Source organism: Streptomyces sp. NPDC001157 (assembly GCF_053598255.1).
The window spans coordinates 1-56186 of sequence record NZ_JBSFJW010000040.1 but is presented as its reverse complement, the minus strand read 5'-3'; the positions used below and the strand labels follow the sequence as shown (position 1 = coordinate 56186).

The following is a 56186-nucleotide window of genomic DNA, read 5'->3' as shown; positions in this document are numbered from 1 at the left end:
GGGACCGGTGGTACGCAGACCGGTGGCGTGGGTCGTGGCGGTCGTGCTCTTCGCGGAGGCGTTCGGCGTCGCGGCGCTGAACTGGTTCCTGGGGATCGTCGTCGACCGGCAGGACATGTCGCTGGCCGGTCTCGACCCCGACATGATGTCGCTGTCCTCGAAGATCGGCGGCATCGTCTTCGGCCTCTACTTCGCCCTGTGCGGCCTGGTCGCGCTCCTCGTGGCGGTCCGCAACCGCCCGCCGGCCGGCTTCGGGCGCATCCTGCTGATCAGCGCCGCGGTCGTGCACGGGCTGCTGGGGGCGTTCGTGTGGGGGCTGGTGGGCTGGACCGCGTTCCTGTTCATGGTGGTCGTGCTCGCCCTCATCGTGCTGCTCCTGATGACGTACGACAGCCCGGCCGAACCCACCGACCAAGGGGGCAAGGACGGGGGAGACTCCCCCGTCACCGCTCCGCCGGCGCCCACAACTCCGTGATGCCGACGCCCAGCTGGGCGAGGAGTCGGCGGACGAGGGGCAGGCTGATGCCGATCACATTGCCGTGGTCGCCGTCGATGCCCTCGATGAACGGCGCGCTGCGGCCGTCGAGCGTGAACGCACCCGCGACGTGGAGGGGTTCACCGGAGGCCACGTAGGCGGCGACCTCCTCGTCGGAGGGGTCGCCGAAGCGGACGACGGTGGAGGCGGTGCCGGACGCGTACCGCTTGTTCGCCGTGTCCCAGACGCAGTGCCCCGTCTGCAGGACGCCCGCCCGGCCACGCATCGACTTCCAGCGAGCCGTCGCCTCCTCGGCGTCCGCGGGCTTGCCCAGGGCCTCGCCGTCCAGCTCCAGCACGGAGTCACAGCCGATCACCAGAGCGCCGTGCACCTCCGGCCTGGCGGCGACCACGGAAGCCTTGGCCTCTGCCAGGGCGAGGGCGAGTTCGGCCGGGGTGGGGGCGGTCACGGCGTCCTCGTCCACGCCGCTGACGATCACCTCCGGTGTGAGGCCTGCCTGGCGCAGGAGGTTCAGCCGGGCGGGGGACTGGGAGGCGAGGATGAGGCGGCGGCGGGGCGCGTCTGTCATGCGGTCAGCGTAGCCGCGTGGCCCACGCGGCGGAGCCGCACATCGATGCGGTGACGGGGGTTACCTCAGGCCGATCACGATCATCGCGAGGATCATGGCCAACGCCATGAGGAGGCCGAGCCGCCGCAACATCTCCTGCATGTCGCGGAGTTCTTTGGGCGGCTCGTTCTCAGGGTCGGACCACAGCATGCCACTAGCGTGGGGCTGGGGCGGGGGTGGGCGCCTGAGTACGCGTACTCAAGTTGGGGGCCCGCAGCGGTTTGTTGTTGGCTGCGGGCCCGGTGGGGGCTTGTCGCGCAGTTCCCCGCGCCCCTAAAAGATTGCGCAGTTCCCCGCGCCCCTGAAAGATGCCCAGTTCCCCGCGCCCCTGAGAGACTGCGCGGGCCCCCGCGGTCCCAGGAGATGCGCGGGTCCCCGCGGTCCTAAAAGCAAAAAGCCGTTACCCCGGCCAGTAGGTGCGGGTCCACGCCGATGGGCCCGGCTTCGGCAGGCGGTGGGAGGCGATCCTTGCCGGGTCCGACCAGGAGTCCCTGTCTCGGGTTGCGCCGGGCGGGACGGAGGCCTCCGCCGCGGCGCGGGCGCGGACCACCGCCAGGGCGGCGGCCAGCTCCTCCGGGGTCGGGTTGCCCCGTACGACCTTGATCGTCATGGCGGCTCCTAGAGGGGGATGTTGCCGTGCTTCTTCGGAGGCAGGGATTCCCGCTTGGTGCGCAGCTGACGCAGGCCGCGTACGACGTGCCGACGGGTCTCGGACGGCATGATCACCGAGTCGATGTAGCCGCGCTCGGCCGCGATGTAGGGGTTGAGGAGGGCGTCCTCGTACTCCTGGATCAGTCGGGCGCGGGTCGCCTCCACGTCTCCGGCGGCCTCCGCCTCCGCGATGGTGCGGCGGTGCAGGATGTTGACCGCGCCCTGGGCGCCCATGACGGCGATCTGGGCGGTCGGCCAGGCGAGGTTGATGTCCGCGCCGAGGTGCTTGGAGCCCATGACGTCGTAGGCGCCGCCGAAGGCCTTGCGGGTGATGACCGTGATCAGCGGGACGGTCGCCTCGGCGTAGGCGTAGATCAGCTTGGCGCCGCGGCGGATGATGCCGGTGTGCTCCTGGTCGACGCCGGGGAGGAAGCCCGGCACGTCGACGAAGGTGATGACGGGGATGTTGAAGGCGTCGCAGGTGCGCACGAAGCGCGCGGCCTTCTCGCTCGCGTCGATGTCGAGGCAGCCCGCGAACTGCATCGGCTGGTTGGCGACGATGCCGACCGGGTGGCCCTCCACCCGTCCGAACCCGGTGAGGATGTTCGGCGCGAACAGCGGCTGCGTCTCGAAGAACTCGGCGTCGTCCAGGACGTGTTCGATCACCGTGTGCATGTCGTACGGCTGGTTCGCGCTGTCCGGGACGATCGTGTCCAGCTCGAGGTCCTCGGCGGTGGTCGCCAGGTCCGCCTCCTCGGGGAAGACGGGGGCCTCGGAGAGGTTGTTGGAGGGGAGGTAGGACAGGAGCTGCTTGACGTACTCGATCGCGTCCTTCTCGTCACCCGCCATGTGGTGGGCCACGCCGGAGGTGGAGTTGTGGGTGCGGGCGCCGCCCAGCTCCTCGAAGCCGACGTCCTCGCCGGTGACGGTCTTGATGACGTCCGGGCCGGTGATGAACATGTGCGAGGTCTGGTCGACCATCACCGTGAAGTCGGTGATCGCGGGGGAGTAGACCGCGCCGCCCGCGCAGGGGCCGACGACCAGGCTGATCTGCGGGATGACACCGCTGGCGTGGGTGTTGCGGCGGAAGATCTCGCCGTACGCGCCGAGGGAGGCCACCCCCTCCTGGATGCGGGCGCCGCCGGAGTCGTTGATGCCGATGACCGGACAGCCGGTCTTCAGCGCGAAGTCCATCACCTTGACGATCTTCTGGCCGTAGACCTCGCCCAGCGCGCCGCCGAAGACGGTGAAGTCCTGGGAGAAGACCGCGACGGGGCGGCCGTCGACGGTGCCGTAACCGGTCACCACGCCGTCCCCGTACGGGCGGTTGTTCTCCAGACCGAAGTTCGTCGAGCGGTGCCGGGCGAACTCGTCCAGCTCGACGAAGGAGCCCTCGTCGAGGAGGAGCTCGATCCGCTCACGGGCCGTCAACTTGCCCTTGGCGTGCTGTTTTTCGACGGCGCGTGCGGAGCCGGCGTGCGTCGCTTCCTCGATACGACGCTGGAGATCCGCGAGCTTGCCCGCGGTGGTGTGGATATCGATCTCTTCCGGCTCGGACATCGGGATCGCGGCTCCCTGCCTGCTCAAAAGGGGGGACGGTTACTCATCCGTAGAGTAGTGGTGGCGCTACGAATCAGCAGTGCGGCGTTTCACACACCTAGGGTGGCTTGCATGACGCCGCGAGATGCTTCAGACGACGACAGCCGCTGGTCCGATCTGGACCGGCCTCCGCTCAATGCCGCCGCGCTGCGGCGCGGGCTCGTGCAGGAGGGCGGGCTGTGGCGCGAGGTGGAGGTGGTGCGCAGCACCGGCTCCACCAACTCCGACCTGGTCGCCCTGGCGGGCGCGGGCAAGGCGGGCGAGGGGTACGTCCTGGTCGCCGAGGAGCAGACCTCCGGGCGGGGGCGCCTGGACCGCCAGTGGACGGCACCGGCCCGCTCCGGCCTCTTCTTCTCCGTGCTGCTCAGCCCGAGCGAGGTGCCGGTCGCCCGCTGGGGCTGGCTGCCGCTGCTCACCGGGGTCGCCGTGGCGACCGGGCTGTCCCGCTCCGCGGGCGTCGACACGGCACTCAAGTGGCCCAACGACCTGCTGGTTTCCATCGGTGGCGAGGAACGCAAGGCCGGCGGCATCCTCGCCGAGCGGGCGGGGGACGACGGCGTCGTCATCGGGGTCGGCATCAACGTCACCCTGCGGGAGGGCGAGCTGCCGGTGCCGACGGCCGGTTCGCTTGCGCTGGCAGGCGCGGTGAGCACCGACCGGGATCCGCTGCTCAGGGCGATCCTGCGGTCCCTGGAGGAGTGGTACGGGCGTTGGCGCGACGCGGGCGGCGATCCGTCGGAGAGCGGTCTGCAGGAGACGTACGCGGCGGGCTGCGCGACGCTGGGCAGGACGGTGCGGGCCGAGCTGCCGGGCGACCGGTCGATCACCGGGGAGGCGGTGGCGGTGGACGGGGACGGAAGGCTGGTGATCGCAACTGAGGAGGGAGTACAGGAACCGGTCGGGGCCGGTGACATCGTGCACCTGAGGCCTGCCTGACGGAGGGCGGATGCACGGCTGCCTGCAGCTGTGCACGACTCCCGGGAGTGAGCTAGGGCACACCTGCCGTACAGTTGAGGCCGGTCGATACCTGACCGTGGCAGATCGGAAGGGCAGCAGGCGTGACCGTCGACGACACGGGCTCCGGCACGGGCGCGGACGGCCGGGTGGACCCCCATGCCGCCGAGCCCGGCGAGGACCCGCTCGCCCTGCGTCTGGAACACCTGATCCTCGGCGCGGAGCGACGCTACACCCCCTTTCAGGCGGCCCGCAGTGCCGGCGTCTCCGTGGAGCTGGCCACCCGCTTCTGGCGGGCCATGGGCTTCGCCGACATCGGACAGGCCAAGGCGCTCACCGAGGCCGACGTACTGGCGCTGCGCCGCCTGTCCGGCCTCGTCGAGGCCGGGCTGCTGAGCGAGGCCATGGCCGTGCAGGTGGCCCGCTCCACCGGGCAGACCACCGCCCGGCTCGCCGAGTGGCAGATCGACTCGTTCCTGGAGGGCCTGACCGAGCCCCCGGAACCCGGGATGACGCGCACCGAGGTGACGTACCCGATCGTCGAACTGCTCCTGCCCGAGCTGGAGGAGTTCCTCGTCTACGTCTGGCGGCGTCAGCTCGCCGCCTCGGCCGGACGGGTCGTGCAGGCCGCCGACGACGAGGAGATGGTCGACCGGCGACTGGCCGTCGGCTTCGCGGACCTGGTCGGCTTCACCCGTCTGACCCGCCGTATGGAGGAGGAGGAACTCGGCGAACTCGTCGAGGCCTTCGAGACCACCGCCGCCGACCTGGTCGCCGCGCACGGCGGCCGGCTGGTGAAGACGCTGGGCGACGAGGTGCTCTACGCGGCCGACGACGCCGGGATCGCCGCCGAGATCGCGCTGCGTCTCATAGAGACCATGGCGAACGACGAGACGATGCCCGAACTGCGCGTCGGCATCGCCTTCGGCACGGTGACCACTCGTATGGGCGATGTCTTCGGTACGACGGTGAACCTCGCCTCCCGGCTGACGTCCATAGCCCCGCGTGACGCCGTCCTGGTCGACGCCGACTTCGCCCAGGAGCTCATCCGCACCGGGGAGGCACCGGCCTCCGAGGCCGAGGCGGCGGAAGCCGCTGCCGCGGCGGAGAAGGAGGGGGAGGAGCCCCCGGTGTACCGGTTTGCGCTGCAGCCGATGTGGCAGCGGCCGGTGCGGGGGCTTGGTGTGGTCGAGCCCTGGCTGCTCACCCGGCGGGGCTAGGCCTCTCGCCGGGGCATGCCGATTTACGACTTCGCCGCAGGGCGGTGGGCTGTCTTCCGGCTGCGGCTTGGTTGTGGCTGATCGCGCCCACGCGGCGGAGCCGCATATTGATACAGCCCCGCGCCCCCATGGGGCGCGGTCCTCAGCCGTCGGCCGACGACTCCACGCACAGGCCGATGACCGGTACGCACAGGCCCGGCTCGTCCGTCTCGCCCGGCTGTGGGGCGGGCGGGGGTGTGGTCCGGTCGGGAGTCGGGCGTGGGGCGGGAGCCTGTGTCGCAGGCGGATGCTGAGTCGTCGTGGGCGCCGGGGTGCCCGGTGTGACCGGGATGGTTGTGGTTCCCGGAGCGGGCGCCACACTCGGTGACGGGGGTGCCGTTTGCAGGGGTACGAGGCTTGAGGGCGCCGTCGGTGTCGTGCTCGCGTTGCCCATTGCGTAGGTCGCCGACGGGCTCACCCGGGGTGCGGTCTCTGCGGCGGCGACGGTGGTGCTCGACTGGTCGGTGTCGGTGGCCGGGTCCTGCCGGGGGTCCGCCTCCGTGGTTCCCAGGCCGGCGCTTCCCGTATCCGGGGCCATCCGTACGAGGCTCAGCGCGCCCGCGGCCAGTGCCAGCCCGCTGACGGCGAACAGCAGTTTGCGGGGGCGGGGCCTGCGATGGCGGCCGCGCCTCACCGATGTCTCCGCCGTCACCGTCATCATGTCCCTCCCCCTTGCGCCCGCGCCCCCCTGTGCGCCGTGGCGAACGCACCGTATGCGCTCCCGTGGGCGGTGTGGCGGGAGTTGGGCGGGATGTCACCCGAACGGGGACAACGGAAAGAAACCCTGCAATGATCGGGCCGACGGTTGTTAACCCGCGTTAACCGGAGGGTGTCATGGGCGAGGAGCGGTTCGGGGAGTTCGTGGTGGTGCGGCGGCACGGCGAAGGGGACGTCGGGCGTGTCGCGGAGCTCGTCCTCGACCGGCCCAAGGCCATGAACGCCGTGTCGAGCGAGATGGCGCGGTCGATCGCCGCGGCCTGCGCGGCACTCGGCGCGGACCGTGACGTACGGGTGGTCGTGGTGACGTCCACGCACGAGCGGGCGTTCTGCGTCGGGGCGGACCTCAAGGAGCGGAACTCCTTCACCGACGCCGATCTGCTCCGGCAGCGGCCGGTCGCGCGGGCCGCCTACACCGGGGTCCTGGAGCTGCCGGTGCCGACGATCGCGGCGGTGCACGGGTTCGCCCTGGGCGGGGGCTTCGAGCTGGCGCTGTCGTGCGACCTGATCGTGGCCGACCGTACGGCGGTGGTGGGGCTGCCGGAGGTGTCCGTGGGCGTCATCCCGGGCGGCGGCGGTACGCAGCTGCTGCCGCGGCGGGTGGGGGCCGCCCGGGCGGCCGAGCTCATCTTCACCGCACGGCGTCTGCAGGCCGCTGAGGCGCGGGAGTTGGGGCTCGTGGACGAGCTGGTGGAGGAGGGCCGGGACCGCGAGGCGGCACTGGACCTGGCCGCACGCATCGCCGCGAACTCACCGGTCGGCCTGCGGGCCGCCAAGCGGGCGCTGCGTCTCGGCCACGGGCTCGACCTGCGGGCCGGTCTGGAGGTCGAGGATGCGGCCTGGCGGTCGGTGGCCTTCTCGGGGGACCGGGCGGAGGGGGTGGCGGCGTTCAACGAGAAGCGGAAGCCGGAGTGGCCGGGGGAGTGAAACCGGGGAGCGCCTTCTGGGCGCCGGTCGGCATCACTCAGCCTGTCCGGCGTGTGAGGACGAGGCCGTTCAGGCCGAAACGGGGGTCTGGGGGCAGGGCCCCCAGGGGCCGGTCACCCCACCGCCGTATCAATAGAACAAACCGCTGGAAACATCCCTAACCTGGAGTAATGGGTGAGGACAAACGTCTCGCAGCGGTCGTCGCGCTGGCGCAGGGCATGGCCGCGGCCCACGGCTCGCGCGAGGCGTGGCGGGCGGCGGCGGCCGGAGGGTGCCGTGCGCTCGGCGGGAGCTTCGCCGCGTTGTCGGTGTGGGAGCGGGAGCTCGGGCGGCTGCGGGTTCTCGCGAACGTGGGGGAGCGGGCCGAGGGGGAGGAGGAGTTCCCGGAGGACGAGTCGTATCCCGTGCATCAGTTCCCCGAGATCACCGAGTTCCTCCATGAGCGGTGGGCCGGCGGCGGCGAGCCCGACGCATGGGTCGAGACGGCGCACGGGCCCACGGCGGGCGGCCGCCCCGGATACCTCCACCAGCGCGTCGCCGCCCTGCGCCGCCGGGGCCGGGGCTGCTGCGTAGTCGCCCCGATCGTGCTGCACGGGCGCGCGTGGGGCGAGCTCTACGTCGCCCGTCCCGCAGGCGCCCCCGTCTTCGACCGGGGTGACGCAGACTTCGCGACCGTGCTGGCCGCCGTCGTCGCCGCCGGGATCGCCCAGGCGGAGCGGCTGGAGGAGGTGAGGCGGCTCGCCTACACCGACGCCCTCACCGGCCTCGCCAACCGCCGCGCCGTCGATGCGAAGCTGGACGAGGCCGTCGAGCGGCACCGCGAGGACGGCACGGTGGTCAGCCTCGTCGTCTGCGACCTGAACGGCCTCAAGCGCGTCAACGACACCCAGGGGCACGCCGTCGGCGACCGCCTCCTGGAGCGTTTCGGCTCCGTCCTCTCCCTGTGCGGCGCGATGCTCCCCGGCACGCTCGCCGCCCGCCTCGGCGGTGACGAGTTCTGTCTGCTCTCCGTCGGCCCGTCCGCCGACGAGGCCGTCAAGGCGGCCGACGAACTCTGCCGCCGCGCCGCCGAGTTGGAGCTCGGCGACGGGGTCGCCTGCGGGGTCGCTTCCACGGAGGATCCCATCGGGCCGGTGCGGTCCGCCCGGCGGCTGTTCCGGCTGGCGGACGCGGCCCAGTACCGGGCGAAGGCGCTCCGCTTGGGGCAGCCGGTGGTGGCCGGGCGGGAGGGTCCCGACGATCCGGTCGTACGGCTGGCCGATGCGCCCTCTCCGCAGGCTGCGGCCGAGCGGCGGCGGTTCCGGGGGCGGTCCGGCTGACGTGCTGGGGCTCCTCCCCCAGGCCCCCGTATCGGCCTGAACGGCCTCGTCCTCAAACGCCGGACGGGCTGGATTTCACCTACCGGCGGTGTAAGGGGCTTTCCCGCAACCCGGTAGTGACATCTTCGTCTTCACTGCGTACGCTCCTGAATATGGATATGCACACTGTGGTGGTGGGGACGTCCGGGGTGACCGCGTCCGACGTTCTTGCCGTGGCGCGCGGCGGTGCCCGGGTCGAGCTCTCCGCGGAGGCGGTGGCGGCTCTCGCCGCCGCGCGCGAGATAGTGGATGCGCTGGCGGCCAAGCCCGAGCCCGTCTACGGCGTCAGCACCGGCTTCGGCGCCCTGGCGACCCGGCACATCAGCCCGGAACTCCGCGCTCAGCTGCAGCGCAACATCGTCCGCTCGCACGCCGCCGGCCTCGGACCGCGGGTGGAGCGGGAAGTCGTACGGGCCCTGATGTTCCTGCGGCTCAAGACCGTCTGCTCGGGGCACACGGGCGTACGGCCCGAGGTGGCGCAGACCATGGCCGACGTGCTCAACGCCGGGATCACGCCCGTCGTCCACGAGTACGGCTCGCTCGGCTGCTCCGGCGACCTCGCTCCCTTGTCCCACTGCGCCCTCACGCTCATGGGTGAGGGGGAGGCGGAAGGACCGGACGGAGCCGTCCGCCCTGCCGGTGAGCTGCTCGCCGAGCACGGGATCGCTCCCGTCGAACTGCGTGAGAAGGAGGGCCTCGCCCTTCTCAACGGCACCGACGGCATGCTCGGCATGCTGGTCATGGCACTCGCCGACCTGGACGCCCTCTACAAGTCGGCCGACATCACGGCCGCCCTGTCGCTGGAGGCGCTGCTCGGCACGGACAAGGTCCTCGCCCCCGAGCTGCACGCCATCCGCCCGCACCCGGGGCAGGGTGCCTCCGCCGCCAACATGCTGGCCGTGCTGAAGGGTTCGGAGCTCACCGGGCACCACCAGGACGGCGCGCCGCGTGTCCAGGACGCCTACTCGGTGCGCTGCGCCCCGCAGGTCGCCGGCGCCGGACGGGACACCCTGGCGCACGCCCGGCTCGTCGCCGAGCGCGAGCTGGCGTCGGCCGTGGACAACCCCGTCGTCCTGCCCGACGGGCGCGTCGAGTCCAACGGCAACTTCCACGGCGCCCCGGTGGCGTACGTCCTGGACTTCCTCGCCATCGTCGCCGCGGACCTCGCCTCGATCGCCGAGCGGCGCACCGACCGGCTGCTCGACAAGAACCGCAGCCACGGTCTGCCGCCGTTCCTGGCCGACGACGCGGGTGTCGACTCGGGGCTGATGATCGCCCAGTACACGCAGGCGGCGCTGGTCAGCGAGATGAAGCGGCTGGCCGTACCGGCGTCCGCGGACTCGATCCCCTCCTCCGCCATGCAGGAGGACCACGTCTCGATGGGCTGGTCGGCCGCCCGCAAGCTGCGTACGGCCGTCGACAACCTCACGCGGGTGATCGCCATCGAGCTGTACGCCGCCACCCGCGCGATCGAACTGCGCGAGGGCCTGGCCCCGGCGCCCGCCTCGCAGGCCGCCATCACGGCTGCCCGGGCGGCGGGGGTCCAGGGTCCCGGTCCGGACCGGTTCCTCGCGCCCGACCTGGCCGCCGCGGACGCGTTCGTGCGCGACGGGCACCTGGTCGCCGCGGTGGAGCGTGTGACGGGACCGCTCGCCTGACCGCTCTGTAGGTACGAGGGCCGCCGCTGTCTCCCCCCGGCGGCGGCCCTCCCCGCACGTCAGCCCTGCGCGAGCTTGGCCGTCTGTACCTTGACGATCTCGGCGGGGACGCCGTACTTGTCCTGCTTGCCGGCCAGGGCCGCCAGGCTGATCGAGTAGTACGTGGCGACCGTGGAGCCGTGGCGCGCGACCTCGACGTGCGTCGTCGTCGTGCCGCCCTCGACCTTGCCGGTCACGGCGAACGCCACCGACTCGTCGCCGCTTCCGGAGGACTTCTCCTCGGCGACCTTCGTGAACTTCTGCGTGTCCTGGCCCTTGGCCGCGATCGTGAAGCCGTTCGCGCAGCCGCTCACCGCGTCCGACACGGACTTCATCGTGTCCTGGGCGCCCCCGCCGTCGTACGAGGACAGCGAGACGATCGTCAACTTGGACTCCAGGACGTCCTGGAGGCCGTTCATCGCGGCGTCCAGGTCCTTGTCCGAGGTGCCCGTGGGCGTGGGCTTGTCGCTCTTCTCCGTGGCCATCCGGTTGACGTACGCGCTGGTGTCGCCCGGCGCGAACCCGGTGAGGACGTAGGCGAGCGGCGCGCACTTCGCGTCGGCCACCGTCACCTGGTCCTTGGACGCGGCGAACTTGCCGCCGGTGTCCGCGGACTTGACGTCGTAGCCGTCGAGGTCCGCCCCGCTGATGATGAGCTTCCTCAGCTCGGCCGAGCTGAGCGCCTTCGCGGCCGCAGTCGACGAGGAGGACGAGTTCGTGGAGCCGGATTCCTTGGAGTCGTCGGAACTCCCGCCGCAACCCGTGATGAGGGCGAGCGACAGCACGCTCACGGCAACCGTGGCGCTCGCACGCACCCTCGATGATCTCTTCATGGGCGGACTATGAGGGCCGGGTCAAGGAAGCGTCAAGCGCACTCAGAACCCGAGGCGCTCCCGGCGCACCGAATACGCCACGAAACCGGCGCCGATTCCGAGGAAGAGAGTGCCGCCGACGACGTAGGGAGTGGTGTCGGGGCTTCCCGTGTCGGCGAGTTGGGTCTCGGTGCCGGAGCTGTCCGTGGTCTCCGAGACGGCCCGCGCCTGCGCTGTGACCTGCGAGGTCGGGGCCGCAGACGACGCTGTTCTCGCCGGCTCTTCCCCCGTCGCCTTGGCGGAGGGAACGAACCACAGGGCGCACAGGACGGTGCCTGCGGCGGTGGCGGTCAGCAACGGACGACGAGCGGATGACACGGAATATCGATCCCCTTGTGGCGCTGGCGAATTGGCCGTGTGGGGCGATGTTAGTGAAAGGCGCGGGTCACAGGAAAGTCACGGGAGCCCCGGGCCTTACGCTCCGGGCATGAACACTGAAGAGACATCACGTTTTGTCCGCCTTCGGGTGGAACTCGTCCTCGAAATCGAGGACCCCGGCGAACTCACCAAGGAGGCGCTGCGGCGCCTCGCCGCCGACACCGACCTGCCGGCCGACGAGCGGGCGCACGCCGAGGGCGCTGTGACGGAAGACACCTCGGAGGCACTCGCCTCCCTCATCGACCCGTTCGACCTGGTGAGCGAGGTGCCGGGAGTCGATCTCGCGCAGGCCTCCTGGTCGAGCGAGCCCATCGACTACGACCCCGATTCGCCGGATTGGGACCTGGACGAGGAAGATGTCGACGACGACGAAGACGAGGGGGCCTACGGCGTCTCCTGAGCGGCTTGGGAAAACATGACCCCGGGTGGCGATCGCCGTCCGGGGTTTTTCTTTGTCTTCCGCAGGGCACTCGGCCGCACCATCCGCCCCGGCAGACGTGGCGTGCCCCACACCTACGGGATATGTGGAACGGGACGAACCGGCCGTAGCGTTGAAGTTCGTTAACGGGGACGCTCGGGGCTTTTTGGGGATACGGCAACAATGGAGAAGCGTGTGATGACGAACAGTAAGCGGCGCAGGGGCCTGACGGTCGCGTCCGCACTGCTCGGCGGGGTTCTGGTGCTCTCGGCGTGTTCCGGCGGTGGTGGCGACGACGCCTCCGGCGGCAAGGGCAAGGACACCTCGCAGGCCAAGGCCGACGAGGTGTCCGCCAAGAAGCCGTCCGAGGCGGACATCAGGATCACGCCCAAGGACGGCTCCGACAACGCCTCCATCAACAACTCCGCGGCCGTCACCGTCAGCAAGGGCACGCTCACGGGCGTGACCATGACGACCGAGAGCGGCACCCCCGTCGCCGGCACGCTCTCCGCCGACAAGACCAGCTGGAAGCCGAACGCCCAGCTGGAGCGCTCGACCACCTACAAGGTCGCGGCGGTGGCGAAGGACTCCGCCGGTCGCGTCGCGCACGAGAACGCCTCGTTCACCACGGTCGCTCCGGCCAACAGCTTCATAGGCACCTTCACGCCGGACAACGGCTCCACCGTCGGTGTGGGCATGCCGGTGTCGATCAACTTCGACAAGGCGATCGCCAACAAGGCCGCGGTCCAGAAGGGCATCACGGTCTCCTCCAGCAGCGGCCAGGAGGTCGTCGGACACTGGTTCGGCGCCAACCGCCTCGACTTCCGCCCGGAGAACTACTGGAAGGAGAACTCCACCGTCACGCTGAAGCTCGCGCTCGACGGTGTCGAGGGTGCCTCCGGTGTCTACGGCGTGCAGCAGAAGACGGTCACCTTCCACATCGGCCGCAACCAGGTCTCGTACGTCGACGCCAAGACCAAGCAGATGAAGGTCACGCAGGACGGCAGGACGATCAAGACCATCCCGATCTCGGCCGGTTCGCCGGAGCACACGACGTACAACGGCGTCATGGTGATGTCCGAGAAGTACAAGCAGACGCGTATGAACGGCACGACGGTCGGCTTCACGGACAACGACGGCAAGGCCGAGTACGACATCAAGGACGTGCCGCACGCCATCCGCCTCACCAACTCCGGCACCTTCATGCACGGCAACTACTGGGGTGCGAAGTCCATCTTCGGCTCGGTGAACACCAGCCACGGCTGCGTGGGCCTCTCGGACACCAAGGGCGCCAACGACACGGGCACGGCCGGCTACTGGATGTACACCCACTCGATCGTCGGTGACGTCGTGGTCATCTCCAACACCGGCGACAAGACGGTCCAGCCGGACAACGGCCTCAACGGCTGGAACCTCAGCTGGGCGGACTGGAAGGCCGGTTCGGCCGTCTGACCCACCGTCGGTCCACAGCTTTCCGATGCCGCCCCCAGGGGCGGCATCGGTGTTTCCGAGCCCTTTCCCGGGCCGCTGCAGCCTTCTCATGCATCTCTTATCGGGGCCTTATCGAGTCATCACGGGGCGTCCCTAGCTTGCGGCGCATGTTCTTCACCTACCTGAGGCGCGAACTGCGCCGCCGCAGAAAGGCGGCCCTCGTCGTCGCCTCCGGTCTTGCCCTCGGCATCGCGCTCGTCATCGTGGTCAGCTCCGTGTCGTCCGGCATGGGCAGGGCGCAGGACAAGGTCCTCCAGTCGCTGTACGGGCTGGGCACCGACATGACGGTCACCAAGGCGGCGACGCCGACGGCGGACAACTCCCAGCGTCCGCGCTTCCAGTTCGACGCGCGGAACAACGACGACGACTCGACGCAGAGCAGCGACCGGGTCCTGGTGCAGGGCTTCACGACCCTGGCCTCCTCCACCGTCACCAAGGTCGGGGAGCAGAAGGGCGTCTCGTCCGCGGTGGGTGGACTGAGCCTCAACGTGGTGAAGGTCGACGGCCAGTTCACCCGCGGGCAGTTCCGGCAGAACCAGAACTCCGCGGGCAGCCAGGGCGGGCGTGGCGCGGGCGGCGGCACCGGGCAGCCGCAGGGTGAAGTACAGGGCGGCGGCGCCGACTTCGACATCAACCAGTACACGGTGTACGGCACCGACGTCACGAAGACCGCGCTCGGCCCGCTGACCTCGTCGAAGATCACCAGCGGTCGTACCTTCAAGGCGATCGAGACCGACGCAAAGGTCGTCGTGGCGGACTCCGCGTACGCCAAGGAGAAGAAGTACAAGGTCGGTTCGACCGTCACCATCAAGAGCGTCAAGTTCAAGGTGATCGGCATCGCGACCGCGGACAGCGGGGACGCGGCGGCCGACCTGTACATCCCGCTGCAGCAGGCGCAGACGCTGGCCGGCGAGAAGAACAAGGTCACCACGGTCTATGTCAAGGCGACCGACTCCCAGCAGATCGACTCCGTCAAGTCGACCATCCAGAAGAACGTCTCGGGTACGACGGTCACGACCTCGGCCGACCTTGCGAAGACGGTCTCCGGGTCGCTGTCCACGGCGTCGTCCCTGGCGACCAACGTCGGCAAGTGGCTGTCGATCGCTGTGCTGGTGGCCGCGTTCCTGGTGGCGGGGCTGCTGACGTCCTCTGCCGTTTCGCGGCGGGTGCGGGAGTTCGGCACGCTGAAGGCGCTGGGGTGGAAGTCGGGGCGGGTGACCCGGCAGGTCGTGGGTGAGGCGATGGTCAACGGGCTGTTGGGCGGGGCGCTGGGGATCGGCCTCGGTCTGGCAGGGGCGTATGTCGTGACCAGCGTCAGCCCCACGCTGCAGGCGCAGTTGGGGAGCGGGGGCGGTTTCGGTGGGCCCGGTCGGCGGGCGGCGAAGACGCTGGAGGTTGCGCTGACGGCGCCGGTCAGTGTGACGACGATCGTGCTGGCGGTGGCTCTTGCGGTGGCCGGCGGTTTGATCGCGGGGGCGTTCGGCGGCTGGCGGGCGTCACGGCTCCGTCCGGCGGATGCACTTCGCCGCGTCGAGTAGCTGAACGTCGGCTGCGGCTGGGCAAGGACGGGTGTGCTCGCCCGCGCTGGCGGGGTGCCGCTGCGCCCACCCGTGCCGCCCCAGCGGCACGACTGCCCGCAGCTAGGGCGGCCTTCAAGGGGCGCGGGGAACTGCGCGACCAGCCCCCACTCACCCGCGGCCAAAACACGACCCGCACCACCCCCGAACCCTCCCAGGAGACCAAAATGTACGAACTGAGAAACCTCACCAAGCGCTACACCCGAGGCAAGGACACCGTCCACGCCCTCGACGGAGTAGACCTCTCCATCGCCGACGGCGACCGCCTGGTCATCCAAGGCCCCACCGGCGGCGGCAAGTCCACCCTCCTCCAGATGCTCGGCGGTCTGGACCGCCCCACCTCCGGCGAAGTCGTCCTCGACGGCACCGACCTGGCCGGCCTCTCCGAGGCCAAGCTCACCAAGGTCCGCAGCGAGAACATCGGCTTCGTCTTCCAGTCCTTCAACCTCATCCCGACCCTCACCGCCCAGGAGAACGTCGAGACCGCCCTCGTACCCCTCGGAGTGAAGACCAGCGAACGACGGGAGCGCGCAGCCGAAGCGCTGACCTCGGTCGGTCTCGGCGAACGGCTCAGCCACCTCCCCGGCGAGATGTCCGGAGGACAGCAGCAGCGCGTCGCCATAGCCAGAGCACTCGTCAAGCAGCCGAAGGTGCTGCTCGCCGACGAACCCACCGGAAATCTCGACGAGTCGATGCGCGACGAGATCATGGAGGTGCTGGAGCGCATGTGGAAGGAGCTCGGGCTGACCTTCATCATGGTCACGCACGACTCCGCGATCGCGAGGAAGGCCCCGCGGCTGGCGACGATCCGCAAGGGCAAGCTCACCGTCAAGGAGAGCGCGGGCGCGTAACTGCGCGGAACGGTAACGGCTTTGGGGCCGGCGCGTAACAGAACTCCGGCCCGTCTCTTACCTTCTTCTCATCTATTGAGGTGCCTGATCACCCCCCGGCATACTGCGCATTCCGGGGGGTGCACGCGTTCATGTGTGCGGGACCGCCCCCGGCCGGGTGACAGGGGAAAGCACCCGGTACTTCATCTCCAGGGGGAGACTTGCGCAGACAAGTGAAGAGAGCATGCGCGGCAACCGTTGCCACGGCGGCCGCCGTGGCCCTTGCGGCGGGCATGACCGGCCCGGCGTCCGCGAAGCCGGAGCAGTCGACGACCGCTCCGCAGACTCAGCTCACGTCCAAGCACCGCATCACCCTGATCACCGGCGACCGTGTGGTCGTCGACTCCAAGGGCCGTGTCGTAGGCCTGGAACGGGCCAAGGGGCGCGAGCACATACCCGTTCAGTTCCGCAAGGCCGGCGGGCACACGCTCGTCGTACCGGCGGACGCGGCCCGGCTGGTCGCCACCGGCAAGCTGGACCAGCGGCTGTTCGACATCACCGAGCTCAACAAGTCCGCGACCCGCAAGTCCCAGGCCGAGGGGCTGAAGGTCATCGTCGGCTACCAGGGCGCCGCCACCGGCGCGAAGGCCGACGTCCGTGACGCCGGCACCCTCCGCAGGAGCCTCAAGTCCCTGAATGCGGACGCCGTTCAGACCCCGCAGAAGGAAACGCCCGAGCTCTGGGACGCCGTCACCAGCGGCGGCCGGACCGCCTCGGGCATCGCGCACGTCTGGCTCGACGGCACCCGCAAGGCCAGCCTCGACAAGTCCGTACCGCAGATCGGCGCACCGAAGGCCTGGGCCGCCGGCTACGACGGCAAGGGCGTCAAGATCGCCGTACTGGACACCGGTGTCGACGCGACCCACCCGGACCTGGCGACCCAGGTCATCGAGTCCAAGAACTTCTCCACCGCCGCCGACGCCACCGACCACTTCGGGCACGGCACGCACGTCGCGTCGATCGCGGCGGGCACCGGCGCCAAGTCGGGCGGCAAGTACAAGGGTGTCGCGCCCGGCGCGAAGATCCTCAACGGCAAGGTCCTCGACGACACCGGCTCCGGTGACGACTCCGGCATCCTCGCCGGCATGGAGTGGGCCGCCCAGCAGGGCGCCGACGTCGTGAACCTGAGCCTCGGCGCCCAGGACGGGCCCGGCATCGACCCGCTCGAGGCCGAGGTCAACAAGCTGTCCGAGGAGAAGGGCATCCTCTTCGCGATCGCCGCGGGCAACTCCGGTCCGGAGTCGGTCGGTTCGCCCGGCAGCGCCGAGGACGCGCTCACCGTCGGCGCGGTCGACGACCACGACAAGCTGGCCGACTTCTCCTCGACCGGCCCGACCGTCGACGGCACCGTCAAGCCGGACGTCACCGCGCCCGGCGTGGACATCACGGCGGCCGCGGCCAAGGGCAGCGTCATCGACCAGGAGGTCGGCGAGAACCCGCCCGGCTACCTGACCATCTCGGGTACGTCGATGGCGACGCCGCATGTGGCGGGCGCCGCGGCGATCCTGAAGCAGCAGCACCCGGACTGGAAGTTCTCCGAGCTCAAGGGCGCGCTGACCGGCTCCGCGAAGGGCGGCAAGTACACCGCGTTCCAGCAGGGCGCGGGCCGTATCGCCGTCGACAAGGCCATCAAGCAGACGGTGATCGCCGACCCGGTGTCGGTGAGCTTCGGTGTGCAACAGTGGCCGCACACCGACGACAAGCCGGTCACCAAGCAGCTGACGTACCGCAACCTCGGTACGAAGGACGTCACGCTCGGCCTGTCCGCCGCCGGCACGAACCCCAAGGGCCAGGCGGCCCCCGCGGGCTTCTTCAAGCTCGGCGCGACGAAGGTGACCGTCCCGGCGGGCGGCAAGGCCTCCGTCAACCTCACCGTCAACACCAAGCTGGGCGGCACGCTCGACGGCGCGTACTCCGCGTACGTGACGGCGACGGGCGGCGGCCAGACGGTGCGGACCGCGGCCGGCGTGCAGCGCGAGATCCAGTCGTACAGCGTCACGTTCAAGCACATCGGGCGTGACGGGCAGCCGACCGGGAACTACAACGACATCCTGTCCGGCTACTCGGGCCTGGCCGAGGGCCGCGCGTACCCGGTGACCGTCTCGGACTCCGGTACGACGACGATGCGCCTGCCCAAGGGCGACTACCTGCTGGACGCCTGGATCGCGAAGGACTTGGTGCACTTCGAGGGCGGCCTCGACTGGCTGGTCCAGCCGAAGCTGAGCGTCACCAAGAACACCACGGTGACGATCGACGCCCGCAGGACCAGGGCGGCCGACATCACGGTGCCGGACGCGCACGCGAAGCAGCAGCTGGCGACGATCAGCTACAGCTATGACCCCGCGGGCGGCGGCGGCAGCTTCGACGCGAAGTCCTTCGCCGACATCCGCATGGCGCCGCTGGGCGGCGAGGTCTCGGGCCTGCAGCAGACGTGGAACGGCCAGTGGACCAAGGGTGACGACGCCGAGTACGACGTGGCCACCACCGCCAAGGTCAAGAAGATCCAGGGCGACAAGGTCCGCCACTTCAAGGCGAGCGACCTCGCCACGGTGAAGAACAACCTCGGTTCGGGAGCCCCCGGCAAGACCGGTGCCCTGCAGCCCATCGGGGTGTTCCCGGACGACGCCGTCTTCGCGAACGGCATCGAGCAGAAGCTGCCGGGAGCACGCACGCTGTACCTGTCGACCTCCGACAAGATCCAGTGGACGTGGGACTTCCTTCAGATCAAGGGCCATGACGCGAACGGCATCCCGATCCCGGAGGCGTCCTCCACGCTCGGCAACCCGCAGACCTTCAAGGCGGGCCGGAAGTACACGAAGACCTTCAACACGGCGGTCTTCGGGCCCCATCTGAACAGGGACTTCGGGCTCTTCCGCGAGGGCAACAGCATCTACGGCTCCCTGCCGCTGTTCACCGACGGGGCGGGCCACGCCGGCTCCTCGGACCTCACCGCGGTCGCCACGACCCTGTACCGCAACGGCACCAAGGTCGGCTCCAACGACGACCCGCTCTTCGGCAAGGAGTTCAAGGTCCCGTCCGGCGAGGCCGACTACAAGCTGACGACCTCCGTCAAGCGCAGCGTCCTGGTCGCCGAGGCCTCCACCCGCATCGACGCCAGCTGGACGTTCCGCTCGAAGAAGACGTCCGACCTGACCACCCTGCCCGCGTCCACGGTCCGCTTCAACGCGGCCACCGGCCTGGACAACAAGGTGGAGGCCGGCAAGACGGTGTCGATCCCGGTCACCGTCGAGGGCGCCGCCAAGGGCAGCAACCTCAAGTCGCTGTCCGTGTACGTGTCGTACGACTACGGCCAGACCTGGACGAAGCTCGACGTCGTGGGCGGCAAGATCAAGGTGAAGAACCCGGAGAAGGGGAAGGCCATCTCCTTCCACGCCAAGATCACCGACAAGCAGAACAACAAGTCGACGATCTCGATCTACAACGCGTACTACGCCAAGTGAGCCGCAGGTTCGCTGAGCGCTGAGCAGCCGCCCGCCGGAAGTGCAGCTTCCGGCGGGCGGTCCGTGTTTCCGTGGGCGCATGACCACACAGACCGTCGAGTACATCCGCTACCGCATCCCGGAAGACCGCTCGGCGGAATTCCTCGCCGCCTACACGCGGGCCGCGGTCCGCCTGGCGGCGGCACCCCAGTGCGTGAACTACGAACTGGCGCGCTGCGAGGAGGACTTCGAGCACTACGTCCTGCGCATCACCTGGACGTCGACCGAGGACCACATGGAGGGCTTTCGCAGGTCCGAGCTGTTCCCGGACTTCCTCGCGGAGATCCGCCCGTACGTCGAGAACATCGAGGAGATGCGCCACTACAAGCCGACGACGGTGCGCGGCACGGGGTCCTCCGTGCCGACGCTGTACGACTGGGCCGGGGGCGCCGCCGCCTTCTCCCGTCTGACGTCGGTCTTCTACGACAAGGTCCTCAAGGACGACCTCCTCGCCCCCCTCTTCGCCGACCTCGCCCCCGACCACGCCGAGCATGTCGCGCTGTGGCTCGGCGAGGTCTTCGGCGGCCCCGCCACCTACTCCCTGACCCAGGGCGGCCACGGCCACATGGTCGCCAAGCACTTCGGCAAGCACATCACCGAGCCCCAGCGCCGCCGCTGGGTGAATCTGATCCAGGACGCGGCGGACGACGCAGGACTCCCGACGGATGCCGAGTTCCGGTCGGCGTTCGTGGCGTACGTGGAGTGGGGCACGCGACTCGCCGTCTACTTCTCCAGCCCGGACGCAAAGCCGCCGGCGGAGCAGCCGGTGCCGCGGTGGACGTGGGGGACGATGCCGCCGTACCAGGGGTGACGTCTTTCAGCGCCGGTCGGTGAATCCAGCCCGTCCGGCGTTTGAGGACGAGGCCGTTCAGGCCGAAAGCGGGGGCCTGAGGGCGGCAGCCCCCAGCAGCGGCGCACGAACCGCCGGGCATGGCTCAGGAAGACGTCGCCGACTGCCCCGCCCGAGTGGCGTCCGCCCCCCAACTGGCCAGCAGCCGCAACGCCTCCGCCGAGGGCGAGCCGGGTTCCGTGTGGTAGACGATCAGGCCCTGATCGCTGCCGTCGGTCACGGGGAACGACTCGAAGTTCAGCATCAGGTCGCCGACCAGCGGGTGGTGCAGGTGCTTGACGCCGTGGCTCTTCTCCTTGACGTCGTGCATAGCCCACAGCCGCCTGAACTCCTCGCTCTTGACGGAGAGTTCGCCGACCAGGGCGGACAGCCGCGGATCGTCCGGATAGCAGCCCGCCTGCATGCGCAGCAGGGCGACGACGTCGGACGCCTTCTCCTCCCACGCCACGAACAGATCGCGGTAGGCGGGATTCAGGAACACCAGCCGGGCCCAGTTCCGCTCCTGCGGCGCCAGCTCCCCCCAGTCGCCGAAGACGGCCGCGGCCATCCGGTTCCAGGCGAGGATGTCCGAGTAGCGGCCCCCGATGTACGCCGGCACCGAGTCCATCGTGTCCAGCAGCTGCCGCAGTGAACTCCGCACCTGCTGCGACCGCGTCACCGGTTTCTTCTTGTGCTGCTTAGGCTTCGCGAGATGCGTGAGGTGGTTGTGCTCCGCGTCGGTCAACCGCAGCGCCCGCGCGATCGAGTCGAGCACCTCCGCCGACACGTTTCGCCCGTTGCCCTGCTCCAGGCGCGTGTAGTACGCCACCGAGACGCCCGCCAGCTGGGCCAGCTCCTCGCGGCGCAGCCCGGGCACCCGCCGGTGCCGGCCGAAGTCCGGAAGCCCGACGTCCTCCGGCTTCAGTCGGGCGCGCCGGGTGCGCAGGAACTCGCTGAGCTCGGCACGACGGTCCAGAGCCCCGGCGGGCTCGGGTACGGCATCGGGCTGTTCGTCCATGTCTCAAGTATTCACTGTCGTACGTCCACCATCCTGACCCCGCCAGTGGTAGGCACAGCGGACGTACGCAGAAGCGTGGGCTGGGTGAAGGCTCTGAGGTCCGGCATGCTGACCGACATGCCCGGTCAGAAGGCAGCCGGGCGCGTAACCACAGCTAGGAGACCCCCGGCATGACCACTGTTGCCGCTTACGCCGTCCCCGCCGCGAAGGCTCCGCTGGAGCGCACCACCATCGAACGCCGTGAGGTCGGTGAGTTCGACGTCCTGATCGACATCAAGTTCGCCGGTATCTGCCACTCCGACATCCACCAGGCACAGGAGGGCTGGGGCGAGGCGATCTTCCCGATGGTCCCCGGTCACGAGATCGCGGGCATCGTCTCCGAGGTCGGCGCGGGCGTCACCAAGCACCAGGTCGGCGACCGTGTGGGCGTCGGCTGCCTGGTCGACTCCTGCCGGGAGTGCGAGAGCTGCAAGGCCGGCGAGGAGCAGTACTGCACCGGCGGCAACGTCGGCACGTACAACTCCATCGGCAAGGACGGCGAGCCCACCTACGGCGGCTACTCGCAGAAGGTCGTCGTCGACGAGAACTTCGTCGTCCGTATCCCCGACGCCCTGTCGCTGGACGTGGCCGCACCGCTGCTGTGCGCGGGCATCACCACCTACTCCCCGCTGAAGCACTGGAACGCCGGCCCCGGCAAGAAGGTCGCGGTCCTCGGCATGGGCGGCCTCGGCCACATGGGCGTCAAGATCGCCCACGCGCTCGGTGCCGAGGTCACGGTCCTCTCGCAGTCCCTGCGCAAGAAGGACGACGGTCTCAAGCTGGGCGCCGACCACTACTACGCGACCAGCGACGAGCAGACCTTCAAGGACCTTCAGGGCTCCTTCGACCTGATCCTCTCCACGGTCTCGGCCCCGCTCGACTTCGGCGCGTTCCTGTCCCTGCTGAAGCGGGACGGCGCGCTGGTGAACGTCGGCGCCCCCGAGGAGCCGATCGCCCTCAACCTCTTCTCGGTGATCGCCGGCCGCAAGACCCTCGCCGGCTCCATGATCGGCGGTATCGCCGAGACCCAGGAGATGCTGGACTTCTGCGCCGAGCACGGCTTCGGCGCCGAGATCGAGGTGATCAGCGCGGACCAGATCAACGAGGCGTACGACCGGGTGGTGGCGAGCGACGTCCGGTACCGCTTCGTGATCGATGTCGCGACGATCTGACAGGTCGGACAGGCTGACAGGGCTCAGAGAGCTGACAGGTCCGACAGGTGCGGCCCCGGCGTAAAGCGACGCCGGGGCCTTTCCCTGTGCGGAGTATGTTGGGCGTGAGGAGGCCCACACGATGAACGTGCAGCTGAACCACACCATCGTCGCCGCTCATGACAAGAAGGAGTCGGCCCGGTTCCTCGCCGACATCCTGGGGTTGGAGCCCAGCCCGCCGTTCGGTCCCTTCATTCCCGTCCAGATCCCGAACGGCGTGACCCTCGACTACATGGAGACGGACGGCGACATCACGCCGCAGCACTACGCGTTCCTGGTGTCCGAGGACGACTTCGACACGATCTTCAGCCGCATCCAGGACGCGGGACTGACCTACTGGGCGGACCCGTACCACCACCGCAGGGGCGAGATCAACCACAACGACGGCGGGCGGGGCGCGTACTTCGACGACCCCAACGGCCACAACCTGGAGATCATCACCAGGCCGTACGGCAGCGGGAGCTGACCTGCCGGTTCACTCGGCAGGGAGGAACTCGTCGGCCCCGTAGGACCGTACGAGAACACTCCCGTCGGCGGACGGTCGCACGGAGTGCGCGCGCCCGAGCCCCGAGACCCGGGCGCGTCCGTCGGCGCGGATCTCCACGACCGTGTTCTCGTCGATGGCGACGCCGTGCGGGAGTCCGTGCCTCGCGACCGCGGCGATCATGCGCGGCAGCGTCCCCCACTGCGCGGCGTGCACCTCCACGGAGAAGGGCACCAGCCCGAGCCCGGCCCGCACTTCGATCTCCTCCAGGTCCTCGGCCGTGTCCTCGTGGCACACGGGTACGCCGTCGTCGAGCCACCCTCCGACGACAGCGTGCCGGGCGGCGACCGCGGCCCCGGCGGAGAAACCGGCGTACGGGATGCCGAACTCGGCCAGAGCGGACCGCAGTTGGTCCAGGCACCCGGCGAACGCGTCCTGATACGCGGGCGTCAGCCCCCCGCAGACCAGAAGCCCGTCCAGATCCTGGAGGCGGTCCGGGGCGAACTCCCCGCCGAGCGGCACCAGCAGCGGTACGGGGCTGCAGTCGGCGACCTTCCGCAGCACGGCGTCGTACCGGCCGAACTGCTCGCTGCCATCCCCCTCGTCCAGCACGACGCAGCCGATGCGCGGCCCCGTGGCCGCCCGCAGGAACGGCCCGTAGACGGCATGCGCGGCCGCCGCGTCCCAGCCGCCCCCGATCAGGAACGTACGACTGCTGCGGCTGCCCATGACTGCCCCCACGTTGTCTCCGTCCACCTTCAGGCCCGCAGTCCCACGAGACCGTCGTAGGCGGACATGACGATCTCCAACCCCCGGTTGTCGTCGGCGGGTTCGCGCATCTGGTTGGTCACATACGCCACCACCATCCGGGCCTCGGGTTCGATCATCACCATCGACCCGCCCCAGCCGCCCCACCCGTAGGTGTTGCCGAACAGCCCATAGCCCAGGCCCCAGCGCACCGGCATGCCCAGCACCCGGTCGTCGCCGCTGAACTGCTCCTCCCAGGCGCGCTCGCACCCCGCCTGCGACAGCAGCCGCACTCCACGCAGCGCCCCTGAGCAGGCCATCACCGACTGCACGAGTGCGACCGAGCGGGCATTGCCGAAGCCGCTCGCCGCGGGGATCTGCGCACGGCGCCAGGCCACGCTGTTGCCGTCCCGGACCCGCATGGCGGTCCCGGCGGAGGGGGTCGCACCCCTGCCGGGCGCACTCGCGGTGTACTCCTCGTCCCGTCCCGGCGGCGGCACCGTGAGCGCCACGCGCCGGTCGTGCTCCGCCGCCAGCCCGATATGGAAGTCGGCCCCCAGCGGCCCGGCGATCTCCTCCGCGAAGAACTCCCCGACGCTCCGCCCGCTGACCCGCCGGACCACCTCGCCGACGAGGAACCCCTGGGTGAGCGAGTGGTACCCGGCCGCGCTGCCCGGCTCCCACCGCGGAGCCTGTGCGACGAGCCGTGCCGTGGCGGCCGGCCAGTCGTAGAGCTCCTCGACCGGCCCGTCCCAGTCGGGCAGGCCCGCGGTGTGCGAGAGCAGATGCCGGACCAGGACCCCTTCCTTGCCCGCTGCGGCGAACTCCGGCCAGTACCGGGCCACCGGCGCGTCCAGGTCGAGCTCGCCGCGGTCGGCCAGGACGAGCGCGGTGAGCGCCGTCATGGTCTTGGTGACGGAGAAGACGTTGACGATCGTGTCCCGCTCCCACGGCACGGTGCGCTCGGCGTCGGCGAACCCGCCCCACACGTCCACCACCGGCGCGCCGTCCACGAAGACGGCCACCGAGCCGCCCGTGTCCCCGGCGTCCAGCAACTCCGCCAGCCGGTTGGGCACCGCGGTGAACAGACCGTCGTACGAGCCCTGAATGTCAGCCATGCGTGGCATTAGCCCGCATCGGCACGCGCCGCGGCAACCGAATTTGCGGCCCTCCGCCGTCACCCGTCGAGCGGAAGGCCGGATCCGGCCTACGGACGCAGGTGGGCCAGGACTTCGTCCGCCACCGGGTACGGCCGCTCCTGCGGAAGCAGCCGGGCCGCCGACTCCAGGTCGCCGCTGCCCACGTACGCATGTACCTCCCGGGCCAGCGGGGTCACATCACTGATCGCGACCGTCCACTCGTCCGCATAGCGCCGTACCGCCTCGCCGGAGAGGCCGAGCTGCAGCGACCGGTACGGCAGCGGCCGCAGCCGCAGATCCCGCTCGGGGTCCCACTGCACACGAGTCGGCGCCCTCTTCAACTCACGCTGCCAGGCCGCACGGTCGGCGTGCACCTGGGGCGTGTAGCTCGACAGACACGCGTGCCGCAACGCCCACTCGAAGCCGTCGCGGCTGATCTCGACCGCGAGCACGGTCTCCTGACCGGCCTTGGTGCCCCAGCCGCAGCGGTACATCATCCACTGGAACGACGGCTTGATCCACGTCATCCGGTCCCGCTTCCACGCGGCGGGGAACCGCCCCTTGCGGACCGCGGGCCCGCCGATCTCCGGTGGGTAGGCCTGGTAGACGGTGATCGTCGACTCTGTGTGGAGCGCGCGGATGCCGTGCTGTGGATCTTCCATGGCATGCAGCGTGAAGGACGGCCTGCCCGGGCTGCGACCGATTTTCGGCCGGAGGTCGGCCGGGCGGGCCTGGAATCGGCTGGAACCCTCGCGCGTTGAGGGGGGTGGGCACGGGATGCCGATGGTGTGCGAGCCGCGTCGCCCGACTGACCGAGCTGAGAGATTTTGGAGGCTGCAATGGCTGCGCAGACGCAGAGGGCCGTGCTGGCGGGCGGATGCTTCTGGGGGATGGAAGAGCTGATCCGCCGACTTCCCGGCGTGACGGCGACCCGGGTGGGATACACCGGGGGTGACGTGCCGAACGCGACGTACCGCAACCACGGCACGCACGCGGAGGCCATCGAGATCCTCTTCGACCCCGCGAAGACCGACTACCGCGCGCTCCTGGAGTTCTTCTTCCAGATCCACGACCCGAGCACCAAGAACCGCCAGGGCAACGACATCGGCCTCAGCTACCGCTCGGCGATCTACTACGTGGACGACGAGCAGAAGCGGATCGCCGAGGACACGATCGCGGACGTGGACGCCTCGGGCCTGTGGCCGGGCAAGGTCGTCACCGAGGTGGAGCCGGTCGGCCCCTTCTGGGAGGCCGAGCCCGAGCACCAGGACTACCTGCAGCGTTACCCCGACGGCTACACCTGCCACTTCCCCCGCCCGGGATGGCGGCTGCCCGCCCGCACGGAGGGCTGAGCCCACCCCGGCGCCTGCTCAGTGCGGCAGCGTCGCCGGGCTGCCGCCGTTCGCCTCGTAGCCCGCCACCGCCAGCGCCCGGTAGACCGCGAACTCGGCTGCCGGGTCGGCGGACAGGGTCCAGGGGAGCGCGCCGACATGGCCGTCGATGTGTATGAGCTGGTTCATGGCCTCGGCCCAGCGCTCCGAGCGGACCAGGAAGAACACCAGCAGATGGCGTACGTGCGCGAGCATCGGGTCGTCGGGGCGGGCCGAGTGGACGGCGTGCAGCGCTCCGTGGATCGCCTTCGTCACGACCTCGCTCCGGTAGAAGCCGCTGACCAGGTTCACCTCGGGCAGGTGCTCGAAGACCGCGAACAGCGGCAGCGCGGCGAGGAGGGACCCCTCCGGTGCGCGCGCGGCTGCCGCCTCCGCGAAGGAGTTCGCCAGCTCGCGCGAGCCGTGCCACTTCTCGCACCAGTAGTGCAGGGCGGCCAGGTGCGCGCCCATGTGGGCCGGGGCGCGGTCCAGGATCCTCAGCCAGAGCTCCTCGAACTCCGGCTGGGGATAGGCGAGCCCGCGGGCCACCGACAGCTCGATGATGTACGGGACCGGGTCACCGGGGGCGAGCAGCGCCGCGTCGCCGCACGCCGCCTTCGCCTCCTCCATGATGATCCGGAACTCGTCCGTGCCCGGCGTCGACGTCCGCCACGCCTGCTGGACCAGGAACTCCGCGTGCACCGCTGCGCCGCCCGCGTCCTTGGGCTGCTCGGCCCGCCACACCCTGAGCCACTGACCGCCCGGGGTCTCGCTGACCCCGCCGGGCCGCTGCTGCAACTCCAGCGACGCCGCACCCGCGAACGCCTGCACACGCTGCCAGCGCAGCTCGCCCTCCGACTCCGTGCCCGCCAGCAGCTGCGAGGCCGCCCGGTGGTCCTGTGTGCGCTGCACCAGGTCCAGGACGTCGAGCAGGTCCTGGTCCGGACCGGGCATACGGACGTCCAGCTCCTCCTCCCGCGCGAATCCGTAGTTCGCCGGGTCGGCGGCGTCCGGGTGACCGGCCGGGACCTGCTCGATCATGCCCCGCCTGCGCCGCAGGACGGGGAGCAGCACGAAGCCCAGCATGACGGCGGCGATCAGGACCCAGAGAAATTCCATGCCTCAAGCGTTCCAGACGCCGGTGACAATTGGCGAACCCGGTCCGCGGCCTGTGGAAAACTCCGTGAACCTGGCACCCGAACCGAGGGAAAACCCGGCAGTACGGCCTCCCGTGCCTCGCCGTCCGGCGCGCGCCCCGCGAGCGCACTACCCTCGGTGCCCATGAGCGACAGGCACATCAGTCAGCACTTCGAGACCCTCGCGATCCACGCGGGTAACACCGCCGATCCCCTCACCGGCGCGGTCGTCCCGCCGATCTACCAGGTCTCGACCTACAAGCAGGACGGCGTCGGCGGGCTGCGCGGCGGCTACGAGTACAGCCGTAGCGCCAACCCCACCAGGACCGCCCTGGAAGAGAACCTCGCAGCCCTCGAGGGCGGCCGTCGCGGCCTTGCGTTCGCGTCCGGACTGGCGGCCGAGGACTGCCTGTTGCGTACGCTGCTCAGCCCCGGCGACCACGTGGTCATCCCCAACGACGCGTACGGCGGCACGTTCCGTCTGTTCGCGAAGGTCGTCGCCCGGTGGGGGGTGGAGTGGTCGGTCGCCGACACCAGTGACCCGTCGTCCGTACGGGCCGCCATCACCCCGAAGACCAAGGCCGTGTGGGTGGAGACCCCCTCCAACCCGCTGCTCGGCATCACCGACATCGCCGCGGTCGCGCAGATCGCCCGGGACGCGGGCGCGAAGCTCGTCGTCGACAACACCTTCGCCACGCCGTACCTCCAGCAGCCGCTGGCGCTCGGCGCGGACGTCGTCGTGCACTCCCTGACCAAGTACATGGGCGGCCACTCCGACGTCGTCGGCGGTGCCCTGGTCGTCGCCGACGAGGCGCTCGGCGAGGAGCTGGCGTACCACCAGAACGCGATGGGCGCGGTCGCCGGGCCCTTCGACTCCTGGCTGGTGCTGCGCGGCGCGAAGACGCTGTCCGTGCGCATGGACCGGCACAGCGAGAACGCCACCAGGGTCGCCGACATGCTCACCCGGCACGCACGCGTGACGCGCGTCCTGTACCCGGGCCTGCCCGAGCACCCCGGTCACGAGGCCGCCGCCAAGCAGATGAAGGCATTCGGCGGCATGGTCTCCTTCCAGGTCGAGGGCGGTGAGGAGGCGGCCGTCGAGGTCTGCAACCGCGCCAAGGTGTTCACGCTCGGCGAGTCCCTGGGTGGCGTGGAGTCGCTGATCGAGCACCCCGGGCGGATGACGCACGCGTCCGTGGCCGGCTCGGCCCTCGAGGTGCCCGCCGATCTCGTACGCCTCTCCGTGGGCATCGAGAACGTCGACGACCTCCTGGAGGACCTGCAGCAGGCGCTCGGCTAGCCGACCCGCCCGCTCACCAGCCCGTGTACGGGGGAGTCGTCTGCGAGGGCGGCTCCACCCACGGGCGGGCCATCATGGCCCACACGAGGAACGCCACACTCGCTGCACACAGCAGCAGCCACATCAGCCGGCGGGCGAGCGTCCTGCGGCGCAGACTGCGGGCACCGCGGCGCACGACCTCCCCGTACAGGTCCGGCGGCACCGGCGGCGGCACCTGCTCCATCATCCGCCGCACGGCGGCCTCACGCTGAACCCGGTTCATGCGCGTCCCCTTCCGCCTGTGCGCCTCATGACGGCGCCACTTTCGCTCTGCCGACTGCCGGTGCGGGGTTTCGTGGTGGATGCAGTGGTGTCGCGGTGGCTGGTGTGCTGTTGGTGCGGCGGTGTTCCGCGATCAGCTGTGCGGCGGCCTTGTGCTGGGCACGGTTCATGCGCGTGCCTCTCCGTCTGTGCGTCTCATGACGGCGCCACCTTCGCTCCGCCGACTGCCGGTGTCGGGTTTCGTGGCGGATTCAGCAGTGTCGCCGTGGCCCGTTCGCAGATCGCGCGGACGCGTTCCGTCGGCAGGCCGAGCAGTGCCGCCGTCTGCTCCTCGCCGACTCCCTCGTACAGCCTGAGGACCAGGATCAGGCGCTCCTGCGGTGCCAGCCGGGCCAGCGGGCTGCCGGGATGCGGGCGGGCCCGCCCGAAACCGCCGTACTGGTGCCATGCCCCGCGCGCGAAGCGGGTCGCCAGGTACTGGCGGGCGCGGTCGTACGGGTCCTCCCCGCGCAGCCGGTCCCAGCACGCGTACGTGTGCGCGAGGGACAGCGTCAGCAGGCGCCGCGCGCGTGGGTTGTCGTCCGGCGCCTCCGCCGTGAGCAGCGTGGCGGCATGCAGCAGCCGCCCTGCCGCGCCCGCGACGAACGCCTCGAACTCCCGGGCCCGGCGCGCACCTTGGATCGCCTGCCGCTGTCTCACCGCGCCTCCCGCCCTGACGCGACCCTGACCGAACGGGACCCGGCCGCGTACGGGGTGCGGAACCGCGTACGACGGGGACCCTGTCTCATCTGAGGCCAGGGGTGGCCCTTCGGTCAAGAGCTGCGCGGCACGCGCGCGTACCGAGCCGGCGGGCGCGCGTGCGGACGGCCGCTACGAGGCCGACGACGCCTCCGGACCCGGCATCCCCTGGGCCGTCATCCGCGAGGAGAGAGCGGTGTTGAAGCGCGTCAGGAGCGTGCAGAACGCATCGCGCTCCTCCGGCGCCCAGTCGTGTGTCAGCTCGGCCATCAACTGACGCCTCGAGGAGCGCACTTCCTCAAGCCGTGACTGGCCGCGCGGCGACAGCTGAAGCACCACCGCGCGCCCGTCCTCGGGGTGCGAGGTGCGCTTGACGAGCCCGGTGTCCACGAGCGGAGCGACCTGCCGGGTGACCGTCGAGGAGTCGATGCCCATGCTCGCCGCGAGCGCCTTGACGCCCATCGGACCCTCTTTGTCGAGGCGGTTGAGCAGGAGGTATGCGGCGCGGTCCATGGAGTTGCGCACCTGCCCGACGCCGCCGAGCCGGGTCTGTTCGGCACGGCGGGCGAAGACCGCCACCTCGTGCTGCAGCGTGTCGAGGAGACCGGTGTCACCGACGGTCGTCATGTCCATCGACATTTCAGGTGTTGTGGGCATGGCCGGAGGCTCGCTTCATGAAGGTGGTCTGTGAATGGGGGACAGAGTACGCGGCCGGAAGGCGGGCCGTACCGGCGCTGCACAAACCAGTCTCGGACGTTGGTCACAATGCCCGTGCGCACCTGTGAACTGCGATGCTTGAGTCATGAGCTACAGCACGGCTGACTCCTTTCGGCCCGTGACCCTCGACGACGTGCGGGGCGCCCAGAAGATGCTCTCGGGCGTGGCGCGGGTGACGGCGATGGAGGGCAGCAGGCATCTGTCCCAGCTGGTGGGCGCCCCGGTGCACTTCAAGTGCGAGAACCTCCAGCGCACGGGTTCGTTCAAGCTGCGCGGCGCCTACGTCCGGATCGCCGGACTGCTGCCCGAGGAGCGCGCCGCCGGGGTGGTGGCGGCGAGCGCCGGCAACCACGCGCAGGGCGTCGCCCTTGCGTCCTCGCTGCTCGGCGTGCGGGCGACCGTGTTCATGCCGCTGGGCGCCCCGCTGCCGAAGATCAGCGCCACCCGCGAGTACGGCGCGGAGGTCCGCCTGCACGGGCAGGTGGTCGACGAGACGCTGGCCGCCGCGCAGGCGTACGCGGCCGAGACCGGCGCGGTGTTCATCCACCCCTTCGACCACCCGGACATCATCGCGGGCCAGGGCACGGTCGGCCTGGAGATCCTGGAGCAGTGCCCGGAGGTGCGCACCGTCGTCGTCGGCATCGGCGGGGGAGGCCTCGCGGCCGGTATCGCGGTCGCGGTGAAGGCCCTGCGGCCGGACGTACGGATCGTGGGTGTGCAGGCGGAGGGCGCGGCGGCCTACCCGCCCTCGCTCGCGGCCGGGCGCCCGGTGTCGGTCGAGCACCCGGCGACCATGGCCGACGGCATCAAGGTGGGGCGGCCCGGCGACGTGCCGTTCGGCATCGTCCGCGAGCTGATCGACGAGGTCCGCACGGTCTCCGAGGACGCCCTGTCCACCGCGCTGCTGCTGTGCCTGGAGCGGGCCAAGCTGGTCGTCGAACCGGCCGGTGCGAGCCCGGTGGCGGCGCTGCTGAGCGAGCCGGAAGCCTTCGAGGGCCCGGTGGTGGCGGTGCTGTCCGGCGGCAACGTCGACCCGCTGCTGATGCAGCGCGTCCTGCGCCACGGCATGGCGGCACAGGGTCGCTACCTGGCCGTACGGCTGCGGCTGACGGACCGGCCGGGGGCGCTCGCGACGCTTCTCGGGGTGTTGTCAGTGGTGGACGCTAACGTCCTCGATGTGAGTCACGTACGGACCGATCCACGGCTGGGGCTCACGGAGGCGGAGGTCGAGCTGCACCTGGAGATGAAGGGGCGGGAGCACTGCGCCGAGGTCGGCCGGGCGCTGCGCGAGGCGGGCTACACGGTCATCGACTGAGCCGCCGGGCGACCCGGACTGAGCAAAAACCCCAGCTCAGGGGCTCTTCGTCGCTCGATCGAGTAAATGCGTTGAGAGACGCGATACATCGCGTTATGGTGAGTGTCGTGGCCGCCTGCCGCGTCACCCACCAGGCGGAGCAAGTGCGCAGAGCAAGGCTTTATTCGAAGAATCCCCGACGACGTGGAGACACACATGCCAGGCGCCATCTATGCCGAAGGCCTGGTCAAGACCTTCGGCGACGTAAGGGCTCTGGACGGCGTCGACCTCGATGTCCCCGAGGGCACCGTGCTGGGCCTGCTCGGGCCGAACGGCGCGGGCAAGACGACGGCGGTCCGCTGTCTGACCACCCTGCTGCGCCCCGACAGCGGCAGGGCGGTCGTGGCCGGCCTGGACGTCCTCAAGCAGCCCAACGAGGTGCGGCGCTCCATCGGCCTGTCCGGCCAGTTCGCCGCGGTCGACGAATACCTGACCGGCCGCGAGAACCTCCAGATGGTCGGCCAGCTCTACCAGATGAAGGCCAGGGCCGCGAAGGCCCGGGCCGGAGAGCTGCTCGACCAGTTCGACCTCGCGGACGCCGCCGACCGACCCGCGAAGACGTACTCCGGAGGCATGCGCCGTCGGCTCGACCTCGCGGCGGCCCTGGTCGTCTCGCCACCCGTGATGTTCATGGACGAGCCGACGACCGGCCTCGACCCCCGCAACCGCCAGCTGCTGTGGGAGGTCATCAAACAGCTCGTCTCCGGCGGCACGACCCTGCTGCTCACCACCCAGTACCTGGAGGAGGCCGACCACCTGGCGCACGACATCGTGGTCGTCGACCACGGCCATGTCATCGCCCGCGGCACCTCCGACCAGCTCAAGGCTCGCACCGGCGGCGAGCGCGTCGAGGTCGTGGTGCACGAGCGCGAGCACATGACGACCGCCGGCGAGGTCCTCACCGGCTTCGGCAAGGGCGAGCTCACCGTCGAAGAGCACACCCGCAAACTCACCGTGCCTGTCACCGGCGGCGCGAAGCTGCTCGCCGAGGTCATCCGGGAACTGGACACCCGCGGCATCGAGATAGACGACATCGGCCTGCGCCGCCCCACCCTCGACGACGTCTTCCTGTCCCTGACGGGACATGTGGCAGAGGCCAAGGACGAGGAGAGCGGCACGACGGCGGACACCAAGGACCGCAAGCACAAGAAGGAGGCAGCCAAGTGAGCGCCGTCACCGACGCCGTGCGGGTCGCGCCGCCCGCGAACCCGGTCAGCCAATCGATCGGCGACTCGCTGGTCGTTGCCAAACGCAATCTCATTCGGATGTCCCGGATTCCGAATCCTGTTCGCTCGGGTCGGTCAGGATCCATCTCGTCGCGGACCCGAGAACTGCACGTGAGCGCCGGGAAGGGGCAGGCGAAGTGAGCGCTGTGACCGATTCCCTGGTCATCACCCGCCGGAACCTAATTCGGATGAGCCGGATTCCCGAGATGATCATCTTTGGGCTTGTCCAGCCAATCATGTTCGTCGTGCTGTTCACCTACGTGTTCGGCGGCTCGATCCAGGTCGGCTCGTCCACCTCCACCCAGGCCTACCGCGAGTTCCTGATGGCGGGCATCTTCGCCCAGACCGTCACCTTCGCCACGGCGGGCGCTGGCGCGGGCATCGCCGACGACATGCACAAGGGCCTCATCGACCGCTTCCGCTCCCTGCCTATGACGCGTGGTGCGGTGCTGACCGGCCGCACTATCGCCGACCTTGCTCAGACGGCGCTCACCCTCGTCGTCCTGGCGGTCGTCGCTCTGATCGTCGGCTGGCGCACGCACGAGAACCTCGGCAAGGTGCTCGCCGGATTCGGTCTGCTCCTGCTCCTCGGTTACGCGTTCTCGTGGATCGGTGCACTCATCGGCCTGTCCGTGCGCACACCTGAAGCAGCAACCTCGGGCGGCCTCATCTGGCTGTTCCCGCTGACGTTCATCTCGAATGCGTTCGTCGACGCGAACATGATGCCGTCGTTCCTGCGGCACATCGCGGAGTGGAACCCGTTCAGCGCCACCGTGCAGGCGTGCCGTGAGTTGTTCGGAAACCTTCCCCCGGGCTTCAAGGCACCCGACGCCTGGCCCATGCAGCATCCTGTGTGGGCGTCGCTGATCTGGTCGGTCGTGATCATCCTGTTCTTCCGCACGCTGGCGGTCCGCAAGTACCGCCGGGCGGCCGGTTGATCAGGCATCTTCGCTGCACACCCTGTCTGGTCGTCGACCACGCCCAACACTCCGAAGAGGTGACGGCTCGCCATATGGCGGGGGCAAGCGGTGGATTACGGGCTTATCCGTCTCTAAGCGCATGACACGGATAGTGGTAATTCTCTTGAAACGGCCGAGTGTTCAGGTGGTAAGTTCCACCGGTCGGCAGAGACATGACCAGCTCTGTCGAAGTCAAAAAAGGGGAACAAGTGAATCTCAAGTACTCCGGCATAGTCACTGCTGCCGCGGCGGTTGTGGCTCTCGGGATGAGCACTGGCACTGCAAGTGCGCAGGACTGGCTGACGGCTCATGTTCCGACTCAGCACGGTAACAAGATCACGTGGAAGGCAAGCGTGTTGGGGCCGCAGCCTGCGGGGTCGAAGCTCTGTGTGTCCGCCCTGGACACCAGTGCCCCGGAATTTCCTCCCATTGAGCTTGCGTCGAAGTGCGTCAAGACCCAGGCCGGTTCTGTAAGCATCACACTGACCATCAACAAGTGTCAGCAGTACATGACCATGGCCTTCTTCCATCGGGCCGGGTCGGGCGGGACAAGCACTCGCCAGTCCAATTACCTCTTCGCCTGCCCGTCGAATTAGTCGTGTCCCGGCCATGCGGCGTGGTAGCAGCCTGTTGACCGTCCTTTGAATAGGACGCCGGCGCCCGAGCCATTTACCGCCCGGCTCGGGCGCCGGCGTACATGGAGGGCCGCTCGACCAACACGGCTGGCCGCTACTACCGATGCACGGCCAACCGCACGGACGGAGAGGTGCCCGAGTCCCACGCGGACTGCTGGGAGATCCCCTGTGACGAGGTGGACGAGGCAGTCTGGGCAGAGGTCAAGAAGCTGATGTCCGACAAGGACAAGCTCCGCAGGCTGGTGGGGGAGTCCTTGGGGACTGTGCCCCAGCGTGCCGAGTCCTATCGCCGACGGCTGGCGGAGCTGGACGAGCAGATCGAGAAGAAGCGTGCCAGTCGCAACCCCGGTGTCTCGCCGTCGGACGCCTGGCCCATGGCGCACCCCGTGTGGGCCTCGTTGATCTACTCGGTCCTGATCATCGTCAAATTCAGGACGCCGGCGGTGCGCAAGTACCGCTCGGCGACGGCTTGACCGGCGGAATGACGACGCCCCCGGCGTCACCAGGACGCCGGGGGCACCGAAGGACATGCAGGCTGCCGGATCAGCCGGTGTAGGGCTCGGCCTTCAGGATCGTCACCGAAGCCTTCTTGCCGTTCGGCAGCTCGTACTCCGCGTCCTCGCCGACCTTGTGGCCGATCACGCCGGAACCCAGCGGGGACTGCGGCGAGTACGTCTCGATGTCCGAGCTGGCGTACTCGCGGGAGGCGAGCAGGAAGGTCATCGTGTCGTCCTCGTCGCCGTCGAAGGCGATCGTGACGACCATGCCGGGTGCCACGGCGCCGTCCGCGGACGCCGGTGCCTCGCCGACCTGGGCGTTCTCCAGAAGCTGGGTCAGCTGGCGCACACGGAGCTCCTGCTTGCCCTGCTCTTCCTTGGCCGCGTGGTACCCGCCGTTCTCACGCAGGTCGCCCTCCTCGCGCGCGGCCGCGATCTTGGCGGCGATCTCCGTGCGCGCAGGACCAGACAGGTACTCCAGCTCGGCCTTGAGCTGGTTGTACGCCTCCTGGGTCAGCCAGGTGACGTTCTCGCTGGTCTGGGTCACAGGTGCTCCTCGTAGGTACTGGGAATACAAAGCATCGCCCTACCCAGAAGAATGTTCCTTCACGGATGGGCGAAACCACGAGCCTAACAATTCAGCGGCCGGAGGGGGAGGACATAAGCCATCAGAATTGCGTCAACGCAGGTCACGGCCTGTGTATTCCGACCGAGTCCGGACGGGGCGGGGTCAGTCGGCGTGGCAGCCGAGCAGTTCCGCGGTGGTGCCCTCGGATGTCGTACGGAGCGTGACGACCCGGTCGATGCGGGTGGCGTGCCCGCCGAAGCGGAAGTCGGCCCGGCCCACCTCGCCCCCGTCCTTCGACTGGGAGCGGATGGTGCAGTAGCCGGAGGCGCCGGCGTCCTTGCGGACCTCCAGATGCACCTTCACCGCGTCCTTCTGCGCATCGAAGGTGATCACCTCGGCGCTGATCTTGTTCTGGGCGACGTAGTGGTAGGCGAAGTAGCCGATCAGTACGAGCAGGAAGGCCCCGAGCACAGCTCCGGTGATCTTGAGCTTGCGGTCGGCGCGCTCGTCCGAGGAGCGGCCGTAGCGGCCCTCGGGCAGCCGCGTGCTCGCCGTACTCATGATCGTCCCCTCGGATACCGGACCCTGGAATTTTTCGCCCCCCGGTTCGGTCACTATAGAAGCGCCGATTGCGCCGGTTCACACCGGGCGCCGACTTATCGAGGATTGAGTCTTGACTGACCAGCTGCGACTGATGGCCGTGCATGCCCACCCCGACGACGAGTCGAGCAAGGGCGCGGCCACCATGGCGAAGTACGTGTCCGAGGGGGTGGACGTGCTGGTCGTGACCTGCACGGGCGGGGAGCGCGGCTCCATCCTCAATCCGAAGCTGCAGGGTGACAAGTACATCGAGGAGCACATCCACGAGGTACGCAAGAAGGAGATGGACGAGGCCCGCGAGATCCTCGGCGTGAGCCAGGAGTGGCTCGGCTTCGTCGACTCCGGCCTGCCCGAGGGCGACCCGCTGCCGCCGCTGCCCGAGGGCTGCTTCGCTCTGGAGGACGTCGACAAGGCGGCCGGCGAGCTGGTGAAGCAGATCCGTTCCTTCCGTCCCCAGGTGATCACCACCTACGACGAGAACGGCGGCTATCCGCACCCCGACCACATCATGACCCACAAGATCTCGATGGTGGCGTTCGAGGGCGCGGCGGACACCGAGAAGTACCCGGAGTCCGAGTTCGGCCCCATCTACCAGCCGCTCAAGCTCTACTACAACCAGGGCTTCAACCGTCCCCGCACCGAGGCGCTGCACAACGCGCTGCTCGACCGCGGCCTGGAGTCGCCGTACGGGGACTGGCTCAAGCGCTGGAGCGAGTTCGAGCGCGTCGAGCGCACGCTGACCACGCACGTTCCGTGCGCCGAGTTCTTCGAGATCCGCGACAAGGCGCTGATCGCCCACGCCACGCAGATCGACCCGGACGGCGGCTGGTTCAAGGTCCCGATGGAGATCCAGAAGGAGGTCTGGCCGACGGAGGAGTACGAGCTCGCGAAGTCCCTCGTCGATACCTCCCTCCCCGAGGACGACCTCTTCGCGGGCGTCCGCGACAATGCCTGACATGAGCGCAAGCGTGAGCCTGGCAATGACGCACCTCGTCCCCCTCGCCAAGGAGGTGGACGAGAACAAGGTCACCCCCGGCGTCCTCGGCTTCATCGTCTTCGCGGCGATGGCCCTGGCGGTGTGGGCCCTGATGAAGTCCATGAACCGGCACATGGGCAAGGTGAAGTTCAAGGAGTCGCCCGACGCGGACGCCGGGTCCGCCGAGTCCGCCGCCGACTCCGAGGCGCGCCGGAGCTGACGCAGTGGGGCCGGGGGTGGCCGGCGGTCAGTGACTGGCCGGTACCGGCACCCCCATGACCTCCCGCGCATGCCGGCTCGGCACCATTCCGAGCCGCCAGGCCTGCCAGCCCTCCTCCAGGTTCACGCCCCGCTCCAGCAGCAGCTGATACGCCTCCACGTAGTCGTCCAGCTTGCGGTCCCGCAGGGGATGGCCGGTGCGGGAGAGCTGGGCCAGTTCCTCCTGGGCGACCGCCGTGCCGATCTCCACGCCGCCGGGGGCCGCGTAGGGGAGCAGGGTGCAGCGCAGGAAGCGCGCCCAGTCCCCGCCGCGCCGGTCGCCGTACGAGGTGAACAGGTCCACCGCGTCGTCGCACAGCGCCAGCGCCTGCTGGTTACGGGCGTTGCCCGCGTCCACGACCGCGAGTTCCAGGCAGGTCCACGCCTCGCCGTGGGCGACACCGATGCGCTGGAAGTCGGCCCGGGCGTCGACCAGGAGCTGGCGGGCGAAACCGGAGTTCCTGAGGGAGCCCGTCTGGGCGGCGCGTTGGTCGCGGGTGACTCTCGCCGAGTGGTGACGGGCGCAGGCCAGGCCGTAGACGTCGCGTATGCGGGAGAACATCGTGCGGGAGCGTTCCAGTTCGCGGACCGCGTGGTCGAGGTTGCCGGTCTCCTCCAGGGCCTGGCCCAGGTAGTAGACCGTCCAGGCCTCGCCGCGGGCGTCCTCGTTGTCGCGGTGCCGGGACGCCGCCTGCCGCAGGCCGTCCACCGCCTGGGACGGGTCGCCGGCGACGAGGCGGGCGCGGGCCAGCTGGGTGAGGGCCCAGGCCTCGCCGCGGGCGTCGCGGGTGCGGCCGTAGCGGTCGAGGGCCGCGTTCAGCTCGGACTCCGCGCGCGGGACGTCGCCCATCCGCAGGGACAGCTGGCCGAGCTGGAAGTGGGCCCACGCCTCGCCGTGCACGGACTCGCCGGCGCGGTGCAGGACCAGGGATTCGGCGAGCAGGCGCAGCGCCTCCTGGACTTGGCCGCGGTCCCGTTCCACCGCGGCCAGGGCGTGCATCGTCCAGCCGCGGTCCGTCGCCAGTTCGGGCGCCGCCTGGAGGTCCAGCGCCTCGCGGAGCTTCGCCGCCGCCTCCGTGAGGTTGCCCTGGTGGTGCAGGGTGATGCCCAGGGAGCACAGGGCACGGGCCGCGCCCGCGTCGTGGTGGGCCTCCATGTACAGGTCGACCACCGAGGTCAGGGTCGCACGGGCCTTGTCCAGCTCGCCCAGCTGACGGGCCGCGATGCCGGTGCGCCACTGCACCGAGCGGACCAGCAGGCCCTGGTCGACGGCCTGCGCCAGCTCGCTGATCTCGCCCAGGCGGTAGAGGTCGCCGCGCAGCAGGCAGTAGTCGCACAGCGCACCCAGCAGGTTCAGCACCGCCGCCTGGTTCACGCCCTCCGCGTGCCGCAGCGTGGAGGTGATGAAGCTCGACTCGTCGTCCAGCCAGCGCAGCGCCTCGTCCAGGGATGTGAAGCCGTGCGGGCTGAAGCGGTCCGAACGGGTCGACATGTTGCCGTCGACCAGCCGCAGCACGGAGTCCGCCAGGTCGGCGTAGTTCACGATCAGGCGTTCCTGCGCGGCGGTGCGCTCGCCCGCCTCCTCCTCGTCCAGCAGGCGGGCGTGGGCGAAGGCCCGCACCAGGTCGTGGAGGCGGTAGCGGCTGCCGCGCACATGGTCGATCAGGCCCGCCCGGGAGAGCGCCACCAGATGGCGGGTCGCCTCCGTCTCGTCGGTCGCGAGGAGGGAGGCGGCCGCCGCGGCACCGAGGGAGGCACGCCCGGCCAGGGCCAGCCGGCGCAGCAGTCGGCGGGCCGCCTCCGACTGGTCCGTGTAGCGCAGCCACAGCACGCGCTCGATCGGTTCGACGGGGCCGTACGCCGCGAGATCCGTGGCCAGCTGCCGCGGCGAGCGCGGGCCGAGCGACGAACCCGCGATGCTCAGCGCCAGCGGCAGCCCGCCGCACAAGTCCCGGATCCGGTCCGCCGCATCGGCGTCGTACGGCCCCGAGCTGTCCTGTGCCGCCGCGTCCAGCAGTTCCTCCGCGCCCGCCCCGTCCAGCGCCTCGACCGGCAGCTCATGGACATGGGCCTGCAGGTCGGAGGGGAGTTCCAGGGGCTCGCGGGCGGTGACCAGGACCAGGCTGTCGGAGCGCTCGGGGACGAGCGTACGGATCTGTTCGGGGTCCGAGGCGTCGTCCAGGACGACCGTGACCGGCAGGCCCGTCAGATGCTGGTGGTACAGCTCGCTCAGCCGCTTGACCTGCTGGTCGGGGGAGGAACGCTCACGGAACAGCAGCTGCTCGCGGGGCGCGCCGAGCCGGTTCAGCAGGTGCAGCAGGGCGTCCCGGGTGGACAGCGGCGACTCCTCCGGGCTGCCGCCGCGCAGGTCGACCACGCAGGCGCCGCGGAAGTAGTCCTTCAGGTCGTGGGTGGCGCGCATCGCGAGGGTCGTACGGCCGCTGCCGGGCGCCCCGTGCAGGATCACCACCGTCGGGCGGGTGTCCGTGCTCGCGCGGGAGGCCTGCACCCACTGCCGGATCCGCGCCATCTCCTGCCGCCGCCCCGCGAACGCGCCCGCGGGCTCCGGGAGCTGGGCGAACGACTGTGCCAGCACACTGCGCCCGCGGGCCGCCGCGCTCTTGTCCGTGCCGCGCAGCTGCGGTCCCGGTTTCTTCGGGCCGGTGGATGCGGCGCGCACCCGCTGCTGGTCGAGGAACGGCCGGATACCGCGCACCTCCAGTGCCGTCAGCCACTGCAGTCGCAGCTGTTGCGGCCCGCCGGGCTGGCTCGCGGCGCCGGCCTGGTGGTGCGCGGCGGGCAGATGGGAACCGGCCACCTTGATCACGGTCGCCGCGGCGCCGACCACGCCGACCGTCACGCCCACTCCCACCGCCGTGCCGGTGTCCGTGCCGAAGGCCAGGTCGGCCACCGCCGCCGTGACCGCGGCAACGGCCGCCACCAGCAAGGGAGTCCCGGATCCCTCCTTGGCGTACCGCTGCCCGAAGGTGAGCCGGTCGCCCTCCGCCTCGTCCAGGGCGCGTGTGTAGGCCTCGTACTCCTCGGCGGCCGCCTCCGCCATCGCGTCCAGCGCGCCGCGCGACCGCGACAGCAGCACCGCCCCGTCGGTGCGCCCGCCCGAACGTCGTACCTCCTCCTCCACGGCCCGGGCCAACAGCCGTTCGGCATCCGCCCGATGGCTGTCCCGCATGTCACGTCCCCCTCCGGCGGCAACTCCTTGGCCTACGAGTGTCCTTCGGGGAAGCCGTCAGCGACAGAGGGCAGCGATCACCGGCGTCCGGGACACGCCTGGCGCGTGCTGTCCGGGGTACTGCGGCAGGATGGACCTCATGCCGAACCGACTGGCTCACGAGACGTCCCCCTACCTGCTCCAGCACGCGGACAACCCCGTCGACTGGTGGCCCTGGTCGGCCGAGGCCTTCGAGGAGGCACGCGAGAGCGGCAAACCGGTGCTGCTGAGCGTCGGGTACTCCAGCTGTCACTGGTGTCATGTCATGGCCCACGAGTCCTTCGAGGACCAGGCCACCGCCGACTTCCTCAACGAGCACTTCGTCAGCGTCAAGGTCGACCGCGAGGAGCGCCCCGACGTCGACGCCGTGTACATGGAGGCCGTGCAGGCCGCCACCGGCCAGGGCGGCTGGCCCATGACCGTGTTCCTCACGCCCGACGCCGAGCCCTTCTACTTCGGCACCTACTTCCCGCCCGCCCCGCGCCACGGCAGCCCCTCCTTCCGGCAGGTCCTGGAGGGCGTCCGCTCGGCGTGGTCCGACCGGCGGGACGAGGTCGCCGAGGTCGCCGGGAAGATCGTGCGGGACCTCGCCGGACGGGAGATCTCGTACGGCGACGCGCAGGTCCCGGGCGAGGGGGAGCTCGCGCAGGCCCTGCTCGGGCTCACCCGTGAGTACGACCCGCAGCGCGGCGGTTTCGGCGGCGCGCCGAAGTTCCCGCCGTCCATGGTGATCGAGTTCCTGCTGCGCCACCATGCCCGCACCGGCGCCGAGGGTGCCCTGCAGATGGCCGTGGACACCTGCGAGCGCATGGCCCGCGGGGGCATCTACGACCAGCTGGGCGGCGGCTTCGCCCGCTACTCCGTCGACCGTGAGTGGGTCGTCCCGCACTTCGAGAAGATGCTCTACGACAACGCCCTGCTGTGCCGGGTGTATGCGCACCTGTGGCGGGCCACCGGTTCGGAGCTCGCCCGCCGGGTCGCGCTGGAGACCGCCGACTTCATGGTGCGTGAACTGCGCACCGCCGAGGGCGGGTTCTCCTCCGCCCTCGACGCCGACAGCGACGACGGGACGGGCCGGCACGTCGAGGGCGCGTACTACGTGTGGACGCTTCAACAGCTGACCGAGGTTCTCGGCGAGGAGGACGCCGAGCTCGCCGCCCACTACTTCGGCGTCACCGAGGAGGGCACCTTCGAGCACGGTCAGTCCGTTCTCCAACTCCCGCAGCACGACAGCCTGTTCGACGCCGGACGGATCGCCTCCGTCCGGGAGCGGCTGCTCGCCGCGCGCAGCGAGCGCCCCGCCCCCGGCCGTGACGACAAGGTGGTCGCCGCCTGGAACGGTCTCGCGATCGCCGCCCTCGCCGAGACCGGCGCCTACTTCGACCGCCCCGACCTGGTCGAGGCCGCGGTCGGCGCCGCCGATCTCCTCGTACGGCTGCATCTGGACGAGCAGGCCCGCCTCGCCCGTACCAGCAAGGACGGCCGAGCCGGCGCCAACGCGGGGGTGCTGGAGGACTACGCCGATGTCGCCGAGGGTTTCCTCGCGCTCGCGTCCGTCACCGGCGAGGGTGTCTGGCTGGAGTTCGCCGGGTTCCTGCTCGACCATGTCCTGGCCCGTTTCGTCGACGCCGAGTCCGGCAGCCTCTACGACACCGCCGCCGACGCCGAGCAGCTGATCCGCCGGCCGCAGGACCCCACCGACAACGCCACACCGTCCGGCTGGACCGCCGCCGCGGGTGCCCTGCTGAGCTATGCCGCCCACACCGGTGCCCCCGCCGCGGCAGCGGCTGATGTCAACGTCCATCGGGCCGCCGCCGAAAGGGCGTTGGGCGTGGTCAAGGCGCTCGGGCCACGGGTGCCGCGCTTCATCGGCTGGGGGCTCGCGGTCGCCGAGGCGCTCCTCGACGGGCCCAGGGAGGTCGCGATCGTCGGCCCTGCGCTGGACGATCCCGCCACAAAAACCCTGCACCGCACGGCACTTCTGGGCGGCGCCCCGGGTGCGGTCGTGGCGGTGGGACCTCCGGAGAGTGACGAGTTTCCGCTCCTCGTCGGCCGGCCGCTGCAGCAGGGTCAACCTGCGGCTTACGTCTGCCGTAACTTCACCTGCGATGCCCCGACCACCGATCCGGAACGGTTGCGGACCGCGCTGACCAGCTGAAACGTCAGCGGGCAAGGGGTCGTTACGTAAGCGGTGTTCGAATTGTTCACTCTCGGGACCCGTTGTGAAGAAATGCGTTCTTCATGGAAACGGCCTCCGGACTTCACAGATCCCCCCTAATGTCTACACGGTTACGCGACAGATGTGACGTCTGTTGCGGCAGGGGGCATTGGGGATCTGGGGGGATCTGTTGCTTACGTCTGTCTTCATCGCTGCCGTCTCACTGGCCTTGTTCTGGATGGCGGCCTTCACCCTGTGGTGGCAGATGCACGCGTGGCGCACGCCCGAAGTGCTCGCCTCCACCCGGTTCAGCAGACCGGACGGCGACGAACACGTGTCGTTCTCACTGCTGTTGCCGGCCCGGCACGAGCAGGCCGTGCTGGACCACACCATCCAGCGCCTGCTGGAGTCCACGCACACCGACTTCGAGATCATCGTGATCGTGGGTCACGACGACCCCGAGACCACGGCGGTGGCCGAGGCGGCCGCCGAACGCGACCCGCGCGTCCGTGTCGTCGTCGACACCCACGAGAAGAAGAACAAGCCGAAGGCCATGAACACGGCGCTGCCGCACTGCCGCGGCGATGTCGTCGGAGTCTTCGACGCCGAGGACCAGGTCCACCCCGAACTCCTCGCACACGTCGACCACGCCTTCCGCACCACCCACGCGGACGTGGTGCAGGGCGGCGTCCAGCTCATCAACTTCCACTCCAGCTGGTACTCCCTGCGCAACTGCCTGGAGTACTTCTTCTGGTTCCGCTCCCGGCTGCACCTGCACGCCCAGAAGGGGTTCATCCCGCTCGGCGGCAACACCGTCTTCGTACGGACGGACGTGCTCAGGGAAGCCGACGGCTGGGACCCCAACTGCCTGGCCGAGGATTGCGACCTGGGCGTACGGCTGTCCAGCGTCGGCAAGAAGGTCGTCGTCGCCTACGACTCCGACATGGTGACCCGGGAGGAGACACCCGGAAGCCTCATGTCGCTGCTGAAGCAGCGCACCCGCTGGAACCAGGGCTTCCTCCAGGTCTACCGGAAGAAGGACTGGAAGCAGCTCCCGGGCTTCGGGCAACGGCTGCTCGCCCGGTACACGCTGATGACACCGTTCCTGCAGGCCTTCTCCGGGGTGATCATCCCGCTCAACGCGGCGGTCGCGCTCTTCCTGGACGTGCCCGTCGGAATCGCCTTCCTCACCTTCCTGCCGCTGGTCACGGCGGCGGTCACCTTCGTCTTCGAGGTCGTCGGACTGCACGACTTCGGCAAGCAGTACGGGCTCCGCGTCCGTCTCGTCCACTACCTCAAGCTGGTCGTGGGCGGCCCCTTCTACCAGGTCCTCCTCGCCGGGGCCGCGATCCGCGCCGTATGGCGTGAGCAGCGCGGCCGCAACGACTGGGAGCTGACCAGCCACGTCGGCGCACATCTGAACGACACAGCGGTACTCCGAGAGGACGTCCCTGCGTGACCTCCACCCTTCCCGCGGTGACCACTCCGAAGGTCCCCGCGCAGCGGCAGCCTGCGCCCGAAACCGGTTCGACCGGCCTGACGGCGCCACCCCGACGCCTCCGTTCCTCCCGCCCCGACCTCCTGCTGTGCGGCGCGCTCCTCGTAGCGATCCTCATCGTGCAGGGCTGGAACATCGCCGACTACCCGACGCTCAGCGACGACGAGGGCACCTACCTCGCCCAGGCCTGGGCGGTCCAGCAGGGCAAGGGCCTCGCCCACTACACCTACTGGTACGACCACCCGCCCCTCGGCTGGATCCAGATAGCCCTGCTCACCTGGATACCGTCCCGGCTCAGCTCGGCCTCGATGACCGTCGGCTCCATGCGCGCGGTGATGCTGATCGTCTCCGCGGTCAGCGCGGTCCTCGTCTACGTCCTCGCCCGCCGCCTGTCGCTGCCGCGCTGGGCCGCCGGACTCGCGATGGCCCTCTTCGGGCTCTCGCCGCTCTCCGTCGTCCTCCAGCGCGAGATCTTCCTCGACAACCTCGCGGTGATGTGGACGCTCCTGGCCTTCACCCTGGCCGCCTCCCCGAGCCGCCACCTCTGGCACCACTTCGGCGCGGGCCTCGCGGCCGCCACGGCGGTGCTCACCAAGGAGACGATGCTCGTCGTCCTGCCCGCGCTGTTCGTCACCATGTGGCGGCACAGCCACCGCGACACCCGCAAGTTCGCGGTCACCGGAGCCGTCACGGCCTGCGTCCTGATCGGCTTCAGCTATCCGCTCTTCGCCCTCCTGAAGGGCGAGTTGCTCCCCGGCGGGGGGCACGTCTCGCTCTGGGACGGCGTCAAGTACCAGATGACCAGGCCGGGTTCGGGCTTCGTCCTGGACCAGGGCTCCGGCTCGTACGGCGTACTGCACTCGTGGCTCTACTACGACCGCGTCCTGCCGCTGGGCGGCCTCGCCGGCGCACTGCTGCTGGTGGCCACCTGGCGCTGGTCGGTCACCGCCCGCGCCCTGGCCGGACCGGCCTTCACGGTCGCGATCCTCACCGCGCTGGCCCTGCGGCCGGGCGGCTATCTGCCCGCGATGTACGTCATCCAGGCGCTGCCCTTCCTCGCCCTGGTCCTCGCCGGGGGCACCGCCTCCGTCGCCCACGCCGTGCTGCACAGACGGCGGCGCCCCGACGAACAGCGCTGGACGACGTACGGCCGCTACACCCTCGCCGCCGTCCTGGCGCTCGCCGCCGGCGCCTACGTCGTCCCGAAGTGGTACGACGGCGACCGCACCGCCGTCACCGCAGACGCCAACGCCCCCTACCGGTCCGCCTCCAAGTGGCTGGCCACCGAGGTCGCGCACCCGAAGGACACCCGCGTCCTGGTCGACGACGCACTCTGGCTGGACCTGGTGCACGAGGGATATCGGCCCGGGCTCGGCGTCATCTGGTTCTACAAGGCCGACCTCGACCCGGCCGTGACGAAGACGATGCCGCACGGCTGGAAGGACCTCGACTACGTGGTCGCCTCCCCGACGGTCCGCCGCGACGCGGTGGACCTGCCCAATGTCAGGGCGGCCATCGAGCACTCCACCCCGGTCGCCACCTTCGGCGCCGGCCCCGACCGCATCGAGATACGGCAGATCCAGACCGCCTCCGGAGGCGTCCGATGACCCACGAGTACACCGCCCCCGGGGAACTCGACGACCCCGCCGTACGCGGCGCCGAAGTCGCCGAGCCCGGCGCCGTCACCATCGTCGTACCGACGTACAACGAGTCCGCGAACGTCCGCCGACTCCTGCACCTGATCACCGAGTCGGTGCCCTCCCGCCTCCCCTGCGAGGTCGTCTTCGTCGACGACTCCACCGACGACACCCCCGAGGTGATCCACGAGGCGGCCGGGGACTGCCCCTTCCCGGTCACCGTGCTGCACCGGGAGGAGCCGGTCGGCGGGCTCGGGGGCGCCGTCGTCGAGGGGATGAAGGCGGCCGGGTCGGACTGGATCGTCGTCATGGACGGCGACTGCCAGCATCCGCCGTCCCTGGTGCCGGAGTTGGTGGCCACCGGCGAGCGCGCGAACGCCGGGCTGGTCGTCGCCTCTCGGTACATCAAGGGCGGCAGCCGGGCGGGTCTGGCCGGCAGCTACCGGGTGGCCGTCAGCCGCGGAGCCACCTGGCTGACGAAGTCCCTGTTCCCGCGCAGACTGCGCGGCATCAGTGACCCGATGAGCGGCTTCTTCGCGATCCGCCGCAGTGACATCGCGGCGGAGGCTCTCAAGCCCCTCGGCTACAAAATCCTCCTGGAGCTGGCGGTCCGCAGCCGCCCCCGCCAGGTCACCGAGGTGCCCTTCGTCTTCCAGGACCGCTTCGCGGGGGAGTCCAAGTCGTCCGCGCAGGAGGGCTTCCGCTTTCTGCGCCATCTCGTCGGCCTGCGCACCGCCTCGCCCATCGCCCGCATGGTGGCCTTCGGCCTGATCGGCGCGAGCGGCTTCCTGCCGAACCTGGTCGGGCTGTGGGCGCTGACGGTCGCCGGCCTGCACTACGTACCGGCCGAGATCCTCGCCAACCAGTTCGGTGTCGCCTGGAACTTCGTCCTCATCGAGCATCTGCTCTTCCGTGACCGCCGCGCCCACCGCCGCTGGTGGGACCGCCTCGGCCGGTTCGCGCTGCTCGCCAACGCCGACCTGGTGCTGCGCATCCCGCTGATCGCGCTGTTCGTGAACCGGTTCGGGATGGGGGCCCTCTCCGCCACCGCGCTCGCGCTGGTGACGACGTTCGTCCTGCGCTTCGTCGGGACCGAAGCGCTGGTCTACCTCCCGCGCAGGGGGCGTGGGAAGAGCACCGCAACTAGGAGAGCCGTGTGAAAAAACACCGCAGGAGAACCGCACTGGTCGGGGTGGGGGCCCTGACCGCCGGTCTGCTCCTCACCTCGCCCCAGTCCGCCGAGGCCGCCAACCTCGTCAAGAACCCCGGCTTCGAAACGGACGGCACGGGTGGGATGCCGTACTGCTGGGAGAAGTCCGGCTGGGGCGACAACGACTTCACCTTCGAGACGACGAATGACGCCCACAGCGGGTCCAAGGCGATGAAGGTGTCGCTCACCCGCCGTGTCGACGGCGACCGCAAGGCGCTGATCACCGAGTCGACGGACTGCGCGCCGGTGGTGACGGCGGGCAAGCAGTACGACCTCGGGCTCTGGTACAAGACGACCACACCGGACGCGAACATCACCCTGTTCCGGCACGACACGACGGCCGGCTGGCAGTACTGGACCGACCTCAAAACCCTGGAAATGCAGGGGAGTTGGACGCAGGCGACGGTCCGCACACCCGAGATCCCGGCCGGCACCGACCGCATCACCTGGGGTGTCTCCGTCTACGGCACCGGCTCGGCGACCACCGACGACTACACGATGGACCAGGTCCCGGACGTCACCCCGCCCGCCACCTGCACCGGCACCGCGGACCAGTGCGCCAACGGCCGCTGGGACGTGCTGCCGACCCAGAACCCGGTGCGCTCCATGCACTCCGTCGTCCTCAACAACGGCAAGGTGCTGCTGATCGCGGGCTCCGGCAACAGCGAGGAGAACTTCAACGCCGGCACGTTCACGAGCGCGGTCTACAACCCGGCCGACGGCTCCTACAAGGTCATCCCGACCCCGAAGGACATGTTCTGCTCCGGCCACATCCAGCTCCAGGACGGCCGGGTGCTGGTGCTGAGCGGCAACAAGGCGTTCCCGGTCGCGGGCGGGCACGGCTACGAGGGCTACAAGGACTCGTACATCTTCGATCCGAAGACCGAGACCTACAGCAAGACCAACGACCTCAACGACGGCCACTGGTACCCCTCGGCGACCGAGCTCGGCAACGGTGACGTCATCTCCTTCGGCGGTCTGCGCGAGGACTCGTCCGGTTCGGTGACCGCCGAGTACTGGTCGGACGCCCAGCAGAAGTGGCTGGCGCTGTGGCAGGTCAACCAGACCTGGTCGTTCTGGGGCCTGTACCCGTCGATGATCCTGATGCAGGACGGCCGCCTCTTCTACTCGGGCAGCCATGTCTTCGGCAACAACATCCCCGGCACCGGCTCGGCGATCTACGACTACAACGCCAACACGGTCACGCAGATCCCCGGCCTGCAGAACAAGGACCAGCGCGACCAGTCCGCGAGCGTGCTGCTGCCCCCGGCGCAGAACCAGAAGGTCCTCACCATCGGCGGCGGCAACATCGACTCCAACCCGGAGGGCAACCGCCTGACGGACGTCATCGACCTCAAGCAGGCCAATCCGTCCTACGTCGCCGGGCCTCCGATCCCGCAGGGCACCGTCGACCTCGGCAACGGCAAGATCCCCGAGACCGGCAACCAGGGCAAGATGTACGTCTCCGCCGTGCTGCTGCCCGACGGCAAGGTCCTGGAGACGGGCGGCGGCCTGCACAACCGGGCCAACCCGGTCTACGAGGCCTCGCTCTACGACCCGGACTCGAACACCTTCGACCCGGTGTCCGCCGACCCCGAGGCCCGTGGCTACCACTCCTCCGCGTTCCTGCTGCCCGACGGCCGTGTGATGGCGACCGGTGACAACCCGGGCAACGGCACCTGGAACCACAATGTGTCGATCTACACCCCGCCCTATCTCCTCAAGGGCGAGCGCCCGACGATCACGTCGATGATCAACACGGAGTGGCACTACGGCGACACCCAGCGGATCACCGTCGATCACCCCATCGTGAAGGCCGAGTTGATCCGCCCGGCCGCCGTCACCCACTCCTCCGACCCCAACCAGCGGTTCGTCGACCTGCCGCTGTCGGTCGACGGCAACAACGTCGACCTGAACGTGACGAGCAACCCCAACGTGGCCCCGCCCGGCTGGTACATGCTCTTCGCGGTCGACGCCAACGGCGTCCCCTCGGTGGCCAAGTGGGTGCACCTCCAGGGCCCGCAGGCCCTGAGCGCCGCCACCGCCGACGCCCACGTGCACTCCTTCGCGGACTCCCTGTCGGGCAAGGTGCTCGAACCCGGCAAGAAGCGCACGTCGCAGAAGGTCTCCGTCACCATCTCCGGCTGCGACCGGCACTACGGCTCGATCAACGTGTGCGTGCCGACCGTCTTCCCGAACGGCGTGAAGAAGACGACGGCCTCACGGTGCAGCTGGCTGAGGACGAACCACTACGGCCGCCTGAAGGTCAACGGCAAGGACGACCCGCTGGGTCTCGACCCGAACAAGGACGGCCTGGCCTGCGGAAAGGCGGACATCAGGCGCCGCTGAGGATCAGCAGTCCCAGCGTGAACTGAAGCACCCACTGCAGCACCACGGCCCCGGCCCGGGCGGGCATCGCCCGGTGCCGGGGCCACGCCAGTACCGCCACTCCGGCCGCGGCGGACGCGTAGAACAGGGCGTAGAGCAGGCTGCCGGGAATCTGCGAGCACTGCTCGCCGTACTCCAGGCAGCGGCTGCCGCGCTCGCCGGCGAGCACGGCGAGCCAGGCGAGGCCGACGGTCGGCAGGAGCAACACGAGGCCGGTGACGGACAGACCGGTCAGGAGCCGGCCGGCGGACTGCTGCTGCGCTGTGTTCATGCCGCCATCCGATCGCGCCGGCCGGGTCGCGGTGATCGGTGCGGCTACTCAACCCTCCTGGGTACGCATGCTCAACGCGCGCTCCACGATGGCCACCAGCTGCTCGTGGTGCGCGCCCTTCCAGTACGCGCGGCCGCAGTCCTGGCACTGCGCGAAGACGTCGTACGACCGATGCGTGCCGCCCTGCAGCTGGTCGGCCACCTCTTCCTTGGTGGCCTCCTTCAGCAGCCCGTTGCAGGCGGTGCACCGCGTCCAGGGCCGCAGCTCGGGCCGGAACCGGTCGAGGATGTCCCGGAGTTGGTCCTCGGGCCGGGTGCTGTAGACATACGCCCCGGCCCACAGCTCGCGGCGGCGCAGCAGGCCCCGGTCGCGGCTGAGCATGACCCGCTGCTCGGCGGCCGAGAGGGCGGCGAGGGCCGGGTCGCCGATGTCCGTCGACTCGTACGCCGTGTCCACGCCGAGCAGGCGCAGCCGGCGGGCGAGCGTGCCGAGGTGGACGTCGAGGAGGAAGCGCAGGGGAGCGCCGGGAACCTGCTGGGGGCGGTCGACGGGCCGGACCTGCACGGTGTCGCCCGCGGCGGGGACGTACGAGTGCGGCACCTCGCGGCCGTTCACCCACAGCGTCCCGACCTCGGTGAGCGGGACGCCGGCCGACTCGACGACATGGCCCAGGGAGGAGACGCCGTCGGTGGTGACGGGGGTGGCTCCCCGGCGGCGCTCGCTCGGGACGAACAGGGCCAGGTCGGGGGCGAACTCGACATGGATCTCGGGACCGTTCACCCGGTCAGGATGTCACGGGAGGGGACGCCGGGCTCAGGGCTTTTCGGTGGGGAGGCCGTGCTCCAGGACGTCAAGGGCGCGATTCATGAGTGCCCCGAGGTCGCCCCCGAAGTCGTTCTCCGCCCAGTACATGTTGACCTCCATGAGGCCGCCGATGAGGGACATCGCGTAGACGCGGACCTCAAGGCTGTCCGGGTCCAGGCCGAAGCGCTCGGCGATGGCCCCCCGCATCAGGCGCCCGGTCTCCGACATGTTCTCGTACATCCGGGAACGGACCGCCGGGACCTGGACCCCGAGGTGCGCCCGCAGCCGGATCACCTCGGGGCTCTCCTGCGCCATGAGGTCCAGCACCTTGAGCATGATGTGCCGCACCGACTCGATCCACGACTCGTCGGCGGGCCGCGCTCGCAACTCCTCCAGCGCCAGCGGGTCGTACTCGTCCGTGAGGACGATGTCCTCCTTGGTCGGGAAGTACCGGAAGACGGTCGACGGCGACACCTCCGCCCGCTCGGCGATCTGCTCGATCGTCGTGGCGTCGTACCCCTGCTCCTCGATCAGCGCGTATGTCGCCGTGCGGATCGCCTCCCGCGTCTTGATCTTCTTGCGTTCGCGCAGGCCCAGCTGGGGGCGGTCGGCGGGGGAGAGGGGGGAACGTGCGGACGTCATGCGGCTCATTGTCGGGCATCGGCCGCCGGGGCGGCCATGTCCGGGGTGCCTTCCGCCGGTACGGCGGCTCGGTCGGCCCGGGTGTTCGGCAGGAACGCCGCCGCCAGCAGCGCCGATACGAGCGCCGCTACCCCGCACACCAGCAGTACCAGGCCCATGCCGTGGACGTACGCGCTGTTCGCGGAGGCGGCGAGATCGGCGGAGTGGGCCTTCTCGGCGACGATGTGCGCCGCGACCACGGAGTCCCCGGCGGTGTCGGCGGCTTTGGCGGGCAGCCCGGTGACGTCGAGCCGGTCGCGGAAGGCGCCCGCGAGCAGGCTGCCGAGCAGGGCGATACCGATCGCGCCGCCGACCTGGCGCAGCGTCATGAGCAGTCCGGAGCCGCTGCCGGCGCGGTCGCGGGGCAGGGCGCCCAGGGCGTTGCCCATCGCCGGCATGAGCGAGAAGCCGAAGCCGAGGCCGGTGATCGAGAGCCACAGCGCGGTGTAGCCGTAGCCGGAGTCGACCGTCGTACGGCTGCCGAGGAGCGCGGCGAACGCCAGGACCACCAGGCCCGCGCTCACCGTGGCGCGTCCGCCGAAGCGCGCGGCGGCCTGCGGGGCGGTCCGGGAGGCGACGAGGATGCCGCCCATCATCGGCAGCAGACGTACGCCGGTGCCGAAGGCATCGCTCCCGAGGACCGCCTGCAGGTAGGGCGGCAGGACGAACAGCAGGCCGGACAGGACGAACATGACCAGGGTCGCGGCGATCGTGTTGAAGAGGAAGCCGCGGTGGGCGAGGAGGGTCATGTCGAGCATGGGGCGCTCGACCCGGCGTTCCCGCACGACGAGGGCCGCGATGAGTACGACCGCTGCGGCGAGCATGGCCAGGACCAGCGGGTCGCCCCAGCCGCGGGTGGGTGCCTCGATGATCGCGTAGACCAGGGCGCCGAGGCCGGTCGCGGTGAGCGCGGTGGAGACGGTGTCGACCCTGGGGGAGGCGGGGTCGCGAGTCTCGGGGAGCAGGAAGACGCAGGCGGCGATGCCGATCGCGGCCATCGGGACGTTGACCAGGAAGACCGAGCCCCACCAGAAGTGGTTCAGCAGCCAGCCGCCGATGATCGGGCCGAGCGGCAGGCCGAGCGCGGAGGCGGCGGAGACGATGGCGGTGGCCCTGGGCTGCTCGTCTCGGGCGAACAGCGTGGGCACGACGGAGAGCGCGAGCGGAGTGACCAGCGCGGCCCCGACACCCATCAGGGCACGGGCGGCGATGACCCAGTCGACGTCCCCGGCCAGCGCGCCCGCCAGCGAACCGGCGAGGAAGACCGCGAGCCCCGCGATCAGCATCAGCCGCCGCCCGAAGCGGTCGCCGAGGAGCCCGGCGGGGAGCATCAGCGCCGCGAAGACGACGACATACGCGTCCGCCATCCACTGCTGCTGGCCGGTGGTGGCGCCGAGATCGGCGGCCATCGTCGGCAGCGCCACGTTGAGGATCGTCGTGTCGAAGCCGAGCGTGAGCATGCTCGCGACCAGGGCCCCGAGGGCCCACCAGCGTCGAGGGTTCAAGGTGATAGTAACCATGAAAAGAGAGTAGCTCTCAAAATGAGATCGCTGTCAATCGGGTTGGGCTGTCAATCTGCTTCGGGCATGCAAAAAGGGCCACGGCGTGGAAGCCGTGGCCCTGGGGTGCTGCGAGGTACTACCCGTGCTGGTACGCCACCAGCGAGATGCCGACGTAGTGGACGACGAACGCGGCGAGCGTGAAGGAGTGAAAGACCTCGTGGAAGCCGAACCAGCGCGGTGACGGGTTCGGCCGCTTGATGCCGTAGATCACGCCGCCCGCGCTGTAGAGCAGGCCGCCCACGATCACCAGGACCAGCACCGCGATGCCGCCCGCGCGCATGAAGTCCGGGAGGAAGAAGACGGCCGCCCAGCCCATGGCGATGTAGCAGGGGGTGTAGAGCCAGCGGGGGGCGCCGACCCAGAAGACGCGGAAGACGATGCCCGCGGCCGCGGCACCCCAGATGCCCCACAGCAGCCACTGCCCCTTCGCACCCGGCAGCAGCAGCATCGTCAGTGGTGTGTACGTGCCCGCGATGATCAGGAAGATGTTGGCGTGATCGAGCCTGCGCAGGACGCCGTCCATGCGCGGACTCCAGTTGCCCCGGTGGTAGAGCGCGCTCACGCCGAAGAGCAGGCAGGCCGTCAGGACGTAGATCCCGCAGGCGATACGGCCTCTGGTCGAATCCGCGAGGGCCGTGAGCACCAGGCCCGCGATGAGTACGGCCGGAAACATGCCGAGGTGCAGCCAGCCGCGGAGCTTCGGCTTGATCGGCTCGGTGAGCTGCTGGGCGTGCTGCTTGATCTGGTGCGGGATGGAGGGCGCGTCGGAACCGCGGCCGGCGGCCGGCGTGTCCGTTGGCGCGTCGGGGACGGGCGCAGTCATGCCCTGCATCGTACCTACGGGACCGTAAGTTGCGGATGAGTGCGGGCCGAGAATGGGCCAGGAGTGGCCATCATCTCACGGCAGTTGATGCCCAGGCCGTCGGGCAAAAGAACCCTCAGATGAACTCAACGTGCACGTAAAAACACGCTTGGAAACATTCTGCCGCGTGACGATCCCCACTCCGCTCACCTGTGAGGCCCTCTGGACATATGGGCGCTCTCGTCGGATGATCAAATGAGTGCGGTCGGCACCGGATGAGCGCTGAAGATCCAGCCACGAAGCATCCGGGTCGCAGCCCCCACGGGGCCTCCAAAACAAAAATCCCTCATTTAGGAGCAATCGTGGCGCGCGACATCGCGGCTCCCCCCGTCATCCCCACCCAGCATCAGGAACTGGTCTCGTGGGTGAACGAGATCGCAGCACTGACCCAGCCGGACAGCGTGGTCTGGTGTGACGGATCCGAGGCCGAGTACGAGCGCCTGTGCGAGGAGCTCGTCGAGAAGGGCACCTTCAAGAAACTCGACCCGATCAAGCGCCCCAACTCCTACTACGCCGCTTCCGACCCGACCGATGTCGCGCGGGTCGAGGACCGGACGTTCATCTGCTCCGAGAAGGAGGAGGACGCGGGCCCGACCAACCACTGGAAGGCCCCCGCGGAGATGCGGGAGATCTTCCAGGGCGAGAAGGGCGTCTTCCGCGGCTCGATGAAGGGCCGGACGATGTACGTCGTCCCGTTCTGCATGGGCCCCCTCGGCTCGGACCTCTCCGCGATCGGTGTCGAGATCACCGACTCCGCCTATGTCGCGGTCTCCATGCGCACGATGACGCGCATGGGACAGCCGGTCCTCGACGAACTCGGCTCCGACGGCTTCTTCGTGAAGGCCGTCCACACCCTCGGCGCCCCGCTGGCGGAGGGCGAGCAGGACGTCCCCTGGCCCTGCAACTCCACCAAGTACATCTCGCACTTCCCCGAGTCGCGCGAGATCTGGTCCTACGGCTCCGGCTACGGCGGCAACGCCCTGCTCGGCAAGAAGTGCTACGCCCTGCGCATCGCGTCGGTCATGGCGCGCGACGAGGGCTGGCTGGCCGAGCACATGCTGATCCTGAAGCTCACCCCGCCGACCGGTGAGTCCAAGTACGTCGCCGCAGCCTTCCCGAGCGCCTGCGGCAAGACCAACCTCGCCATGCTGGAGCCCACGGTCTCCGGCTGGACGGTCGAGACGATCGGCGACGACATCGCCTGGATGCGCTTCGGCGAGGACGGCCGCCTGTACGCCATCAACCCGGAGGCCGGTTTCTTCGGCGTCGCGCCCGGCACGGGTGAGCACACCAACGCCAACGCGATGAAGACCCTGTGGGGCAACTCGGTCTTCACCAACGTGGCACTCACCGACGACAACGACGTGTGGTGGGAGGGCATGACGGAGGAGACTCCGGCCCACCTGACGGACTGGAAGGGCAACGACTGGACGCCGGCGTCCGAGACTCCGGCCGCCCACCCCAACGCCCGCTTCACCACCCCTGCCGCGCAGTGCCCGATCATCGCGCCGGAGTGGGAGGACCCGAGGGGCGTGCCGATCTCCGCGATCCTCTTCGGCGGCCGCCGCGCCACCGCGGTCCCGCTGGTGACGGAGTCCTTCGACTGGAACCACGGCGTCTTCCTCGGTGCCAACGTGGCCTCCGAGAAGACCGCCGCCGCCGAGGGCAAGGTCGGCGAGCTGCGCCGGGACCCCTTCGCCATGCTGCCGTTCTGCGGCTACAACATGGGTGACTACATGGGTCACTGGATCGACGTGGCCAAGGACAAGGACCAGTCCAAGCTGCCCAAGATCTACTACGTCAACTGGTTCCGCAAGAACGACGAGGGCAAGTTCGTCTGGCCCGGCTTCGGCGAGAACAGCCGTGTCCTGAAGTGGATCGTCGACCGCCTCGACGGCAAGGCGGACGGCGTCGAGACCCCGATCGGCATCCTGCCGACCAAGGACGCCCTCGACACGAACGGCCTCGAACTCTCGGACTCCGACCTCGACTTCCTGCTCACGGTCGACAAGGAGGTCTGGCGCGAGGAGGCCGCCCTGGTCCCCGACCACCTCAACACCTTCGGCGACCACACCCCGAAGGAACTCTGGGACGAGTACCGGGCGCTGGTGCAGCGCCTGGGCTGAGGTCCTTTCTCCGGGAAAGCTCCGCGGCCGGTTGGGATGGGCCCTGACCAGTGATCGTCACGACCGGCCGCGGTGAGGTACGGCGAGGCCGCGTACAACGGCGTGCGTGGCTCGGGCCTGCCGGGCTGCTTCCGTCCGCCCCGACGGAAGCAGCCCGGCAGGCCTTCGCCGTTTGCGGGTGCGGGTCCGTCGTGGCTTGTCGCGCAGTTCCCCGCGCCCCTCAAGGCCTTGATCGGCGCACCCGGCGAGGGCTGGCGGATCGCGATGTCGACGGCGGGCAACGAGCGGGGGCTGATGCTCCGCTCCC

Annotated in this window: 52 protein-coding genes and 2 pseudogenes; 31 read left to right on the top strand and 23 right to left on the bottom strand. The window is 69.9% G+C overall.

Translation table 11 applies throughout. From position 1 onward, the window contains the following. Window positions 1-7: 7 nt before the first annotated feature. Window positions 8-475 (top strand): hypothetical protein, encoded by a 468-nt coding sequence (locus tag ACWDAG_RS40590; protein ID WP_450700579.1) that lies wholly within the window; start codon window positions 8-10, stop codon window positions 473-475. On the opposite strand, the gene ACWDAG_RS40585 is transcribed toward ACWDAG_RS40590, so the two are convergent. From ACWDAG_RS40585 to ACWDAG_RS40570, 4 genes are all read right to left on the bottom strand, one after another. After that, window positions 444-1064 (bottom strand): Maf family protein, encoded by a 621-nt coding sequence (locus tag ACWDAG_RS40585; protein WP_450700578.1) that lies wholly within the window; start codon window positions 1062-1064, stop codon window positions 444-446. The genes ACWDAG_RS40590 and ACWDAG_RS40585 overlap by 32 nt on opposite strands. A 60-nt stretch (window positions 1065-1124) precedes the next feature. Continuing rightward, complete coding sequence (mmpB, locus tag ACWDAG_RS40580) at window positions 1125-1253, bottom strand: morphogenic membrane protein MmpB (RefSeq protein ID WP_099930981.1); 129 nt, start codon at window positions 1251-1253, stop codon at window positions 1125-1127. A 250-nt stretch (window positions 1254-1503) separates the two neighbouring features. Next, entirely contained in the window at window positions 1504-1713 is a 210-nt protein-coding gene (locus ACWDAG_RS40575) for an acyl-CoA carboxylase epsilon subunit (protein ID WP_115906254.1), read from the bottom strand. 8 nt (window positions 1714-1721) lie between these two features. Further along, window positions 1722-3314 (bottom strand): acyl-CoA carboxylase subunit beta, encoded by a 1593-nt coding sequence (locus tag ACWDAG_RS40570; protein ID WP_450700577.1) that lies wholly within the window; start codon window positions 3312-3314, stop codon window positions 1722-1724. A 111-nt stretch (window positions 3315-3425) separates the two neighbouring features. Between ACWDAG_RS40570 and ACWDAG_RS40565 the strand changes: the two genes are divergently transcribed. Continuing rightward, window positions 3426-4289, top strand: a complete 864-nt coding sequence (locus ACWDAG_RS40565; RefSeq protein WP_450700576.1) for a biotin--[acetyl-CoA-carboxylase] ligase — start codon at window positions 3426-3428, stop codon at window positions 4287-4289. 122 nt (window positions 4290-4411) lie between these two features. After that, window positions 4412-5527 carry an adenylate/guanylate cyclase domain-containing protein gene (locus tag ACWDAG_RS40560; RefSeq protein ID WP_351462275.1) on the top strand — a complete coding sequence of 372 codons (1116 nt, stop codon included), beginning with the start codon at window positions 4412-4414 and terminating at the stop codon, window positions 5525-5527. 142 nt (window positions 5528-5669) lie between these two features. Here ACWDAG_RS40560 and ACWDAG_RS40555 read toward each other — a convergent pair whose 3' ends face one another. Next, window positions 5670-6227 carry a hypothetical protein gene (locus ACWDAG_RS40555; RefSeq protein ID WP_450700575.1) on the bottom strand — a complete coding sequence of 186 codons (558 nt, stop codon included), beginning with the start codon at window positions 6225-6227 and terminating at the stop codon, window positions 5670-5672. Between the two features lie 173 nt (window positions 6228-6400). Here ACWDAG_RS40555 and ACWDAG_RS40550 point away from each other — a divergent pair, with 173 nt between their 5' ends. The 3 genes from ACWDAG_RS40550 (at window position 6401) to hutH (ending at window position 10226) form a co-directional block, all read left to right on the top strand. Next, complete coding sequence (locus ACWDAG_RS40550) at window positions 6401-7210, top strand: enoyl-CoA hydratase/isomerase family protein (RefSeq protein WP_450700574.1); 810 nt, start codon at window positions 6401-6403, stop codon at window positions 7208-7210. 170 nt (window positions 7211-7380) lie between these two features. Then, complete coding sequence (locus tag ACWDAG_RS40545; RefSeq protein WP_450700573.1) at window positions 7381-8529, top strand: diguanylate cyclase domain-containing protein; 1149 nt, start codon at window positions 7381-7383, stop codon at window positions 8527-8529. A 158-nt stretch (window positions 8530-8687) separates the two neighbouring features. After that, window positions 8688-10226 (top strand): histidine ammonia-lyase, encoded by a 1539-nt coding sequence (hutH, locus tag ACWDAG_RS40540; RefSeq protein WP_450700602.1) that lies wholly within the window; start codon window positions 8688-8690, stop codon window positions 10224-10226. Window positions 10227-10285: 59 nt separating this feature from the next. On the opposite strand, the gene ACWDAG_RS40535 is transcribed toward hutH, so the two are convergent. Both ACWDAG_RS40535 and ACWDAG_RS40530 read right to left on the bottom strand, forming a co-directional pair. Further along, a complete protein-coding gene (locus ACWDAG_RS40535; RefSeq protein WP_450700572.1) occupies window positions 10286-11098 on the bottom strand; it encodes a hypothetical protein in 813 nt (270 codons plus the stop codon). A gap of 42 nt (window positions 11099-11140) precedes the next feature. Beyond that, window positions 11141-11455, bottom strand: coding sequence for a hypothetical protein (locus tag ACWDAG_RS40530; RefSeq protein ID WP_450700571.1), 315 nt, complete (start codon window positions 11453-11455; stop codon window positions 11141-11143). 109 nt (window positions 11456-11564) lie between these two features. On the opposite strand from ACWDAG_RS40530, the gene ACWDAG_RS40525 reads away from it, so the two are divergent. The 6 genes from ACWDAG_RS40525 to ACWDAG_RS40500 all read left to right on the top strand — a co-directional run bounded on the left by ACWDAG_RS40525 (window position 11565) and on the right by ACWDAG_RS40500 (window position 20202). Beyond that, window positions 11565-11915: a hypothetical protein gene (locus ACWDAG_RS40525; RefSeq protein ID WP_450700570.1), complete on the top strand. Its 351-nt coding sequence runs from the start codon at window positions 11565-11567 to the stop codon at window positions 11913-11915. A 201-nt stretch (window positions 11916-12116) separates the two neighbouring features. Further along, on the top strand, window positions 12117-13385 hold the full coding sequence (locus ACWDAG_RS40520) for a L,D-transpeptidase (protein ID WP_450700569.1): 1269 nt from the start codon (window positions 12117-12119) through the stop codon (window positions 13383-13385). Between the two features lie 146 nt (window positions 13386-13531). Further along, on the top strand, window positions 13532-14962 hold the full coding sequence (locus ACWDAG_RS40515; protein ID WP_450700568.1) for an ABC transporter permease: 1431 nt from the start codon (window positions 13532-13534) through the stop codon (window positions 14960-14962). A 206-nt stretch (window positions 14963-15168) separates the two neighbouring features. Then, a complete protein-coding gene (locus tag ACWDAG_RS40510) occupies window positions 15169-15852 on the top strand; it encodes an ABC transporter ATP-binding protein (protein WP_450700567.1) in 684 nt (227 codons plus the stop codon). A 212-nt stretch (window positions 15853-16064) separates the two neighbouring features. Beyond that, window positions 16065-19352 carry a S8 family serine peptidase gene (locus ACWDAG_RS40505; RefSeq protein WP_450700566.1) on the top strand — a complete coding sequence of 1096 codons (3288 nt, stop codon included), beginning with the start codon at window positions 16065-16067 and terminating at the stop codon, window positions 19350-19352. Between the two features lie 79 nt (window positions 19353-19431). After that, window positions 19432-20202 carry a globin domain-containing protein gene (locus tag ACWDAG_RS40500; protein ID WP_450700565.1) on the top strand — a complete coding sequence of 257 codons (771 nt, stop codon included), beginning with the start codon at window positions 19432-19434 and terminating at the stop codon, window positions 20200-20202. Window positions 20203-20326: 124 nt separating this feature from the next. On the opposite strand, the gene ACWDAG_RS40495 is transcribed toward ACWDAG_RS40500, so the two are convergent. Beyond that, on the bottom strand, window positions 20327-21238 hold the full coding sequence (locus tag ACWDAG_RS40495) for a helix-turn-helix domain-containing protein (RefSeq protein ID WP_450700564.1): 912 nt from the start codon (window positions 21236-21238) through the stop codon (window positions 20327-20329). Between the two features lie 170 nt (window positions 21239-21408). Here ACWDAG_RS40495 and ACWDAG_RS40490 point away from each other — a divergent pair, with 170 nt between their 5' ends. Both ACWDAG_RS40490 and ACWDAG_RS40485 read left to right on the top strand, forming a co-directional pair. Next, on the top strand, window positions 21409-22449 hold the full coding sequence (locus tag ACWDAG_RS40490) for an NAD(P)-dependent alcohol dehydrogenase (RefSeq protein WP_450700563.1): 1041 nt from the start codon (window positions 21409-21411) through the stop codon (window positions 22447-22449). Window positions 22450-22570: 121 nt separating this feature from the next. Beyond that, a complete protein-coding gene (locus ACWDAG_RS40485; RefSeq protein WP_450700562.1) occupies window positions 22571-22954 on the top strand; it encodes a VOC family protein in 384 nt (127 codons plus the stop codon). A gap of 9 nt (window positions 22955-22963) precedes the next feature. Here the strand turns inward: ACWDAG_RS40485 and ACWDAG_RS40480 are convergent, their stop codons facing one another. The 3 genes from ACWDAG_RS40480 to ACWDAG_RS40470 form a co-directional block, all read right to left on the bottom strand. Next, the gene (locus tag ACWDAG_RS40480) at window positions 22964-23713 is read right to left on the bottom strand and encodes a Type 1 glutamine amidotransferase-like domain-containing protein (RefSeq protein WP_450700561.1); all 750 of its coding nucleotides are present in this window, start codon (window positions 23711-23713) and stop codon (window positions 22964-22966) included. A gap of 17 nt (window positions 23714-23730) precedes the next feature. Continuing rightward, a complete protein-coding gene (locus tag ACWDAG_RS40475; protein ID WP_450700560.1) occupies window positions 23731-24837 on the bottom strand; it encodes a serine hydrolase domain-containing protein in 1107 nt (368 codons plus the stop codon). An 89-nt stretch (window positions 24838-24926) separates the two neighbouring features. Further along, window positions 24927-25520, bottom strand: a complete 594-nt coding sequence (locus ACWDAG_RS40470; protein WP_450700559.1) for a DUF4291 domain-containing protein — start codon at window positions 25518-25520, stop codon at window positions 24927-24929. 177 nt (window positions 25521-25697) lie between these two features. Between ACWDAG_RS40470 and msrA the strand changes: the two genes are divergently transcribed. Continuing rightward, entirely contained in the window at window positions 25698-26210 is a 513-nt protein-coding gene (gene msrA, locus ACWDAG_RS40465; protein WP_450700558.1) for a peptide-methionine (S)-S-oxide reductase MsrA, read from the top strand. 18 nt (window positions 26211-26228) lie between these two features. Here msrA and ACWDAG_RS40460 read toward each other — a convergent pair whose 3' ends face one another. Next, the gene (locus ACWDAG_RS40460) at window positions 26229-27347 is read right to left on the bottom strand and encodes a hypothetical protein (RefSeq protein WP_450700557.1); all 1119 of its coding nucleotides are present in this window, start codon (window positions 27345-27347) and stop codon (window positions 26229-26231) included. 162 nt (window positions 27348-27509) lie between these two features. Here ACWDAG_RS40460 and ACWDAG_RS40455 point away from each other — a divergent pair, with 162 nt between their 5' ends. Beyond that, window positions 27510-28664 (top strand): cystathionine gamma-synthase, encoded by a 1155-nt coding sequence (locus tag ACWDAG_RS40455; RefSeq protein ID WP_450700556.1) that lies wholly within the window; start codon window positions 27510-27512, stop codon window positions 28662-28664. A 13-nt stretch (window positions 28665-28677) separates the two neighbouring features. On the opposite strand, the gene ACWDAG_RS40450 is transcribed toward ACWDAG_RS40455, so the two are convergent. The 3 genes from ACWDAG_RS40450 to ACWDAG_RS40440 all read right to left on the bottom strand — a co-directional run bounded on the left by ACWDAG_RS40450 (window position 28678) and on the right by ACWDAG_RS40440 (window position 30302). After that, the gene (locus ACWDAG_RS40450; protein ID WP_450700555.1) at window positions 28678-28926 is read right to left on the bottom strand and encodes a hypothetical protein; all 249 of its coding nucleotides are present in this window, start codon (window positions 28924-28926) and stop codon (window positions 28678-28680) included. A gap of 194 nt (window positions 28927-29120) precedes the next feature. Then, on the bottom strand, window positions 29121-29624 hold the full coding sequence (locus ACWDAG_RS40445) for a sigma factor-like helix-turn-helix DNA-binding protein (protein ID WP_450700554.1): 504 nt from the start codon (window positions 29622-29624) through the stop codon (window positions 29121-29123). A gap of 171 nt (window positions 29625-29795) precedes the next feature. Beyond that, a complete protein-coding gene (locus tag ACWDAG_RS40440; RefSeq protein WP_450700601.1) occupies window positions 29796-30302 on the bottom strand; it encodes a MarR family winged helix-turn-helix transcriptional regulator in 507 nt (168 codons plus the stop codon). A gap of 163 nt (window positions 30303-30465) precedes the next feature. Between ACWDAG_RS40440 and ilvA the strand changes: the two genes are divergently transcribed. The 6 genes and pseudogenes from ilvA to ACWDAG_RS40410 all read left to right on the top strand — a co-directional run. Continuing rightward, window positions 30466-31695 (top strand): threonine ammonia-lyase, encoded by a 1230-nt coding sequence (gene ilvA, locus ACWDAG_RS40435; RefSeq protein WP_450700553.1) that lies wholly within the window; start codon window positions 30466-30468, stop codon window positions 31693-31695. A gap of 195 nt (window positions 31696-31890) precedes the next feature. After that, window positions 31891-32901 (top strand): ATP-binding cassette domain-containing protein, encoded by a 1011-nt coding sequence (locus ACWDAG_RS40430; protein WP_450700552.1) that lies wholly within the window; start codon window positions 31891-31893, stop codon window positions 32899-32901. Further along, the gene (locus ACWDAG_RS40425) at window positions 32898-33101 is read left to right on the top strand and encodes an integral membrane transport protein (protein ID WP_450700551.1); all 204 of its coding nucleotides are present in this window, start codon (window positions 32898-32900) and stop codon (window positions 33099-33101) included. Before ACWDAG_RS40430 ends, ACWDAG_RS40425 begins: the two co-directional genes overlap by 4 nt. Next, window positions 33098-33898, top strand: a complete 801-nt coding sequence (locus tag ACWDAG_RS40420) for an ABC transporter permease (RefSeq protein ID WP_450700550.1) — start codon at window positions 33098-33100, stop codon at window positions 33896-33898. The genes ACWDAG_RS40425 and ACWDAG_RS40420 overlap by 4 nt, the downstream gene beginning before the upstream one ends. Window positions 33899-34092: 194 nt before the next feature. Next, window positions 34093-34515 (top strand): hypothetical protein, encoded by a 423-nt coding sequence (locus ACWDAG_RS40415; protein ID WP_450700549.1) that lies wholly within the window; start codon window positions 34093-34095, stop codon window positions 34513-34515. Between the two features lie 380 nt (window positions 34516-34895). Then, window positions 34896-35027: pseudogene (locus ACWDAG_RS40410) on the top strand (ABC transporter permease); the annotation flags it as partial. A 70-nt stretch (window positions 35028-35097) separates the two neighbouring features. Here ACWDAG_RS40410 and greA read toward each other — a convergent pair. Both greA and ACWDAG_RS40400 read right to left on the bottom strand, forming a co-directional pair. Continuing rightward, the gene (greA, locus tag ACWDAG_RS40405) at window positions 35098-35598 is read right to left on the bottom strand and encodes a transcription elongation factor GreA (protein ID WP_266959465.1); all 501 of its coding nucleotides are present in this window, start codon (window positions 35596-35598) and stop codon (window positions 35098-35100) included. 183 nt (window positions 35599-35781) lie between these two features. Then, complete coding sequence (locus ACWDAG_RS40400) at window positions 35782-36180, bottom strand: DUF4307 domain-containing protein (RefSeq protein WP_450700548.1); 399 nt, start codon at window positions 36178-36180, stop codon at window positions 35782-35784. A 112-nt stretch (window positions 36181-36292) separates the two neighbouring features. Here ACWDAG_RS40400 and mca point away from each other — a divergent pair, with 112 nt between their 5' ends. Then, window positions 36293-37174, top strand: coding sequence for a mycothiol conjugate amidase Mca (gene mca, locus ACWDAG_RS40395; RefSeq protein WP_390693265.1), 882 nt, complete (start codon window positions 36293-36295; stop codon window positions 37172-37174). Further along, window positions 37167-37415 (top strand): hypothetical protein, encoded by a 249-nt coding sequence (locus ACWDAG_RS40390; RefSeq protein WP_450700547.1) that lies wholly within the window; start codon window positions 37167-37169, stop codon window positions 37413-37415. Before mca ends, ACWDAG_RS40390 begins: the two co-directional genes overlap by 8 nt. A gap of 27 nt (window positions 37416-37442) precedes the next feature. Here the strand turns inward: ACWDAG_RS40390 and ACWDAG_RS40385 are convergent, their stop codons facing one another. Next, a complete protein-coding gene (locus tag ACWDAG_RS40385) occupies window positions 37443-40643 on the bottom strand; it encodes a tetratricopeptide repeat protein (RefSeq protein ID WP_450700546.1) in 3201 nt (1066 codons plus the stop codon). Window positions 40644-40782: 139 nt separating this feature from the next. On the opposite strand from ACWDAG_RS40385, the gene ACWDAG_RS40380 reads away from it, so the two are divergent. From ACWDAG_RS40380 to ACWDAG_RS40360, 5 genes are all read left to right on the top strand, one after another. After that, a complete protein-coding gene (locus ACWDAG_RS40380; protein ID WP_450700545.1) occupies window positions 40783-42840 on the top strand; it encodes a thioredoxin domain-containing protein in 2058 nt (685 codons plus the stop codon). A 190-nt stretch (window positions 42841-43030) separates the two neighbouring features. Continuing rightward, on the top strand, window positions 43031-44299 hold the full coding sequence (locus ACWDAG_RS40375; RefSeq protein ID WP_450700544.1) for a glycosyltransferase: 1269 nt from the start codon (window positions 43031-43033) through the stop codon (window positions 44297-44299). After that, on the top strand, window positions 44296-45945 hold the full coding sequence (locus ACWDAG_RS40370) for an ArnT family glycosyltransferase (protein ID WP_450700543.1): 1650 nt from the start codon (window positions 44296-44298) through the stop codon (window positions 45943-45945). The genes ACWDAG_RS40375 and ACWDAG_RS40370 overlap by 4 nt, the downstream gene beginning before the upstream one ends. Next, window positions 45942-47135: a glycosyltransferase gene (locus tag ACWDAG_RS40365; protein ID WP_450700542.1), complete on the top strand. Its 1194-nt coding sequence runs from the start codon at window positions 45942-45944 to the stop codon at window positions 47133-47135. Before ACWDAG_RS40370 ends, ACWDAG_RS40365 begins: the two co-directional genes overlap by 4 nt. Further along, a complete protein-coding gene (locus ACWDAG_RS40360; protein ID WP_450700541.1) occupies window positions 47132-49534 on the top strand; it encodes a galactose oxidase-like domain-containing protein in 2403 nt (800 codons plus the stop codon). The genes ACWDAG_RS40365 and ACWDAG_RS40360 overlap by 4 nt, the downstream gene beginning before the upstream one ends. Here ACWDAG_RS40360 and ACWDAG_RS40355 read toward each other — a convergent pair. The 5 genes from ACWDAG_RS40355 to trhA form a co-directional block, all read right to left on the bottom strand. Beyond that, the gene (locus ACWDAG_RS40355) at window positions 49521-49844 is read right to left on the bottom strand and encodes a hypothetical protein (RefSeq protein WP_450700540.1); all 324 of its coding nucleotides are present in this window, start codon (window positions 49842-49844) and stop codon (window positions 49521-49523) included. The two genes, ACWDAG_RS40360 and ACWDAG_RS40355, sit on opposite strands and share 14 nt — an antisense overlap. Window positions 49845-49892: 48 nt before the next feature. Continuing rightward, a complete protein-coding gene (locus tag ACWDAG_RS40350) occupies window positions 49893-50624 on the bottom strand; it encodes a Mut7-C RNAse domain-containing protein (protein ID WP_450700539.1) in 732 nt (243 codons plus the stop codon). A 33-nt stretch (window positions 50625-50657) separates the two neighbouring features. Then, window positions 50658-51290 (bottom strand): TetR/AcrR family transcriptional regulator, encoded by a 633-nt coding sequence (locus tag ACWDAG_RS40345; RefSeq protein WP_450700538.1) that lies wholly within the window; start codon window positions 51288-51290, stop codon window positions 50658-50660. A 5-nt stretch (window positions 51291-51295) separates the two neighbouring features. Beyond that, complete coding sequence (locus tag ACWDAG_RS40340) at window positions 51296-52849, bottom strand: MFS transporter (protein ID WP_450700537.1); 1554 nt, start codon at window positions 52847-52849, stop codon at window positions 51296-51298. Between the two features lie 118 nt (window positions 52850-52967). Continuing rightward, on the bottom strand, window positions 52968-53714 hold the full coding sequence (gene trhA / locus ACWDAG_RS40335; RefSeq protein WP_450700536.1) for a PAQR family membrane homeostasis protein TrhA: 747 nt from the start codon (window positions 53712-53714) through the stop codon (window positions 52968-52970). A gap of 341 nt (window positions 53715-54055) precedes the next feature. Between trhA and ACWDAG_RS40330 the strand changes: the two genes are divergently transcribed. Continuing rightward, the gene (locus tag ACWDAG_RS40330; RefSeq protein WP_450700535.1) at window positions 54056-55879 is read left to right on the top strand and encodes a phosphoenolpyruvate carboxykinase (GTP); all 1824 of its coding nucleotides are present in this window, start codon (window positions 54056-54058) and stop codon (window positions 55877-55879) included. A gap of 72 nt (window positions 55880-55951) precedes the next feature. Further along, window positions 55952-56186 (top strand): annotated as a pseudogene (locus ACWDAG_RS40325) (hypothetical protein); the annotation flags it as partial.

Coding starts and splice junctions, on each gene's coding strand:
- mmpB (WP_099930981.1), bottom strand. CDS start 1,253: ATGCTGTGGTCCGACCCTGAGAACGAGCCGCCCAAAGAACTCCGCGAC.
- ACWDAG_RS40525 (WP_450700570.1), top strand. CDS start 11,565: ATGAACACTGAAGAGACATCACGTTTTGTCCGCCTTCGGGTGGAACTC.
- ACWDAG_RS40400 (WP_450700548.1), bottom strand. CDS start 36,180: ATGAGTACGGCGAGCACGCGGCTGCCCGAGGGCCGCTACGGCCGCTCC.
- ACWDAG_RS40500 (WP_450700565.1), top strand. CDS start 19,432: ATGACCACACAGACCGTCGAGTACATCCGCTACCGCATCCCGGAAGAC.
- ACWDAG_RS40345 (WP_450700538.1), bottom strand. CDS start 51,290: ATGACGTCCGCACGTTCCCCCCTCTCCCCCGCCGACCGCCCCCAGCTG.
- ACWDAG_RS40460 (WP_450700557.1), bottom strand. CDS start 27,347: ATGGAATTTCTCTGGGTCCTGATCGCCGCCGTCATGCTGGGCTTCGTG.
- ACWDAG_RS40365 (WP_450700542.1), top strand. CDS start 45,942: ATGACCCACGAGTACACCGCCCCCGGGGAACTCGACGACCCCGCCGTA.
- ACWDAG_RS40475 (WP_450700560.1), bottom strand. CDS start 24,837: ATGGCTGACATTCAGGGCTCGTACGACGGTCTGTTCACCGCGGTGCCC.
- ACWDAG_RS40440 (WP_450700601.1), bottom strand. CDS start 30,302: ATGTCGATGGACATGACGACCGTCGGTGACACCGGTCTCCTCGACACG.
- trhA (WP_450700536.1), bottom strand. CDS start 53,714: ATGACTGCGCCCGTCCCCGACGCGCCAACGGACACGCCGGCCGCCGGC.
- ACWDAG_RS40430 (WP_450700552.1), top strand. CDS start 31,891: ATGCCAGGCGCCATCTATGCCGAAGGCCTGGTCAAGACCTTCGGCGAC.
- ACWDAG_RS40455 (WP_450700556.1), top strand. CDS start 27,510: ATGAGCGACAGGCACATCAGTCAGCACTTCGAGACCCTCGCGATCCAC.
- ACWDAG_RS40585 (WP_450700578.1), bottom strand. CDS start 1,064: ATGACAGACGCGCCCCGCCGCCGCCTCATCCTCGCCTCCCAGTCCCCC.
- ACWDAG_RS40575 (WP_115906254.1), bottom strand. CDS start 1,713: ATGACGATCAAGGTCGTACGGGGCAACCCGACCCCGGAGGAGCTGGCC.
- ACWDAG_RS40550 (WP_450700574.1), top strand. CDS start 6,401: ATGGGCGAGGAGCGGTTCGGGGAGTTCGTGGTGGTGCGGCGGCACGGC.
- ACWDAG_RS40390 (WP_450700547.1), top strand. CDS start 37,167: ATGCCTGACATGAGCGCAAGCGTGAGCCTGGCAATGACGCACCTCGTC.
- ACWDAG_RS40515 (WP_450700568.1), top strand. CDS start 13,532: ATGTTCTTCACCTACCTGAGGCGCGAACTGCGCCGCCGCAGAAAGGCG.
- ACWDAG_RS40485 (WP_450700562.1), top strand. CDS start 22,571: ATGAACGTGCAGCTGAACCACACCATCGTCGCCGCTCATGACAAGAAG.
- msrA (WP_450700558.1), top strand. CDS start 25,698: ATGGCTGCGCAGACGCAGAGGGCCGTGCTGGCGGGCGGATGCTTCTGG.
- ACWDAG_RS40555 (WP_450700575.1), bottom strand. CDS start 6,227: ATGATGACGGTGACGGCGGAGACATCGGTGAGGCGCGGCCGCCATCGC.
- ACWDAG_RS40355 (WP_450700540.1), bottom strand. CDS start 49,844: ATGAACACAGCGCAGCAGCAGTCCGCCGGCCGGCTCCTGACCGGTCTG.
- ACWDAG_RS40535 (WP_450700572.1), bottom strand. CDS start 11,098: ATGAAGAGATCATCGAGGGTGCGTGCGAGCGCCACGGTTGCCGTGAGC.
- ACWDAG_RS40380 (WP_450700545.1), top strand. CDS start 40,783: ATGCCGAACCGACTGGCTCACGAGACGTCCCCCTACCTGCTCCAGCAC.
- ACWDAG_RS40565 (WP_450700576.1), top strand. CDS start 3,426: ATGACGCCGCGAGATGCTTCAGACGACGACAGCCGCTGGTCCGATCTG.
- ACWDAG_RS40385 (WP_450700546.1), bottom strand. CDS start 40,643: ATGCGGGACAGCCATCGGGCGGATGCCGAACGGCTGTTGGCCCGGGCC.
- ACWDAG_RS40340 (WP_450700537.1), bottom strand. CDS start 52,849: ATGGTTACTATCACCTTGAACCCTCGACGCTGGTGGGCCCTCGGGGCC.
- ilvA (WP_450700553.1), top strand. CDS start 30,466: ATGAGCTACAGCACGGCTGACTCCTTTCGGCCCGTGACCCTCGACGAC.
- hutH (WP_450700602.1), top strand. CDS start 8,688: ATGCACACTGTGGTGGTGGGGACGTCCGGGGTGACCGCGTCCGACGTT.
- ACWDAG_RS40470 (WP_450700559.1), bottom strand. CDS start 25,520: ATGGAAGATCCACAGCACGGCATCCGCGCGCTCCACACAGAGTCGACG.
- ACWDAG_RS40570 (WP_450700577.1), bottom strand. CDS start 3,314: ATGTCCGAGCCGGAAGAGATCGATATCCACACCACCGCGGGCAAGCTC.
- ACWDAG_RS40495 (WP_450700564.1), bottom strand. CDS start 21,238: ATGGACGAACAGCCCGATGCCGTACCCGAGCCCGCCGGGGCTCTGGAC.
- ACWDAG_RS40510 (WP_450700567.1), top strand. CDS start 15,169: ATGTACGAACTGAGAAACCTCACCAAGCGCTACACCCGAGGCAAGGAC.
- ACWDAG_RS40490 (WP_450700563.1), top strand. CDS start 21,409: ATGACCACTGTTGCCGCTTACGCCGTCCCCGCCGCGAAGGCTCCGCTG.
- ACWDAG_RS40415 (WP_450700549.1), top strand. CDS start 34,093: ATGACCAGCTCTGTCGAAGTCAAAAAAGGGGAACAAGTGAATCTCAAG.
- ACWDAG_RS40520 (WP_450700569.1), top strand. CDS start 12,117: ATGGAGAAGCGTGTGATGACGAACAGTAAGCGGCGCAGGGGCCTGACG.
- ACWDAG_RS40545 (WP_450700573.1), top strand. CDS start 7,381: ATGGGTGAGGACAAACGTCTCGCAGCGGTCGTCGCGCTGGCGCAGGGC.
- ACWDAG_RS40450 (WP_450700555.1), bottom strand. CDS start 28,926: ATGAACCGGGTTCAGCGTGAGGCCGCCGTGCGGCGGATGATGGAGCAG.